Genomic DNA, 57,671 nt, shown 5'->3' on the forward strand with positions numbered 1-57,671 from the left:
TAAATGACTCATTCGGCATCGAGGCCCTTAGTTCCTGTTTGTTCCAAAAATTCACTTAGTAGAGCACCTAAGTAGTAACGAAGAAACGTACAAAAGCGCTTGATCCAATAGAGAAACGCGCCCATTTGTATGAAGAAACGTACAAAAGCGCTTGATCCAAGAAAGAAACACGCCCGTTTGTATGAAGAAGCGTACAAAAGCGCTTGATCCAATAGAGAAACACGCCCGTTTGTATGAAGAAACATACAAAAGCGCTTGATCCAATAGAGAAACGCGCCCGTTTATATGAAGAATCATACAAAACGACTTACCCCAATTCCCTTACCCCAATTCCTACGCTAATCCACCGTTTCTTTTCCAATCAACTATTTCCGGAAAATCCCACGGAAAATCCCCTTAAAACAACCGGATAGATCACTAAATGGTCCGAACCGTATCCCCTAAAAAACCTAAAATACAAATAAAATGCAAAAAAACGGATGCACAAAACAACCGTTAAACCGATGAAGTATTCAAATAGAACTTTAAAAGCTAAACGTTTTATAAAAATAGTATTTCCTCGTCATCTATAATAATAGAATAACACAGCAGAAAACATAAGTCTATACTTTTTTTGAAATTTACGATATATTTTTTTTCTGTTGGAAATGCGAGAGGAGGCTAAGTATGAATAACGGAATGATTCAGGTGCACGGCATCAGTAAAACCTTTAAGGTAGCCGAGCGGACATCGGGATTGAAGGCGGCGGTAAAGTCGCTCATTGTACGCAAGCATCGGATGGTTGAAGCCTTGAAGGATATTTCCTTTGAGATTGGGGAGGGAGAAATCGTAGGCTACATAGGGCCTAACGGAGCGGGCAAATCAACCACGATCAAGGTCATGAGCGGAATCCTCGTGCCGGATGCAGGAACCTGTTCTATTATGGGGTACACCCCATGGAAGGAACGGAGCCAATACGTGCGGAATATCGGCGTTGTCTTTGGTCAACGGTCGCAGCTATGGTGGGATGTGCCGGTGTTGGATTCATTTGAGCTGTTAAGGGATATTTACCGGATTCCCGAAGCGTCTTACAAAAGAGAGCTGGATTTGCTGAGCGATATGCTCGATCTTGGGCCGTTGTTGTCTATGCCGGTCAGGCAGCTAAGCCTGGGCCAGCGCATGCGATGCGAAATAGCAGCTTCCCTGCTGCACAGCCCCAAGCTGTTGTTTTTGGACGAACCAACAATCGGGCTGGATGCCGTCAGCAAATTGGCTGTCAGGCGATTTATTAAGGACATTAATGCGGAACGTGCGGTTACGGTCATTTTGACCACGCATGATATGAGCGATATTGAAGCGCTGGCTAACCGGATTATTATGATCGGCAAAGGAACCAAGCTGTACGACGGTTCCCTGACGGAGCTGAGAACTCGTTTTGGACGCAACCGCATACTGAAGGCGGATTTTCGGGAGCATCATGAGCCTGTTGATATCGAAGGCGCAACCAGGCTGGAATGGTACCCGGAGCGTGCGGTCTACGGCTTTGACACGGATCAAACCAGCATGGCTGACGTGATTGCGCAGCTGTCGCAAAATGTTCAGTTGCGCGATGTGATAGTAGAGTCCAAGGATATCGACGAAATGATACTGGAGCTGTACGAGGAGCATCGGATATGAGCGCCATCCATCTGAAAGCCTACGCCAGCTTGTGGCGCATACGCTTCATCAACGGGCTTCAATACCGCGCTGCGGCCCTTGCCGGGATAGCGACTCAGCTGTTCTTTGGCTTTGTATTTATGATGATCTTTATGGCCTATTACGAAAATAGCGGAGTATCACCGGATTTGTCGATCCAGCAATTGGTCACCTATGTGTGGCTGCAGCAGATGTTTGTTGCCTTTATTATGTTATGGTACCGGGACAACGAGCTGTTCACCATGATAACGGGCGGCAATATCGCTTATGAGCTATGCCGTCCCGTCAATATGTATGTGTTCTGGTTCGTCAAGCTGCTGGCGCAGCGAATGGCGAGCGCCTTGCTTCGCAGCCTGCCGATTATGCTAGTCGTGTTCTTTTTGCCGGAGCCTTACCGCATGAGCCTGCCCGATAGCCCGGCCTCGTTTGGTCTGTTTCTGATTGCTCTGATGCTGGGACTGCTGGTTGTGGTGGCTATATCCATGCTGATATATATTTCGGTATTTTGGACGATGTCGCCTGTTGGTTCAACCTTGATGATTGCTGTCATCGGCGAGTTTTTTGCCGGGCTTATCATTCCCGTACCGCTTATGCCGGATTGGCTGCAAAGCATCGTATATGCTCTGCCTTTTCGCTTTACGGCAGATTTTCCATTCCGGGTCTACAGCGGGCATATTCCCGTAAATGAAGCCATTACCGGCATCGGGCTGCAGCTGCTATGGATTTTGGCGCTGGCCGTGGTGGGACAGTGGCTCATGCGCCGGGCGCTGCGCAGCGTTATCGTACAGGGAGGGTGAGGACATGAAGCTGTATTTCAACTATTTAAGCATTCATTTTCGCAGTCAAATGCAATACAGGACGTCGTTCCTCATGCTGACGGCGGGACAATTTCTTATTCCGTTTACCGTTTTTGCGGGCGTCTATTTTATGTTTGAGCGATTTGGACAATTAAAGGGCTGGACCTTTTTTGAGGTAACGCTATGTTATGCCATCATCCATTTGGCTTTTTCCCTGAGCGAATGCTTTGCGCGCGGCTTTGATTCCTTTTCCGGGCTTGTGGTAAGAGGGGACTTTGATCGTTTGCTGGTGAGGCCGCGGGGAACTGTCGTACAAGTGCTTGGCTCCGCATTCGAGTTTACCCGGTTTGGCCGTCTCATCCAGGGCGGAGCGGTATTGGCGTGGTCAATCAGCCAGCTGCCGGAGCTTTGGACATTTCCCAAGCTGCTGGCGGTGCTGCTGATGGTTGTCAACGGTGTGTTTGTATTTACCGGTATTTTTATTCTTGCAGCGACGATGTGTTTTTGGTCGGTTCAAGGACTGGAGCTGGCAAACGTGTTTACAGATGGCGGCCGGGAGATGGCTCAGTATCCGCTTGGCATATACGAAGCCTGGGTACGTAAGTTTTTTACGTACATCATACCGTTTGCCAGCGTCAGCTATTTGCCGCTTATGCTGCTGCTGGATAAAAGAGAGGGCAGTACGGCAGAGCTGCTTCTGCTCCCGTTTGGCGGAGCGTTATTCCTGCTTCCATGTCTGCTAATCTGGCAAATTGGCATCCGTCATTACCGATCAACTGGCTCTTAGACGCTGTCAATTGACACAATATTAAAAAAGGGCATCAATCGATTTTTATAGATCCGATGAACACAAACTGAAAGCAAACGCTGCTTAATTTACTTAGTAGGAAGCAAGCGCTGTCGTTGAAAACAAACAGCAAGCCCCCGTCGCCGGCTCCTTGGGAGCGCGGTAACGGGGGCTTGCCTTGTTTATACATTAATCCAAAGAGATGTACGAAATGGACCTGAGCTGCAAAACGGATTCTTCCGCGGGTATGGCCGATGATACGGCGGCAACGCCCGAGGCGTATTGCTGCTGTATGGCGCCAAGCGCGGCGGCAAAAAGCGAAAAAGCGCGGTTGTCGGCATCAGCTTTTCCTGCAATCATCTCCGTCAGCCTTGTTGTGAGGGAGGATAGCGGAAAACGGCCGATAAAGCCTTGCAATTGTTTCCCCCAGGATTCCGGCTCAAAAAAGACGTAATCCTGTTTAGCCAGAAAAACCTCGCTCCAGCCGTATCCGTGCTCCGTTGTCAAACGAAGGCATACACGGTAGCCTTCATTATCGATCGCCAGTGCAGGAATAACAAAAACTTCGATTCTGGAGACGGTCAGCTGCCCTGGATCTTGCTCTGGATAAAGGGAATCATGCAGCGATAAACAAAGCATCATACATCTCTCCTTTGTTCGCTTGCGAGGTTAGCTGTCGGATTCGGGCTAGAGAGGAAGCCCTACCGGGTAAACCCGGATTCACCCCTTGCGATAAAACCGGCATACATAAGCGTATGCAGATTTCGGCCGCGTTGGTTCCCCCGCTTTTTCCATTCGGAAAAATTCAGCGTTGTTTACATAATATTTTATCTCCAAAAAGCCGCTTTGTAAATGCTTCAGTTTATCGCCGCTATCCAATATCCTTTTTTTTGTTGACAAACCTACTATAATGTATGATATTGTACTTATACAATAAGTACATTAAACGTCAGTGAGGCGGTGGTTGCATGTGGACATCATTAGCAGCAATACAAGCAAACCCATATATGAGCAGATCACCTCACAAGTTAAAGCCATGATTAGGGCGTAACCGTTGGTCGAGGCAGCCTTGTGGCAGCAAGAAACAAGGAACTTATCCAAGAGGAGCTGCAGAAGAATGTAGAAGAACAGTTAAGTCTGGCGGCGGAAACGGCGCGGACCGGAGGGATACCTTTGCCTAAATTGATCGAATTGCTAACTATTTTTTATATGGAGGAGTAACGATGAGCTACAGCTTGGACATACAAAATTTGAATAAAACTTATCCTGATTCTGATTTTCGTCTAAATAACGTTTCGTTTTCCATTCCCAAGGGAACGATTATGGGCTTTGTTGGAGAAAACGGAGCGGGAAAGTCAACAACGATGAATGCGGTTTTAAACATCATCAAAAAGGACAGCGGCACTATAAAAATCTTTGGCCGGGAAATGGGGGACAGGGATACAGACATTCGCGAGCAAATAGGGGTAGTTTTCGATGCATCCAACTTCCCGGAAGTATTGACGCCGGCCAAGCTGTCGAAGGTCATGTCAGGGATATATAAGCAATGGGACCATTCGTTTTTTCTGGACGCCACTGCGAGATTTAAGCTGGATACGAGGAAACAAATCGGAAAGTTTTCGCGTGGAATGAAAATGAAGCTGGCCCTTGCCGTTGCGCTTTCGCACCGGCCTAAGCTGCTCATTCTGGATGAGGCCACCTCCGGGCTGGACCCGATAGTCAGAGATGAGGTTTTGGAGGTATTCCTGGAATTTGTGGAAGACGAAGACCATTCCATTTTGATGTCCTCCCATATTACCACCGATATGGAAAAGATCGCTGATTACATTACATTTATTCATCAAGGCACAATCCTTTTGACAGAGAAAAAGGATCATCTAATCTATGAATATGGAATTGCCCGCTGCAAAGCTGAACAGTTTCAGCACATTGACCGTGCGGATATGCTGGCCTTTAAAAAACGGGATTATCAAATCGATGTGCTGGTGGAGAACAGAGGGGCATTTGAGCGGAAGTATAGCGGAATTGTGGTAGACACAGGCACTATTGATGAAATTATGGTTTTGCTGGTTAAGGGGGATCAATAAAATGAGGGGTTTGGTGGTTAACAATCTTTATACGAGTCGAGACAATATCAAGCTATCGCTCATAATCGCCCTGCTGCTTGCGTTTGTACCGCTATTTGTAAAGGAAAACAGCATTATCAGCATCGTCATTGCAATGCAGACATTTGTCCTTGTCTCCAATATGTCCACTTCTTTAAAGATGGATGAAGCCTCCAAATGGAATAAATTCGAAATTACTTTGCCGGTGACTAGAAATACACTTATTAGCGCCAAATACATTTCATTTATTCTGCTGATATTGATCGGAGTTGCTGCAAGTCTGGTCACGGTGGCCCTTCAAGCCATGCGGGGAAAAATCGACTTTAATACACTCATCCTGGGCTACAACTTTGGTTTGCAGCTGTCCCTTTCCACTGTTGCCATAGTTTATCCGCTTATTTTGAAGCTGGGGGCCGAAAAAAGCGATACGCTGCTGTTTACGGCAATTGGACTATCCGTCGGGCTGAGATTTTTGGTCTGGTATCTGTTGTACTTGTCTGACGAAACGATTACGTTCAGAACCTCTCCTAGTGTGGGGAATATCTCTTTGGCCATTTCGCTAGCCATGTTTATTTTATCCTATTTTATTTCAGCGGCCATTCATCGACACAAGGAGTTTTAACATTACAAAACATAATCTGAGAGGATTGAAGCCAGAAATGAAAAAGTTAACGTCATTATTTATAAGCGTTGTTATGCTGCTTGTATTTGCGACTGGTGTACAAGCGCAAACTGTTGCGCCTCCTGTAGCGGTATTACTTGATAAAGAACAGCTAACCTTTGATAGCGGACATGCATTCATTGAAAAAGCAACGACACTGGTCCCGGCTGAAGCTTTCCTGGAAGGACTGGATTATGAGCTACGCTGGGATAGAGCAAATACGACTCTTCGTGCGTCGAAAGGCGAGCTTTCTTTTGTTCTCGAAACCGGGAAAACGGAGGCCATGGCCAATAATGAGGCGCATCAACTGAGGGCAGCTCCAAAAATTGTTAACGGAACATTGTACGCCCCGCTTCGATTCCTGGCAGAAAATGCGGGTTACCGCATTGACTGGGATGCTGAAAGTCGCGCTGCTGCTTTGGCGCTGCAAGATAACAAGGGTTTTTTCTGGAAGGTAGAAAAGGATGGCGTGGAGTTGTATTTGCTTGGTTCTATCCATGTTGGCAACGATGAGATGTACCCGATTCGACCAGAGCTGAATGTGGCATATGCTAATTCCGATCATCTGGTTCTGGAAGTAAACATGGCTGCTCCAATGGATGAGCAAACGATGAAGGAACTTCAAAAAAAGTATATGCTGTACGATGACAACACAACATTGCCCGACCATATTGACGCTGAAATGTATAGACAGATTCAAACCATTTTGAAGGAAAACGGAGCGCCTGAAACATTCCTCGATACATTTAAACCTTGGATGGTCTATATAAGTTTGGATAACATGAAATCACGATTAGGCGGCTTTGAAGCCGGTCTTGGCATTGATATGTACTTCGCGCAGAAGGCAACGGCTTCCGGAAAGTCTATTCTGGAGCTGGAATCGCATGATTCCCAATATTCGCAATTTAACCATTTCTCGGATGGTCTTATTGCTTCTATGATAAAGGAGCTGCTTGAAACATTCCATCAGCCGGATAACGGCACGGAGACACTGGCCGATCTGTGGCGTAGCGGAGACGAAGCTGCATTGGCAGAAATGCTGGAAGCAATGAAGGAAATACCGGAATATTACAAAACCACGATTATTGACCGTAATGCTGGAATGATTGAAAAAATTGAAGGTTACCTGGGAGACGAAAAAAAGGAAACGTATTTTGTCATTGCAGGATCTTTCCATATGATAGGAAAAGACGGAATCGTAAACGCGCTCAAAGAAAAGGGCTATACCGTTACCCGCCTGTAAGTTATCGCGAGGTGCGTTGTGTAGTTTTGTTGTTATGGAATGGGCTGCGCCTTTGGGGAAATAGAAGAAATCGGTTAGAACATAAGTAGACATGGGCTTGTTTAAGATGATATCCGCATAATAATAGCCAATAAAGCTTTGCGTTCACCGTTTTTTTCAAGTATGATGTAAGGAAAAAATGAACTCATGTTCAAATCAAAGGAGCAGCAGTATGCATTCGAAAACTAGCCATTGTAAAATCGTCGATTGCACCATCCGCGACGGCGGCCTCGTCAATAATTGGGACTTCAGCGTGGAGTTTGTGCAGCATTTGTATAATAGCCTTAACGAAGCCGGCGTTGATTATATGGAAATCGGCTACAAAAATTCTCCAAAGCTTCTGAAAGGAGCCGATAGCGCGGGACCTTGGCGGTTTCTGAATGACGATTTTCTTAGAAAGGTGCTGCCGAACAAAGGCAATACCAAGCTGTCCGCTCTCGTTGATATCGGGCGCGTGGATGAAAACGATATTTTGCCGCGCAGCGAAAGCATGATCGATCTTATTCGCGTGGCTTGTTATATTCAAGACGTGGATAAGGCGCTGGAGCTGGTTCAAACCTTCCACGACCGCGGCTATGAAACAACGCTGAACATCATGGCTTTGTCCAATGTGATGGAAAATCAGCTTGTTGAAGCCTTCGAGCGCATTAACGAAAGCGTCGTAGACGTTGTTTACATCGTTGATTCCTACGGCAGTCTGAAGCCAAGCGACGTTGAATACCTGGTGGACAAGTTCCGCCAGCATTTGCCGAACAAACGGCTTGGCGTACATGCCCATAACAACCTTCAGCTTGCTTTTGCCAATACGCTCCTTGCGGCAGGCAAAGGCGTAGAGCTGCTTGACGCATCCGTGTACGGCATGGGCCGCGCGGCTGGCAATTGCAATACGGAGCTGCTTGTCTCCGAGCTGCAAAATACGAAATACAACGTACGTCCCGTTCTGGACATGATCGAAAAATATATGATTCCGCTTCGCGAGAAGGAAGAATGGGGCTATATCATTCCTTACATGATTACCGGCATTCTGGACGAGCATCCTCGTTCCGCCATGGCGCTCCGCGCTTCGGAAAAGAAGGACAAAGCCGTTGATTTCTACGATCAGCTGACGACTCCCGAAATCTCCAGCAAATAAGGATAAAAGGGGCTGCCCGAACAGTCTGTTACGGTGAATAATGATTCAGCAAAACCGGTTCCTACCGGAAAAGGGTGTCTTGGAAGCTCAAACCTATTTGTCCGCTTTATTTTGATCCTATTTGTAGTGGATAAAAGCGGACAAAAAAACTCGCCCTCAAGACACCCTTTCCGCTCCGGCCCTCTGCTGAATAATTATTCGTTCGGTTTGACTTTTCGGACAGCCCCTTTATTTGGGGTAAATCGAAGAATTACCCTGGAAAACACATCCTAGACCGTGCTTCGCTTTAATTCTCCCGAGCCGCGAATGGCTGCGGCCTTGTGCGCCGTATTTGGGTGCAGAAAACCGTTGCCCTGCAGCTGCTCGCCTTCACTGGATACGGCCTCCATGCTGACGGAAATATCCTCGCTGGCGGCAAACCAGTCCAATACCTCGCTGTTTGCCACGCCGTCCGCGTCGATATACCAGAGCTTGTCTCCGTATTGCGTAACCAGAAGCAGCTTCGCCTCGGTGAAATCAAGCTCCAGCGACTCCCAATGCCCGTTGCTGATAGCGATGCGGGTCAAAATGATTTGCTCAACCTCCATTTATTCACAACCCCTTAATAAAGCTTGCCTTGTCTGAACAAAACGGAAGATAGCTTCATGACGGCATGGATGTAGCAATTTTGCCTGAGCGTCTGGCTTTCGCCAAAATAAGCAGGAAGTATGCCCTTCATCGTATGCTGCATTTTGTCATAAAGCAGCTTGAAGATTTGCTCCTCGCTGTAAAACTGCGTTTCCCGGCCTTGCAGCCATTCAAAATAAGAAACGATAACGCCGCCGGCATTAGCCAAAATGTCGGGAATAACGATAGTTCCCTTGGCAGCCAGCTTTTCATCCGCGTTGCCCGTGATCGGGGCATTGGCGCCTTCCACAATGATGGACGCTTTAACGTCATCCACATTGGAATCATGAATTTGACCCTCCAGTGCGGCCAAAACAAGCACATCAACGTTAAGCAGCAGCACAGCGCTGCGATCCTTCAGCTCGGCTTTGATGCCGGATTCCGCAAGCTGCTCCTCGTTTGAAGGGAGATCGCCGGAATTGCCGGACGCATAAGCCAGCAAGGACGGAATATCTAGTCCCTCCTCATTATAAAGAGTAACATTGCGATCGCTGACTGCTACGATTTTGTTGCGCAGCATGGAGCATTTGTAAGCTTCAAGCGCCGCGATGGAGCCGACATTACCGAAGCCCTGCACCGCTATGGTCAGCGGTTTGTCGCCAAGTGCAAGCGCGGTTTGTGCAAAAGGGCTGCTGCTGGCTGAAAGCCAGCCGCTATGCTCCTTGAGGAAATCATGCAGCAGATAGCGCAGGGTGAAATAAACGCCTTTGCCTGTCGCCTCCCGTCTGCCAAGCGAACCGCCGCTAATCAGGCTTTTCCCGGTAAAGCTGCCAAGGTAAGGCTGTCCGGGATGGATGCTTTTGAACTCGGCCATCATCCAGTCCATTTCGCGGTCGCCCGTGCCCATATCGGGGGCGGGAATATCTTTATCGGGGCCTAGCACATCGCTAAAATATTGCACATATTTTTTGCAGATAAGATAAAGCTCGCGCTCCGAGAAGTCGCGGGGCGTAATGGCGACGCCGCCTTTGCCGCCGCCAAACGGCACCTCGTGCAAGGCGTTTTTGAGCGTCATCAGCGCAGCGAGATTGGTCACTTCATCTTCATTGACGGTTTCATGGAAGCGGATGCCGCCTTTGTAGGGCCCCAGCGCGTCATTGTGCTGAATGCGGAAGGCGGGAATGCGAACCACGTTTCCGCTATCAAGCGGAATACGCAGAAAAGCTTTATGTACCTTGTTTGGCGTGGACAAAATAGCGGTCAGAGATTGAAAGGCCTGCTCGCGTCGTTGTCCTTGAAGGTGAGGAAGAAAGGTTGAATTGCCAAGCAATGCTTCTAGTGATTGTTGTACGATAGCGCCTGTATGTCTTTCCATGGAAAAGGCCTCCTTTATCGCTTTTGATGATTGTAACATAGTTGCCCCTGTCTTAAAAATCGTTCATACTGTCAGTGCGGAACGGTTGCCTATAGCTTGACCGCACAGCGGCCTGATATGGCCGTTAATTACTGACTTTTACATAATGGAAACAGGGGGTATAGACATGCAGGCAAGACTAAAGTGGCCAGGTGGCCTGACCCAAAACGCAACAGGCAAAAATGCCGGGCGTCTGGGAGCTACAGCAGCTGCAAAGGATTTGGGAGGCAGGCTTTTGCTGCTTTGTATCGTTTTATTGACGGCGGCCGCGCTGCTTGGCGGCATGCCTGATAAGGCGTTGGCCTCAAGCGTGAGCGCCGGCGCGGGGGTACAATTATCAGCCGCGCCGCCAGCCCCGGCGCTGGAGACTTATGCGGCGCTGCATAATCACAATCAGTCAGGCAAGCCGGGAGCTGAGAGCCCTTCGCTTGGCTCATTGGCCGTTTCGGCGGCATTAATTGTTTCCCGCGCCGCCTTTTATTTTTCGACTCTGCTGGCCGCCGGGTTGCCGTTTTTGATGATCCTGTTCAAGCGAGGCGATGAGCAGCAGCCGTTGCTCCGTCGTCTCGACAGTCTGCGCCAAACCTCGATTAAAGCTTTGCTGCTGGCAACATTGACTTATATTTTTCTTCATTCCATCACCATAGCGCAAAGCGTCGGAGGCGGGGATAGCTGGCTTCGCGTTTTTACGGAAACATCGCTGGGGAAGGTATGGATCGCACAGCTTGTTTTGGCTTTATTGGGCTTTTTCGCGCTGTCTCTCGCAATTCCGGGCAGAATCGTATGGGCTGCCGGGTTGCTTGTTACAGAAAGCTTGAATGGACATGCTGCGGCGGCGGAGCTTAAAACCGGTGCTATTGGCTTCGATTTTGTTCACTTGCTGTGCTCGTCTCTATGGGCGAGCGGCGTCATTGCGCTGCTGGTGCTTTGGCGAAAAGAGCGCAAGGAAACGGGGCATTTTGCAGAGCGTTTTGCAGGCATAGCCTGGTTAACAATCCTGCTGCTCGTCGTTAGCGGCATCGGCATGATTATTCTGCTGGCGCCGTCCTGGCACTATTTGCTTTATACGTCCTGGGGGCAATGGCTAATCGGGAAGGCCTGTCTCGTTGTTGCGGTGGCGGCAACGGGGTATGCTCTTCGGCGCAGAGCTAAGGCGCGTTTGATGCCGCGAGGCTCCCTTTTGAAGCTGGACGGACTTCTGATGGCTTCCATTATTGCAATTGCAAGCTTATTTACCTTTATTGGTCCTGCGTCATCCGGGGAGCCGTACAAGCATCACCAGATGGGCGAAAGCTTTCATTATACGCTGGAGGTAACGCCGAATGCGGCTGGTCCCAACAAGGCGGAGCTCATTGTATGGCTGCCGGAGGCTGACGGCAAGCCGCAGGAAATTTCGTTGACGTTTCAAGCCGGACGTTATTCCGGCGGCAAGGCTGTGACGGCCAAGCTTAAGGAGCTGCCTGCTCCGGCATCCCATCTTGAATTTCCTGGCTTCACCGCTTTTTATTACGAGAGCGAAGGCTTTGTGCTTCCTGTTCCGACGGGTTGGAGCGCTTCGTTGGAGGTGCTGACATTAGAGGGGGAAAGGATTCAGAGAAGCGCCGACCTGGACAACAATGAACAATAGATGACTTTAAGAGATGACTTTAAGGAGCGGGAGCTTGTGTATGTGTGCAATGACTTGCGGGATGTGCTTATTCAGAATGGTGAAAGCCTTCCGCGCCAAAAAACAAGCTCGCATCTCCTGCTGCTGGCGGCAGGAGGAAAAGGCACTCTGAGAGCAGGCGGCCATAGCTATGCTGTCGATGAAGGCCGTATGTTTTTGCTGGGCATTGGAGAGTGGTTTGAGATTGAGTCCCGGCATGGCGGCGGCTGTCGGCTTCTGCTGCTCGACTTCGACGAATTGGAGAGTATGCCTTCCTGGGAGACGGAGCGCCGATTTCGCAAAATAACGGGCCGGTTTCCTCAATACGGCGAGCTTCAAGGCAAAGAAGTCCGGGAATTATATGATACGATGCTCCGGCTCAAAGAAGCTGCCGATCAGGCGCATGCCTCAAGCGGAAACCGCCAGGGCATTTTGTTCCAGCAGCTTGTGGGACAGCTTTTGACTGCCGGGGAGTCGGAGCGGCCTCTTTCGTCATTGGAGGATATCGAACGCACGATAGCCTATATGGAGGAGCACTTTCATGAAAATCTGGAGCGGGATAAGCTGGCGGCCATTGCGGGACTAAGTCCCTGGTATTATTCCGGTCTGTTCAAAAGAATCAAGGGCTGCTCGCCGATTGCCTATTTGAATGAAATCAGGCTTCGCCATGCCAAAAAACGGCTTCTGGACCCTCGCGCCTCCATCGGGGAGGTGGCCCGGAGCTGCGGATATGGGGATGAGTCGTATTTTCGCCGTAAATTTAAAGCGGAAACCGGGGTTACTCCCGGCGCATTCAGCCGCAAAAGCCATGAACGGATAGCTGTGTTATCCAACCCGTACACAGCTCATTTGCTGGCATTAGGGATTAAGCCGCTTGCGGCTCCCGTCGAAAAGGGAAGAGAGCTGTACCGCGAAACTTATTACAGCTCGGTCCCGGTGCATCTGGGCAGAAGCTGTCTGGAGCACGGGGAAACGGAGTTTTCCATATGGCACACCAATTACAAGCTGCTGGCTGCAGCAGGTCCAAGCTATATTTTGTGCGATGATGGTCTGCTTCAAATGCAATACGGCCTGGATTTGAACCATATTGCTCCTTGCGGCAGCGTGCCTTGGCTAGAACTCAATTGGCGATCGCACCTGCGGCATATTGCCTCCTTGCTTCGGCTTGAGGAGCGGGCGGAAAGCTGGCTGGAGAGGTATGAAGCTAAAGCGGCAGCAGCGCGCATTCAGCTTGAAGCGGCAATCGGGACGCAATCACTCATGCTGCTGCGGGTTGCCAAGGATCAGCTATCGGTATTTGGCAGGCGTAATGTTGGCGCTGTTCTCTATGACGATCTTGGTTTGACCTGTCCTTATGAGTGGAATGACATTCAAGTGGAGCAGGTTGTCGATATGGATTTTGTCAGCGCCTGTAATCCGGCATATTTGCTGCTTGCTTCGGATACCGATGCAGAATCCATTGACTGCTTGAAGCAGCTGGCCGCAAGCGACAAATGGCGCTGCCTTCAGGCTGTTGCAAACAGCCGTATAGTGCACGTCGAACCATCGCCATGGCTGGAATACAGTCCGCTTGCCCACGATTTGATAATAGATAAACTGCTTGGCTGGCTAACCTGATAGGACATCTATAAATGTTCTCCAGCGCACAAAAAACATCTCCAATACCGCACAGAAGTGCATAGAAAGGGGCGGATGATCATGTTATCATTCCATTGAGAATGATAATTAATTACAATCAGGAGGGGCATCATGGCAGTTGCAAGGCAATTTAAAAGTATAATCGGGGTTATTTTGATCGCGCTGCTTCTTTCGGCATGTGCTTCTGGCGTGAAGGACAATACAAGCGGACAAAACGGAGACTCCGGCGGGCAAAATACAGCGGCAGACCTTAATGCCGCCAAATCGTCGAATGAGAAAACGGGAGACGCTGCTGAACAAACAGGCGAGGCGGCGGCATATCCACGGACATTTCAGCATGTCTACGGCGTAACTACGCTTGAGCAGCCGCCGGTTAGGATTTATGCGCCTTATCTGGAGGACGCGCTTCTGACGCTGGGTGTTACGCCTGTGTTGAAATGGTCGGTGGGCGAGCTGTTGCAGGATTATTTGGAGCCGCAATTAAAGGATGTTCCAAAGATTGATTTTGCAGGCGGGCCGGATGCGGAAACCATTCTCGCATCGGAGCCGGATCTGATTATACTCTACAGCAGCGACATGGCAGCTGAAGGAAGATATGAGCAATATTCAAAAATAGCTCCAACCTTTGTGTTCGATAATGCGGCGGGCAATTGGGAGGATACGCTTCAGACACTGGGCGATATTCTGGACCGCAAGAAAGAGGCAGCAGACGGAGCAAAGCAATACGCTGATCTGGTAGCAGAAGCAAAAGAGAAGCTTGGGCCACTTGCGGACGGCAAAACCTTTGCGGTTGTCCGCATGAGACAAAAGGAGCTTTTGCTGATGGACGGCGTTTATTTCAGCGGCTTGACGCTTTATCGCGATTTGGGGCTGACGCCTCATCCCATGGTCAAGGAGCTGTCCTGGGAAGGGCATGTGTCCCTGTCGCTAGAGAAGCTGCCTGACCTTGATGCCGACTATATTTTCTATATGATTCAGGGCAGAGATTCGCAGGCGGCGGCGGAGGAGCTGATGAACAGCTTTGCCTGGCAATCGCTTCCCGCCGTTAAAGCCGGTCATGCTTACCAGGTGCAGACGGGACATTGGCTGGCTACAGGGGCTATCGCAAACGCCAAACAAATCAATGATGTCCTAAATGACATCAAAGATTAACCGATGCCTTGCAAGCGGTCATGTTTTTGCATATAATAGTGGGTATTATGTAGCTTTATAGCTGACATGCAGTGATGGAGAAGAGTAGCCAGTGCTTTTGCACAGGGAGGGATTGCCGCAGATTGAGAGCATTCCCGCAGAATCAGGCTGGTGAAGTTCGCTCCGGAGCATGCTCCTGAAACGCCGCTGTACGGGCGCGGTAGGGAAGTACGGCTGCCTCCGTTATCGGGCCTTTGAGAACAGCTTGTCTGGTATTAGTCCGGCCTGCTGTTGAAATCAGGGTGGTACCACGGTTCTTCCGTCCCTATCGGGGAGGAAGGACCTTTTTTGTTTTTTTATTTAAGTGAAAAATGGAGGCGTTCAGGATGAAGGAAAGGCTGGAGGAGCTGCGCGGCGAAGCGCTGCGCGAGCTTCAGGAAGTGGAATCGCAAGGCGCGCTTAACGATTTGCGCGTCAAATATTTGGGTAAAAAGGGAGCGCTGACGGAGATTCTTCGCGGCATGGGCTCGCTTAGCGCTGAGGAGCGTCCTGTCATCGGCGGTGTAGCCAACGATGTGCGCGCCGCAATTGAAGCGGTAATTGAAGAAAAGCAGGTTGCTTTTCAGGAGGCGGAAACGAACCGCAGACTGGCGGCTGAAACGCTAGACGTCTCTCTTCCCGGCAGAGCGCTGCCAACAGGCGCTATTCATCCTCTAAACAAGGTAGCTCAAGAGATCGAAGACGTGTTTGTAGGTCTTGGTTACAGCATTGCTGAAGGTCCTGAGGTGGAAAGCGATTATTATAATTTTGAAGCGCTGAATCTGCCTAAAAACCATCCCGCGCGCGATATGCAGGATTCCTTCTATGTAACGGAGGACATTCTGATGCGTACCCATACGTCGCCGGTACAGGTTCGCACCATGCAGGCCAAAAAAGGCGAAGCGCCAATCAAGGTTATTTGCCCCGGCAAGGTGTACAGAAGAGACGACGACGATGCGACCCACTCCTTCCAGTTCAACCAGATTGAAGGGCTTGTCGTTGGCAAGGGCATTCGCATGAGCGACCTGAAGGGAACATTATTGCAGTTTGTGCAGCAAATGTTTGGCTCCCAGGCGCAAATTCGCCTGCGTCCAAGCTTCTTCCCGTTTACGGAGCCAAGCGCCGAGGTTGACGTTACGTGCGTGCAATGCGGCGGACACGGCTGCCGGATGTGCAAAGGCACAGGCTGGCTGGAAATTCTCGGCTGCGGCATGGTGCATCCTCGCGTTTTGGAAATGGGCGGTTACGACCCCGAGGAGGTTACCGGCTTTGCGTTTGGTATGGGGGTTGAGCGTATTGCCCTGCTGAAATACGGCATCGACGATATCCGCCATTTTTACAGCAACGATCTGAGGTTCCTTGGCCAATTCGCGAGAATGTGACGAGAAGAGAAGGGAAGAGGACAAATGAAAGTATCCTATCAATGGCTTAACGAATATATATCGCTTGAAGGTCTGCCGGCAGAAGAGCTTGCGGAAAAAATGACGCGCGGCGGCATCGAAATCGACGGCGTTGAACAGCTCAATAAAGGAGTTAGCGGCGTAGTTGTCGGCTACGTCAAGTCCAAGGAGCGTCATCCCGATGCGGACAAGCTGAACGTCTGCAAGGTGGACGTTGGGACTGGTGAAGAGCTGCAAATCGTGTGCGGCGCCAAAAACGTGGATGCCGGCCAGCTCGTTCCGGTAGCTGTAATCGGCGCTGTTCTGCCAGGCGACTTCAAGATCAAGCGGGCCAAGCTGCGCGGCGTGGAGTCACAAGGCATGATTTGCTCCGCCAAGGAGCTGGGGCTTAACGACAAGCTGTTGCCCAAGGAGCAGCAGGAAGGCATTTTGGTGCTGCCAACGGGTACGGCGATTGGTGCGCCGATTGGCGAGGTGCTGGGCCTTGACGATGAGGTGCTAGAGCTGGACTTGACGCCTAACCGATCGGATTGCCTCAGCATGCTGGGAGCAGCCTACGAGGTTGCGGCCTTGACGGGACGCGATGTCAAGCTGCCTAACAATTCCGTCCTGCACGCGGCAATTAAAACGGAGGATTATGTGTCTGTCGATGTGCAGGCAACCGGCCAATGCCATCATTATTCCGCCCGTTACATCAAAGGGGTAAAAATCGGAGAATCGCCGCTTTGGCTGAAAAACCGGCTCATGGCTGCGGGAATCCGCCCGATCAATAATGTTGTGGACGTAACCAACTACGTTATGCTTGAATACGGTCAACCGCTGCATGCGTTTGACGCGGACAAAATCCCTGGCGGCAAAATCGTGGTCCGGCCGGCGCGCGAAGGTGAAACGCTGGTTACGCTGGACGAGCAAGAGCGCCGTCTGGAGCCGCATATGCTGGTCATCGCAGACGGGAATGCCCCGATTGCGTTGGCAGGCGTGATGGGTGGAGCAAGCACCGAGGTAACCGGAGATACGGTAAACCTGATTCTGGAATCGGCATATTTTGATGGCGGCGTTGTTCGCAAAACGTCCCGTCAGCTCGGCCTTCGTTCGGAATCCAGCATTCGCTTCGAAAAAGAAGTGGATCATGCGGCTGTTGTTCCTGCGCTGAATCGCGCAGCGTCGCTTATTGCGGAGCTGGCAAACGGCTTGGTGGCTGAAGGCGTGGTGGAATCCTTCACACGCGAACCAAAGCCTGCTGCCATTCATGTATCGCTGGACCGCATTAACGATTATTTGGGTACCTCATTGTCCAGTCTTGAGGTTCGCACCATTTTGGCTCGACTTCAATTCCCGTACGAGATGGACACCAATGATGTCTTTACGATAACAGTACCCACACGACGCGGCGAAATTACAAGAGATGTTGACATCATTGAAGAGGTAGCCCGCCTTCATGGCTATGACAATATTCCAACGACTCTGATTCACGGAGACGCGATTCCGGGCGCCTTGACCAAGCCGCAGGCCATCCGCCGCGAGCTTCGCAAACGTCTTGCGGATTCCGGCTTGTACGAGGTGGTCAGCTATTCCTTCACCAGTCCGGCCCGCACGGCGCTGTTCCCGGTACTGACAGGAGACGCCAAGCATGTCAAGCTGTCAATGCCGATGAGCGAGGATCGCAGCGTATTGCGCACCACGCTCATCGCACAATTGCTGGAAACGGCGATTTATAACCGCAATCGCAGAAATGAAACATCGGCTTTATTCGAGATCGGCAGCGTCTTCCATACCCGGGAGGAGACGTTAACCAAGCTTCCTCAAGAGAAGCACCGGTTTGCAGCGCTTTTGACGGGCAACCGCAAGGAAAAAGCATGGAATGAAGCGCCTGCCGCCTATGACTTTTTTGATGCAAAAGGGATTGTCGAAACACTTCTGTCTGTGCTTGGCCTATCGTCCAAAGTATCCTATGCTGCCGCCAATCCGGAGCATTTCCATCCTGGCCGCACGGCAGCCGTGACGCTTGAGACAGCCGACGGCCCTGTGGTTATTGGTTATGTTGGCCAGCTGCATCCTGCAAAGCAGGTGGAGTGGGACCTGGCCGACACCTATCTGGTCGAGCTGGAGCTTGCGCCAATCTATGAGCTTGCCGACGACCATCTGGTTTACAAGCCGCTTCCTCGCTTCCCGGCTATTGAACGGGATATCGCTGTTGTTGTCGACAGTGCCGTTCCTGCGGCCGGTTTGACGGCAGTTGCGCGGGAAAAAGCGGGCGAGCTGCTGGAGTCGGTTTCCGTATTTGACGTATATACGGGAGAACGGCTTGGAGAGGGCAAAAAAAGCGTTGCCATGTCGCTCCTGTACCGCCATGCGGAACGTACGCTGACGGATGAAGAAGTAACTAGCCTGCACGCCGAAGTTGTCCAGCAATTGGAACAATCTTTTGGCGCTGAATTGCGCAAGTAGGCAGGAAACCAGGCAAGCCGCATCGAATTAGTTCTTAGGTGAACGTCGATGCGGCTTTTTTATGCTGCAGGTTTTGGCGGTATCAGCCAAATGATAGGGGGATACGACACACGTGGATGCGGAGCAAACCGTTGTAACCGTTGATATATATGGAGTTCAGTATAAATTGAAAGGACATTCCAGTGTCGATTATGTCAAAAGAGTAGCTACCTCTATTGACGAAAGCATGCGAAAGCTTGCCAAAAGCAATCCTCGTCTGGACATGCCAAAGCTTGCCGTATTGTGCGCGGTGCAAATTACGGAGGAAGTTTTTCAGCTGCGCAGAGAAACGCTGCGGCTGCAGCAGGAGGAAGCCAAGCTGGCGGAAACGGCCCGGCTGCTGGAGGAAGCCAAGCACAAGGAAGCCGAGCTAGCCGCAGCTTTGGTGGAGCAGGCCGGGGAGGCTCAAGCGAAGCTGGCGCGTGAGCTTGAGCTGGCGGAGCAAAAGCAGCGCGAGCTGGAGGGCGTCTGGGAGGAAAAGCTGCGCCAGGGGCTGGAAGCAGCGGCTGATGCCGCCGCAGAAGCCGCGCGTCTACAGCAGGAGGCTGCGGATGCTCTTGTTCAGGAGCATGAGGAAACTTTGCGTTCGCTGAAGCATGAGCATGAGCAAGTCATCGCCAGAACAAGGGAAGTTATGATTTTTGAGAAAAAGACGGAGCTTGTCCAGCTGAAAAGCAGGCTGGAGACGGAGCTGGCCAAGCAGGAGGCGGAACGGGACAGGCTACTGGCCCAATTGACTGCCGAAAAGGATGAAGTTATTAGCGGCCTGGAGGCTCAGCTTGCAAGCGCCGCAGAGTCCGCTCTTTTGCAAAAGGAAGAAGAGCTTGCTGCTGCTGAAAGCGCTCATAAAGCCGAGCTTGAAGCCTTGAAGTCTGCCGCTGCGGAAGAGCTTGCAGCATTAAAGGCGGCGAAGGAGCAGGCAGAGGCGTTGTGGCTGAAGGAACGCGACGAGGCGCTTGAGCTAGCCGCAGATGTAGAACGCAGGAGCATGGAGACGGAAGCGAGCCTGCGGGGAGAATTATCGGAGCTGGAGCGCCGCGCTGCCGAGCTGGAGGCCGAGCATCAGCGCGATCTGGTAGAGCTTGCGGCTGCCGGCAAGCAGGCTAAGGAGCAGAGCCTTGCGTCTCTGCAAAACGAGCACCAGACAAAACTGGATGAGCTGGAGAGGGCCTGGAAGGAAAAGCTGGAGCAGCTTGACGGCGAATGGACAGCGGTTGCTTCTGCTGAGCGGGAAGAGCTTGAACGCAGAAATGCAGAGCTGGCTCAAAAAATCAGCGAGCTTGAGTCCTCGTCCAAAGATGAGCTTGCCCGTCTTGAAAGCGACTTGAGGGCTGATCTGGAGCGCAGGCGCAGCAGCTGGCAGGAGGAGCGGAGCAAGCTGCTTGCCCGCCAGGAGGAGCTGGAGGCTGCCGTTGCTGCGATTTCCGACGATAAGCAAAAGCTGCTGGAGGAAAAGCAGCTTGAGAGTAAAATGCAGGAAGCGGAAAGAATGGCGGAACGGGAAGCCTGGGAAGCAAAGCTTCTGGCGGAGAAAGAGGCTGTAGCAGCGGAATGGAAGCAAGCGCTTGAAGCCGAAAGGGAGGCTTTGGAGGCGCAGCGCGAAGAAGCTCTGTTGGACCAAAAGGCGGCTCTGGAAGCGCAGCGCAACGAAGCTTTGACTGCTGAACGTGCAGCCATTGAAGCGCGCATGCTGGAGGAGGTGGCAGCTTTGGAAAGCCGTCTGTCTCTGGCGGATGACCAGCTCATTCAAGCGCTGGAGCAGGAGGAGGCGCTTCGGACCAGCATTTCCAAGCTGCAGCAGGAGCGTGAAGGCTGGCAAATTCAACTGTCGGATGCTAAGCAGCAGGCAGATGAACTCCAGGAGGTCAAAGCTGCTGTGGAGTCTGAATTGCGAAAACAGCTGCAAGAGCAGATGGAAAGAGAAGCCTTGCTTCGCGAGCAACTGCAGGAGCAGACGGAAAGAGAATCTCAGCTTGGGGATCAGCTGCAAGAGCAGATGGACAGAGAAAATGAGCTTCGCGAGCAACTGGAATTCATACAGCTGAGGGAGCTTGAGCTTCAGGAGGAGCTTCAAGCCAAGCAGCTGCGCGAACAGGAGCTTGCGGCAACCGTTGAGGAGCTTCGCTCTGCCCGCCGCGAGCTTGAGAAGGCAGTTGAGTTGTCGGCCATTAAAGAGCAGGAATTGGCGGAGCGGTTAACCCTGCTGGAAAATGAAGATAAACAAAGCGGAATGCGCTTTGAAGAGCAGGAGCAGCAGCTTCAGGAGCTGGAGGAGCAAGCAAGCCAGCTTCGCATAAAAGTGGAGCAGCTGGCAGCGGAAAGGGACGAATACAGCAATCGTGACCGCGAGTTGACGGAGCAGCTGGAGCTGATTGCCGCTAGAGAACGCATAGCGTCCGGCCAGCTGGCAGCCATAGCCGAACGAAGCGAAAAGCTGGAAGCCGAACTTCAATTGCAAGAGGCGCAATTGCAGGAGCGCGAGGCCATGATTAAGGAGCTGCAGCAGGAGCGGCAGCGGCAGCAGGATATGAAAGACAATTTGACCGATACCGAAGCTGATTTGAAGCTGCAGCTTGAGCAGGCAATGAATGAAGCCGCCGCTGCAAGCCAGGTCCGGCAGCAATTGCAGGAGCTGCTGGAGGAACGCGATGAATGGCAGCGGATATTGGAGCAGCGCCGCAAAGAGCAAGAATTAATTTCGCAAGAGCATTCCAAACTGAAAATCGAGCATGCCAAGCTTCAATCCGAATTTAATGAATGGATTGAATTGATCGAGCAGGCTTGATCCGGTTAAGTCTTACGCAAATGTTGTGCGCAAATAGCCTCAGCTGCCGCTGTTTCTGCGGTTTCTGCTGAGGCTGTTTGTTTATTTACAGATGCAGATATGCTCGGAAAAGGGGGAACGTGATGGATACCTTTCAGTTAGTCGAAGTAAATAAAGCAAATTTGAATAACGAAGGCTGCTACTGCTGCAGAAGCAAAAACACCTCTCTCGGTTACAGGAACAAAAACGAGTGGCTTGAGAGTAATTTTGATAAAGGATTAACCTATGTAAAAATAATGGAAGGTGGAAAGCCGGCGGGTTTTATCGAATATGTGCCCATCGAAAGCTCGTCCAGGGTGGTTTACGGGGAAAATTACATGGTTATACACTGTTTATGGGTGCAGGTTGCCGGTAAGGGCTACGCATCCGCGCTTATTTCCAGATGTCTTGACGATGCAAGAGCTCTGGGCATGGACGGTGTGATCGTCCTGACTAATCCCGATACGTCGTGGACGCCCGGCAAGGCTGTTTTTTTGAAAAACGGTTTTATAGAAGTTGCACAAGCTCCCTATCAATTCGAGCTGCTAGTCTATGCTTTTCGCCAAGCGCCGGAGCCTTATTTTCCGAATGACTGGGAGAAACGCCTTGCTCCCTACGACCAGCTGACAGTCCTTCGAACCTGGCAGTGCCCTTTTATTGATGCGGCTTCGCAAAATATGGCTGAAGCGGCCAAAAAACTGGATATGCCGGTTAACATTGTGGAATTGACCACAAGAGAGCAGCTTCTCCGGCTAGCTCCAACGCCCTACGGCGTTTACGGAGTTGTTTTTAACAGGCAGCTGGTTGCCTTTCATCGATTGACAGTTCATTCCGCCTTTAAACGGTTAAACATGCTTCAAAAATCGAAATGAAACGTCGCATAATTCTACTATTATATGTAATTTTATACAGGTATACAAAGACATACAAAAAAGTTGAAGCGGAAACGGAAACGTTTCCCTCCAACTTATTGTCTGGCATTTTATAAATACGCACTATTTATGACTACTATTATTGACCTTGTCCAAGGAAACCTTGTTCAAAAATGTTTAGCAGATATTCCAGCGTTGTGGGATCGCTGTAGGACGAAGCTTTACTTTCGATTTCAATGACCTGGTTTTTTTGTACGGCGGGAATGTTTTTCCAAACCTCAGAAGTCAATATATCGTTATCCCGGCTCAAATCCCGGCTGACGATAATGAAATCGCCGGAGTATTCCGGTAAAACCTCAAGCGACAAGGAGTAATAACCGACCTCTGCCGTATCTTTTTTTACTATTTCAGGCATAGTTAAGCCCATAGCCTGGTAAATAATTTCGGTGCCGCGCGCCCAGCTGTCGCCCATTGTGAACACGCTGTTATCTCCCATTTCAAAGAAAGTAACGGATACGTTATCGCCATGCTTGGCCTTGATTTCCTGTCCAATGGCAGTAGCTCTTGTTTTGAAGTCGTTGACCCACTTTTCGGCATCGCTAGTTTTGTTTAGCAATTTGCCGATTTCCAGCTGTTGATCCAGATAGTTGAGCTTTCCCCAAGTGTAGACGACGGTTGGCGCTATTTTGGAAAGCTGGTCCAGGTTTTTCATATGCGAGCCCGCGATAATCAAGTCGGGGTTTTGTGCCGCAACGCCTTCGGGATCTTCCTCGGATACAATCGCTACATCTTTTAGCATATCGGTAAAAAGGGGATTTGCGCCTGTCCATTGATCAACGCCTACTAGAGATTGACCCAGCGAAAGCACGTTAGGCGCATTGGTCAACGCAACGATACGGGCTGGTTTGGCCGGGATTTCAACAGGGCCGGTTTCCGATTCATAAGTAACCGTTCCGGAGGTTTCCTCGGAAGCGGGCTGTTCGGCGCCAGACTCGGGCGAAGCCGATTCTTGAGGCTTGGCTGAAGGTCCTTTATTGGCATTATTTCCGCCGCATGCCGCGACAAAAACAGCAAGCAAAATCAGGATGGACAACGTCACTATTGATTTTTTCTTCATTTTTCAGAATCTCCCCTTAATGTTGACTCTCCATACAATGAAAATCATTATCATTGCAAACAAGTGTGATTTTAAATGAAATCGGGGGCGATGTCAATCTTCGGTTTGCAGAACAACGGAAAAACCTTCTTTAATATTGCCCCAATAAATGAAGAGAAAAACGGCAATGGCTAAAGCAAACAACATGGCAGCTACACCGTAGCCAGAGGCATCCTCGTTAAAGATCATCGGGACAAATAATAGGATCGGGGAAGCGATGCATATGACAACGCCTAACCAAATGACCAGCTTATACGTCGGCATAAAGGCGGATTTCCGTTGGTTAATCTCTTCCCATAGAGCATTTGGCAGCTGGAATTGCCTTTGCATATATTCGTAAGGCTCATTTTTTGAGCCATTATAGCCAAACAGGGCAATACCCGGCACGACGCAAGCAAGCAACACGACAATGCTGATCAAACCTGCGCTGTCTTCACTCATAGTCATGAACTGGCTTCCTTCTCCAAGCAGCATATTAATCAGCATCATAAAAGCAACGCCAAAAATAATGATCGCAACGCCTAAAGCAATGTTAAATGCCGAGCGTCTCCGCATTTGCAAATAATCCTCGACCTCATGAGCTGTCAGAACTCGCGGTTGAGCCCCCGAAACCAAAGGTGTCATCTCAAGCTCTTGCATTAATTCATCAATATTGCCGAATTCGGAGATAACGATGCCAACCGCTTCGTTTTCACTGCGGCCTTCAGCCTTCAGCTCATTGTATTTTTCCTCCATTGTCGCCAGCAAATCCTCTTTGAGTCTCCAGGTTTGCGCGTTTCGCGGAAGCTGTGCAAACATCGTCTCCAGATAATTGACAAGGGTATTCATAATATCTTCTTCACTCCCTAATAAATTTGTTCACGACTTCTTGCGTCAAACGCCATTCTATGCACTTTTCCTCATAATAAGCGCGGCCCTCGGGCGTAATCCGATAATAGGTTCGCCGTTTTCCAAACGTTTCGTCCCTGTAAAAGGATAAGATATATCCGTTTTTCTCCAGACGGGTAAAAGCGGAATATAGCGTAGTTTCCTTCATCACATATTTTTCTTCCGAAAGCTGTCGTATATTTTTTGATATTTCATAACCATAAGATTCCTGCTCCAGCAGCATATACAGAATCATTGTATCGTTGTAACCTCGGATAATGTCACTGCTGATCAAACGTTAACCTCCTCTTTACTGCATCTGTCGTAGTAAAATGAATATAGCATAATTACTACGACAGGTAAAGTAATTATCGAAGAAACGGGATGCTGCCATTTTGGCGCTGATAACGCTATGTCGTAAACGTAACGGCTCTACTATTCGTGCCTGATTTTCGGCGATGCCTATTTGATCATTACGTTATAATCAAGTTGGTTTTAATCACGATAAGGATGTGTCTTAATGATTGATGATAAAAGAAAGCAGCAGTATTATGAAGCTTTGGTGGCTAAGGATTCGGAATATGAAGGATTGTTTTATGTTGGCGTAAAAACAACCGGCGTATTTTGCCGGCCGACTTGTCCCGCTCGCAAGCCTAAAATAGAGAATTGCGAATTTTACGAAACGGCCCAGCAGGCGTTGCTGGCAGCATATCGCCCATGCCGGCGCTGCCGCCCGCTAACTCATCCTAATCAAGTATCGGATGTGATCAGGTTATTGGTAGAAGCGGTGGAAAATAATCCGGAAAAACGCTGGAGAAGCGAGGACTTCAAACGGTTGTCGGTGGATGAATCGACTGCCAGAAGGCAATTTAAGAAGCGGTTTGGGATGACGTTTGTAGAATATGCACGGGCGCGCAGAATGGGGATAGCACTTAAAAATATGACTTCAGGAGAAGCCGTTATCGACGCTCAGCTTTCAAGCGGATATCAATCCAGCAGCGGATTTCGCGAGGCTTTTTCAAAAATTATGGGGGCTTCCCCTACTCATATGTCAGAGGAACGATTGCTTAAGGCGTCCTGGCTGGATACACCTCTTGGTCCCATGATGGCCGTGGCTGACGAAACAAGTTTGCATTTGCTTGAATTTGTTGACAGGAGAGGACTGGAGCGGGAGCTTGAGCGTTTGCGCCAATCGACCCGTTCCGCAATTGTGCCTGGAATGACGGACCCCATTTGTTCCATAGAAGAGGAGCTTAAGTCTTATTTCGAGGGCTCATTAAAGCAATTCAAAACGCCTTTGTTCCAAGGAGGTACAACCTTTCAGCGCAGCGTATGGGATAAGCTGGCGGCAATTCCGTGCGGTGAAACGGTATCTTATCAGGCTTTGGCGGTTTCACTTGGCAAACCTAACGCTTACCGGGCCGTGGCGCAAGCAAATGGAGCCAATCAACTGGCCATTGTCATTCCATGTCATAGAGTGATTAACGCAAGCGGCGAGCTTGGCGGTTACGGAGGCGGCTTGACCCGGAAAAGCTGGCTTCTTCAGCACGAGCAACGGATGAGCATAGCGAAGAAATGAGCGGGAATTACCCATAGGAATGAAGGGCGCCTGTTGGACCGCCAAATGATAGCGAAGCCAGTCTCACCAGATCCGGCGTGACGACGGAGGGATCTTTGCCAACGGCATGCATTTCGGTGCGTAGAGTGCCCGGATTGTAGAGGTTTACCAATATGCCGTATTCATGTTCTTCATGTGCGGTTGTAACCGTCAGCGATTCCAATCCCGCCTTGGCGGCGCTGTACGCTGCAAATCCCCCGGCGCCATTGCGCGCCAGGCCTGAAGTAATATTAATTATACGGCCATACCTGTTAGCCCTCATCACGGGCAGGACAGCCTGAGTAAGCAGGAAGGGACCTGTCAAATTTGTGGCGATTTGTTTTTCCCATTCCTCCGAATCCAGGTCAAGAACGGAGCCGGATTCCAAAACGGCGGCATTGTTAAGCAATACGTCAATGCGCCCCCATGCATTCACCAAGCTGCCAATTGCCGCATGAATGTCATCTTTAACGGTGATATCGGCCTGGATCGGCATGGCCTTTTGACCAGTTGCCGTCTCCAGCAGCTCCGCGGTTTCCTCCAGCTTGTCGAGGCGGCGTCCCAGCAGTGCGACGGAAGCGCCTTCGCGTGCAAAAGCCAATGCTGTGGCCCTGCCCAATCCGCTCCCTGCTCCAGTGACTACCGCGATACGTCCCTCCAAAACTCCCATTGCGCATCCCTCGCTTTTTGCATGTATCAATTGGTACACCCATCTTATCAAAGGAAGCTTGTCAATGGAAGCGACAAGCAATGCGGTGACGACCAAGCAAGAGGATGACCGTGAACAAGAGGTTGACAACAAGTAATAAGGTGACGATTAGCAAGAGGGTGACGAAAAGTAATAAGGTGACAACAAGCAAGAGAGTGACCAAAAGCATGAGGGTGAACACAAGCAAGAGAGTGACCAAAAGCATGAGGGTGAAGACAAGCAAGAGAGTGACCAAAAGCAAGAGATTGAACACAAGATAGAGGAGAGCAAGAACTGGCAAGCATCAAGCAACGCTATAGGCGTTGCTGATAACTGACTGATCTGACTCATTGCTGAAGCATCTGATTGTGGATTTGCCTAAATGTTGAACCGCCTGAGTGTGGATTATGACTGAATGATGAACTGCCTGATTGTTGATTGACTGAATGTTGGAACCGCCTGATTATAGATTATGACTGATTGCTGACTTGCCTGATGATATGACTAATTTGGTGATCCGCCTGACTATTGAACTAACTAATGAATCAGCTATCGCCTTGGTCTGTTGATCTAATAAGCTATCGAACAGCCAATTTTCCTGTTAGGTTTGATTTGCTTATCCGGCTTTTTTGCTGATCTGCTTCGTTGTTGCTGTTCTCCTAGGCTTGACGTTGGAAAATCCATGCATGGACTAATGATGTGGACACAATTGTCCGTTACAAACCAGATAACGGCAATATCCATTATTTGGCGGTCAAAAATGTCCATTACAGTGCAATATCCCTCGTTTTCTACGTCTTTTTATGCTGTAATGGACAATTTTTTCCGTTACAAATCAAAAGTCACTGAAAATGTCCGGCTAAAGGACATCGATGTCCGATATCAGTTTCGAACCCCTGCACTTAGAGCTAAATACAAGGCTAACAGAGTAAATCGACTGAACTGAACAACCCAAACAGCAACCGAACTATACAACCCAACAGCACAAATGGACAAATCCACTGAACTGAACAACCCAACAACAAAAGTAGACAAGTCGACTGAACTGTACAACCCAACAGCACAAGTGATCAAATCCACTGAACAAGTACAACCAAAAAAGCCCTGGACTGCCGTAACGTATACGCGGCAATCCTGGGCTTTCATTGAGTTGATTTGTTGGTGACTCATATGTTTGTTGACGATTAACATGTTGCAGTAATCTTCTTAGTTTGCAGATTTATTCAATAACCAGCTTGGACTTCATGGTGCGGTGCCCGGTGCCGCAAGGGACGGAGCAAATGATATCATATGTGCCAGGTTCATCGAACTTGACGGCTAATGTTTCATCGTTGCCGATTTGATCGTAGCCGCTTTTCAGAATCATGACGCCGTGGGAGCCGCCAGCCGATTTGAGCGTCAGATTTACTGTGTCGCCTGATTTGATTTTGTATTCCTCTTGATCAAACTTCCAGTTGGACGCAGTGATAACAACCTCGGAGGTTGCCGCGCTGCTGTCTGCGGAGAGATCGCCGCCTTTTAACTCGCTGCCGCTGTTTCCTCCCGATTTTTCACCCGCATTGCTTCCGCATGCGGCAACAATGGCAACCATAACAAGCACAAACGCAAATGTAAGCCATTTTTTCATCTCATTAATATCCCCTTTCACAGAAAACATAAATATAACCAAACTTTCACTACCATTGTAAACGAAAACAGGACAAGATAAAGAGAGAATGAGAGCAACAGTTTGACAATATTTCGAAAATGTGATGAATGTCATTGCGGGTAAAAGGGGAGAATGCCTCCCGTTCACCTTACTCCAGCCGAGAAGTTACTCAAAAAGCCGGGAAATTCCTCAAAAGTCAAGAAGCTTTTCAAGTCGGGAAAAAGCCCTTCGTTCCCGGTTAGCGGGATTGAAGGGCTGTTTTTGGAGCGTGGACGGCTCCTTGTCAAGTCGTTTTCAGCTTGCAGCGCCTTAATGGGCAGTGCAAGCATTCATGAAAGGTGAGGCTACGCGTTGCGGCGGCCTGCTTCATATGGCGTGCTTACGGGAATAAACAGGTCGATAATCCCGATTACAAGCGCCGCCAGAATGGCTCCCAGCCAAGTGACAGCTATGCCGCTGACGATAAACTGAGCAATCCAGATGACGGCGGCGCTGCACAAAAAGCCAACGATGCCCCGTCCAAACGGCGTAACTCTTTTGCCAAAGACGCCCTCGATGATCCAGCCGAGAGCGGCAATGACAAGCGCGAGGAAAAACGCGCTCCAAAATCCGCCAACTTTGAACCCAGGCACAATAAAGCCCACCAGCATAAGGACCAGGGCCGATACGATAAACCGGACAACGTGTCCCAGAAAAGTCATTGGAAGTCCTCCTTTTTCATTGAGCTCGATTTGGCTCCATAACCTTCTGTTGAAGGCTATACTTCGTGTTCAAGCACATATAGTGTTGCCGCGAGTTCCTGCGATTATGTACCGTCTATTCCATTGTCGACAACATTTTGCATTAGGAGAGTCGGCGGCCAAAATCGTGCATGTAACCAAAGGTTCGGCTATAATAAAAAAAGCGAGAGGAGTGTTCGTTGTTGGATTCCAAAATTTTATCCACACTTGAATATCAAAAAATTATAAATAAACTAAGCGCACATGCAGCCACAGAGCTTGGAAAACGGCTTGTGGAGGGGCTTCTTCCCTCAACCGGACTTGAAACGGTGAAGCTGCTGCTCCAGGCGACGGACGAGGCTTATGCTGCCGACAGACTGAAGGGAAGCGCCCCGTTTGGCGGCATCGTTGATATTAGCGCCCCACTGCATCGAGCGCGTATAGGCGGTACGCTTAATCCCTCCGAGCTGCTTGATATTGCTTTTGCTTCGCGGGGCGGACGCCGCGTTAAGAAACATATTGCGCATATTCATGAGGAGCATCCTATCCCGCTGCTCCAAGGACTTGCAGGAGATATTACAGAGCATAAGGGGCTGGAGGACGACATTCTGGCATGCATCGACGAAAACGCGGAGGTACTGGACAGCGCGAGTCCGGGGCTTGCTTCCGTGCGCCGCGAGCTTCGTAATGGCGAATCCCGCATCCGGGAAAAGCTGGAGTCCATGATCCGTTCTTCATCCGTGCAAAAAATGCTTCAGGATGTCATTATTACGCTGCGCAACGATCGTTATGTTATCCCTGTGAAGCAGGAATACCGCTCCAGCTTCGGGGGCATCGTGCATGATCAATCGGGTTCGGGCGCTACGCTGTTTATCGAGCCTGAAGCTATGGTGGCAATGAATAACCGGCTGCGCGAGCTAAAAGCGGCGGAAGAGCGGGAAATCGAAAAAATATTGCAAAAGCTTACAGCGCTGGCCTCGGACTATGTTGAGGATTTGCTTGCCAATCAAGAGCTGCTCGGCGAGCTGGATTTTGCTTTTGCGAAAGCGCGACTGGCCCACACCATGAAAGCAACTCAGCCGCGAATGAACGACAGAGGATTTCTGAAGCTGAAGCGCGGGCGGCATCCCCTCATCGACCGGGACAAGGTTGTTCCGCTGGATGTGGAGCTTGGCAACAGCTTTACCGCTATCATCGTGACGGGGCCTAATACCGGCGGCAAAACGGTGTCCCTCAAAACAATCGGACTTCTGTCGCTGATGGCGATGTCGGGTTTGTTCGTGCCTGCGGACGAAGGCAGCCAGCTTTGTGTGTTTGACGCGATTTACGCCGATATCGGCGACGAGCAAAGCATCGAGCAGAGCTTGAGCACCTTTTCCAGTCATTTGACCAATATCATATCCATTCTAAAAAGGATGACAGCGAAAAGCCTGGTTTTGCTGGATGAGCTGGGAGCGGGCACGGACCCTGCGGAAGGCTCCGCTTTGGCCATAGCTATTCTTGAGCATATCCACGCCATCGGCTGCCGTATCGTGGCGACCACCCACTACAGCGAGCTGAAGGCTTACGCGTACAATCGCAAATCCGTCATCAACGCCAGCATGGAATTTGACGTGGCGACCCTAAGCCCGACCTACCGGCTGCTTGTTGGCGTGCCTGGACGAAGCAATGCGTTCGCTATTGCGGAGCGTCTCGGGCTGCAGCGCAGCATTATTGATCATGCCAGAGGCGAGGTCAGCGAGGAGGATTTGCGCGTCGAAAGCATGATTGCTTCGCTGGAGGAAAACCGGTTAAGCGCCGAAAACGAGCGCCAAACGGCGGAGGAGCTGCGCCGCCAGATGGAGCTTCAGCGGGCCAAGCACGAGGAGGAAAAACGGCGTTTTGAGGAGCAGAAGGAAAAGCTGCTGCTTAAAGCGCAGGACGAAGCCATCGGCATTCTCGACAAGGCCAAAAAAGAAGCGGAAACCATTATCTCCGAGCTGCGTAAACTTGCTATGGAGGAAGGTGCTTCCGTCAAGGAGCATAAGCTGATTGAAGCGCGGCGCAAGCTGGAAGAAGCGGCTCCCGAAAAAAGCCAGAAGCGGCCGGCCAAAACGCAAGGCGGCAAACGTGAGACCATTGGCCCTGGCGACGAGGTTATGGTGTACAGCCTGAATCAAAGAGGGCATGTGCTGGAAATAAATGCTTCGGACGCCTTGGTACAGCTGGGCATTCTGAAAATGAAGGTTACGCTGGATGATATGGAGCTTATCAAAAGCCAGGCTCCGGCAGCCAAGCAGCAGCCTAAGCAAAGCGCCACGCTTATGCGGTCGAAGGACGATAATGTCCGTATGGAGCTTGATCTTCGGGGCGAAAACCTGGAGGAGGCCATTATGGAGGTTGACCGCTTCCTTGACGAATCCTTTTTATCCGGCTTTGGCCGGGTATATATTATACATGGCAAGGGCACAGGGATATTGCGTACCGGCATTCAGCAATATTTGCGCCGCCATGCCCATGTGAAAAGCTTCCGCAACGGCGATTACGGCGAAGGGGGCACCGGCGTAACGGTAGCGGAGCTGAAATAGGAGGGGTTTAGGAAATGGAAACGGAAATCGACAAGCTGCTTGACAATGCTTATGCATCATCGCTTGTTTTTGTGTCGGTGACGGTTCTGTCGCTTATTGTTTTCCTGTGGGTTTTTGAGATGATGACCAAATATAAATGCTGGAAAGAAATTAAACGCGGCAATATGGCGGTGGCGATGGCGACAGGCGGCAAAATATTCGGGATTTGCAATATTTTCCGCTTTTCTATTGAAGCCAATGATTCCATCTATCAAAGCCTGATTTGGGGCGCGTTTGGTTTTGTTATTTTGCTGCTTGCCTATTTTCTGTTTGAATTCATGACGCCCGTGTTTCGGATCGACGAAGAGATTGCGAGCGACAATCGGGCGGTAGGCCTGATTGCCATGATTATTTCGGTTTCTCTATCTTATGTAATCGGAGCAACGGTTATTATTTAAGGCGGGTCGAATACCGCCTTAACGCGCGGAGGCGAATATGAAATATTTATGGATCATATTGCTTGTGATCGCTATTTTGTTTATTGCGGCCGGCATTTTTTATTTACTGAACAATTAGGGCGGTTCTCTTAAAACGTTAAAGGAGTGGGTTGGGTATGGCGGAAAGTCAGGTGTGCCCTTGGTGTATGACGGACATTGTTTGGGATGAGGAAATCGGACCGGAATCTCATTGTCCGCATTGCGAAAATAAGCTGAGCGGCTATAACAGCTTAAGCATAGGTCTCGATAATGACGAAGAGCGGGATGAAGAGGAGCAAAACGCCTCCTATGGACAAGCCGCGGATGCCGACGGCGATTGGGAGGACGAAGGCAGCTTGCGGGGCATGGGAGCCGGGCTTGCCGCAGAGGCGGGAGCCCAGCTTGTGCTGGAGCAGCAGCTTGAGGCGCCGGAATGTCCGGTTTGCCGCGAATATATGCTGGAGGCCGGAGAGCAGCAAATTGGCGGAGAAGGCTTTAAAGCAACCATTCCGGCAGCGCTTGGCCACAGCATCCTTCCCGTTCCGATTACTGTCAATTGGTATGTTTGTCCCTCTTGCTATCATGTATCCTCGCAGCTTGCTTTGAGCGATCGCAACGAACTGGCCAAACGGCTGCATAGAGAAGAGTAGCGCAACATTTTTGCCTTGATGGAGAAGAAGAAGAGTAGCCTGACTCTTTTGCCTTGATGGAGAAGAAGATTGGCCTGATTCTTTTGCCTTGATGGAAAAATCTGCTGCGCTGGGGCTTGATCACATCCTTTATTGGGCAGGCATGGGAAAAGCGACTGTAGGGCATCTTACAATACGACCAAGGCGTGAATGAGAGCACGCCAGCATCAATTGCACAATTGCACAAACCGTTTGTGCAGTTCGGGGGTGTCGTATTGGCAAAGCTGGAGAAGCAGGCTGTGCTGCTGCTTGTTGTACAAGCTCTGTTTGCAGTAGGAAACGCGTTGTCGGGCACCTTTGTGCCTGTATACCTATGGAAGGCCAGCCAGTCATACACCTTGATCGGCTGGTTTACGATGGCCCAATACGCTTGCAGCGGTTTAACGTTTTGGCTTGCAGGCAAATGGGTTAAGGAGCATAACAAAATGAACAGCCTGCGCGCGGGCATCGCGCTGTCGGGCTTGTTTTATTGCACGGTGCTGCTGCTTGCCGGAGAAGCCCAGCGTTACGCCATTCCGTTAGGAGCCCTTAACGGAGTGGCGCTGGGCTTTTTTTGGCTTGCCTACAATGTGGTCTATTTTGAAATTACGGAGCCGGATACCCGCGACAGCTATAATGGCTGGGCGGGTCTTTCGGTTTCGGGCGCCGGCATTGTAGCGCCTTGGATATCCGGTATTCTGATTACTTCGATGAGCGGGGAAAAGGGATATCGGCTTATTTTTACGTTGTCGCTTATTATATTTGCAGCTACCGTAATTCTCAGCTTTTGGCTCAAAAAACGGAAGAGTCACGGTACTTACAACTGGAGGCATGGCTGGCAGCAGCTTTCGCAAAAGGGGAACGCCTGGCGCAGGATGTTTGCCGCGATAGTGGCCCAAGGCGTGCGGGAAGGCGTGTTTATGTTTTTGATAGGTCTTGTCGTTTATATTTCCACCAAAGACGAAAGCAAGCTGGGCACTTATGCGCTTATTACCTCGCTGGTCGCGCTTGCCAGCTTCTGGGCGGCCGGGAAATGGCTGAAGAGGAGCAACCGGAGCAGGGCAATGCTGATAGGCTCCGTTATGATTGCCGTTGTTGTAGTGCCATTGTTCTGGAAAATGTCCTATACTACGCTCCTGCTGCTTGGCATCGGGACCTCGCTGTTTATCCCTCTATATTTTGTGCCCATGACCTCAAGCGTATTTGATTTGATCGGCAGCTCCAGAGAAAGCGCCGAGGAACGCGAGGAGTTTGTTGTGCTGCGGGAAGCAGGGCTTGTGACAGGCAGGCTGATCGGCTTATCTTGTTATTTGATTGTGCTGCCGCTGAATGATTCCGCGCTTGCCATCACTTGCCTGCTCCTCGCGGTAGGGAGCTTTCCAATCGCCAGCTGGTGGCTGCTGCGCCCGCTGCTTAAAAATGGCAGCTATATAAGTTGAACAAAAGAAAAGTAGCGATAGGCCAGAGTGTGAGGGGTTCTGGAGAAAAGCATATGCTTTCGAAGTAACGTTCTTCCAGAACGTTTTAAGCGCTCGCTTGTGTTTCAGGATTTCAACAATCAAACAATTTATTCAGGGAAATCTGGAAACAATTGCGATCGGAAGAACTTCTCACACGCCGGCCCCAGCGGAGACTCTTTTGTTCAACTTATATAATACCGACATGAAGGGAGGAGGCATAATTTGCCGCTCCCGGCGCATACTACAACAGGATTAAAAAATGACGCAAGGAGGCTTCCGCCATGCAGGCCATGACAGCCAAAGAGCTGGAGTACATTGCAGACTCCATGTCCAACGAGGACTTGTTGATCAAGCAATGCGCAGTTGTGGTTTCCACAGCTACAACGCCGGCTCTCCGTAATATCTGCTCGCAGATGATTGCGACCCATCAGCAGCATTATGATTCGCTGCTCCATGCCATTTCGCATCATCAAAGCTTAGCTCCAACACAGCCACAATAATACCACTATTGAATATGAAGGAGGCAAGCGCAATGCAACAAGGACAGCACCAATCTTTATTGTCGGAGGAGGATTTGGCCTCCACTATTTTGTCCGATCTCAAGCGGGTCGTTCGTGAATATGCAACGGCGGCAACAGAATCCACCTGCCCCGATATCCGTCAATTATTCACCAAGCTGCTCAACAATACATTGAATATGCAGGGCCAATTGTTTCAGGTCATGCAGCAGAGCAATATGTATAACACGGCGTCGCCGGCGCTGAGGCAGGAGCTGGACAAGCAGTCCAAGCAATATCAGCAGACGATTCAAAAGACCAAGCAATTTCTGCAGCAGAAGCTGGGGAACCAGCAAAATGGCTCCTTTTATACGCCGGCTCAGCAAGACCAGCAGCACGGAAATCAAGGACAAACGTATTACATGTGAAGACCCTTCGGGGTCTTTTCATTTTTTCTTTGCAGGAACCCCCGATATCTTGTAAAATATTCTTTATTACCGCGAGGCAACCCGGAAGGAGTTTTGGAATGAGCGAACTACAATTAAAGGTGCTTGAGCTGTTGAAGGAAGACGCGCGCAGGGACGCGGAACTCATAGCGACCATGCTGGGCGTATCGCTGGAGGAAGTAAAGTCGGCGATTGCGGAATTGGAGAACAACCATGTTATTGTTAAATATGCGACAGTTGTCAACTGGAGCAAGGTAGACGACGAAAAAGTGACGGCGCTCATCGAGGTTCAAATTACTCCCGAGCGTGGACGCGGCTTCGAAGGTATAGCGGAGCGTATTTATTTGTACCCGGAAGTAAAATCGGTTTATCTGATGTCCGGCGCTTATGATTTGCTGGTGGAGATCGAGGGCAAAAACCTGAAGGAAGTTGCATCCTTTGTATCCAACAAGCTGTCTCCGATTGATGCGGTATTATCGACCAAAACATTTTTTATATTGAAAAAATACAAACAAGACGGCATCATCTTCGAGGAGCATGAAGGTGACCATCGCTTGATGGTTTCGCCGTAACGAAAATAGAGGGTGATGGCGATGTTAAAAGAGGAAACAGAAGGAACATCGGTCTCGGGCCAGCGGCGGCAAAACATGTCTGACTATTTGTCACCGCTTGTCAAGGGCATTAAGCCGTCGGGTATCCGCCGGTTTTTTGATTTAGTCAGCGCACGCAAGGATGTCATTACGCTCGGGGTAGGCGAGCCGGACTTTGTAACCCCTTGGCATGTGCGCGAAGCTGCTGTTTATTCCCTGGAGACCGGCAAGACGCAATATACGTCAAATGCCGGCATGCCGGAGCTGCGCGAGGAAATAGGGCAATATTTAAACGATTCATTCCAGGTAGCGTACGACCCTGCCAGCGAAATCGTCGTAACGGTCGGAGGCAGCGAAGCGATTGATCTTGCGCTGCGCGCGTTAATTACGCCAGGCGATGAAATTTTGGTGCCGGAGCCTTGTTATATTTCCTATTCACCCATTACCTCGCTAAGCGGCGGCATTGCGGTAGGGATTGAAACGTCGGCAGACAATGAGTTCAAGCTGACGGAGGAAGCTTTGAGAAAAAGCATAACGCCAAAGTCCAAAGTGCTTATTGTTAGTTATCCCAGCAATCCTACCGGCGGCATTATGACGTACGAGGACTGGCTGCCGATTGCCAAGGTTGTAGAAGAGCATGATCTCATTGTTATATCTGATGAAATATACGCGGAGCTGACTTACGGCACAAAACATGCCAGCTTTGCGGCTTTGCCAGGAATGAAGGATCGGACGATTCTCGTTAGCGGCTTCTCCAAAGCCTTTGCCATGACGGGATGGCGTCTTGGTTATATGTGCGGACATCCCGAGCTGATAGCAGCCATGCTCAAAATTCATCAATACACGATCATGTGCGCGCCAACCATGGCGCAATATGCCGCTCTTGAGGCATTGCGAAACGGCATGGAGGAAAAGGACAAAATGGTGGAATCCTATAATCAGCGCAGACGCCTGGTTGTAAAGGGCTTCCGCGATATCGGTCTGCAATGTCATGAGCCGCAAGGCGCGTTTTACGCCTTTCCATCCATTGCTTCCACCGGACTGGACAGCGAAACCTTTGCTCAGCGTTTGCTGGAGGAGGCGGGAGTAGCGGCCGTTCCGGGGCAGGTATTTGGCCTGGGAGGCGAGGGGTTCCTGCGCTGCTCCTATGCAACCTCCGTTACTCAGCTGACGGAAGCTCTGGATCGTATAGGCGGTTTTGTGCACAAGCTGAAGCAAGGGTAGACTTTTGGCCCGAGCCTTTCCGTCCGAACCTTTCAGCTCGAACTAAATATGATCGTAAGTAATATGCTCCGGGTTATATCACATATTGCGCAGCGCTGCGCATTTCATAGAGGTAGTGGCGGTCAGCAGGGAGGAGTCAATCCGCCCTGCTGTTGTCTTGATATTGCAGCTTATAAGGAGGTCTGAAGGATGCGTTTGTATACAAAAACGGGCGATAAAGGGCAAACCTCTCTAATTGGAGGCCGGGTCCGCAAGGACGATGTCCGGGTTGAAGCTTACGGAACGATTGACGAGCTCAACAGCTTTGTTGGTCTTGCCGCTGCCGAGGCGGCCAAACATATCGAACTGGAGACATTGGCGGGACAGCTGATGGACATTCAGCAGGAGCTGTTCGACTGCGGCTCCGACCTTGCGTATGCACGTGAAGGTCATCCGTTCAAGATGACCGGCGAACCGATCCTGAGGCTGGAGGCATGGATTGATGTCATGCTGACGGAGGCGCCGGAAATTACAAGATTTATTTTGCCGGGCGGAGGCGTCGTTTCCTCCCATCTTCACGTATGCCGGACCGTATGCCGGAGAGCGGAGCGCAGAGTTGTGACGCTGGCCTCGGAACATGCCATTAATGGAGATGCGGCTATTTATCTAAATCGTCTGTCCGACTATTTTTTTGCTGCGGCACGAGTCGCTAATGCGAAGCTTGGTTTGCAGGATACGGAATATGTAAGAAGCGGCGAGGTTTTTCGCTCCCGCAGAAAAAAAAGCGCCGGAAACGAAGCAGTGTCAGATGCAGCGCCGGCAGCAGCTCCTGATGCCGGAAATTCTCTGCAGGATCATGAGCGGGAGTAAAGCCGGAATGAAGGATGCAGAGGGATTAAAAGCTGTAGAGGGCTTAAAGGATGAGCTGCTGCTCCGGTATTATAAGCCGCTGACGGTAACCGTCAGCGAGCAGGATGCAGGGAAGGAAGTACGCACCGTGCTGGAGCGGAGGTTAGGCGTTTCACGAAAGCTGCTGTCGCAGGTGAAGCTGACCGAGCATGGCCTAACGCTTAATGAAGAGAGAGTGTATACAACGGCGAAGGTTTCGGCGGGAGATATAATCCGGGTACGAATGGAGCGGGAGCAATCCGACGATATATTGCCGCAGGATTTACCGCTTGATATTTTATTTGAGGATGAGGATTTGCTGGTTGTCAATAAACCGGCGGGCGTTATCGTTCATCCCACCCACGGCCATTATACGGGAACGCTGGCAAATGGCGTTGTCTATCATTGGCTGCAGAGAGGGGAAAAGGTACGGTTTCGTCCCGTTCACAGGCTGGACGAGGAAACCTCCGGCGTGGTGGCCATTGCGAAAACGGGTTATGTGCATCAGCAATTGTCGGAGCAAATGCAGCGTGGAGAGGTGGACAAGCGATATCTCGCTTATGTGTATGGCGCCCCCCCTGCGCCAACCGGCGTGGTGGATGAACCTATCGACCGCGACCCGGAGTCTCCGCATATTCGTATCGTGACGCCAACGGGTTATCCATCGCTTACCCGTTACGAGGCCGTGAAGCATTTTGGGGGCGGGCCGGGGGAAGCGGCGGCAACGTTAGTCAAGCTAAAGCTGGAAACAGGCAGAACGCATCAGATCCGTGTACATATGAAGCATCTTGGCTGCCCTCTTATTGGAGATAAAATGTACGGTGCTGACGCAAATGAGATCACTGCCTGGGAGGATTGCGTCAATCGTCAGGCGCTCCATGCGGCCAGTCTCGGTTTTGTCCATCCTTTGACGGGAGAAAAAATGGAGTTCCATGCTCCGCTGCCGCCGGAGCTTACCGCCCTTGAGGCGCTCCTCAAGCAACATAGCAAACATGCAAGCAACGTACGATTCTGGACATGAGAGGAGAAAGGTACATGTCAAAAGTAATTACGGTTATACAATACCCTCCTTGCAGCACGTGCAGGGCGGCCGTCAAATCGCTGAAGGCGAAGGGATTTGAAGTGACGGCGAGACATATCGTGGAGGAGACGCCTTCGGCAGAGGAGCTGCAGAAGCTGCTGGATTTGTCTGGTCTGGATATCAAAAAGCTGTTCAATACCTCCGGTGAAGTGTACCGGGAGCTGGGACTGAAGGACAAGCTTGCCGATATGAGCCATAACGACAAGCTTAAGCTTCTGGCCTCTCATGGCATGTTGATCAAACGTCCTATCGCGACAGATGGCAAACGCGTCACCGTCGGGTATAAGGAAGAGCAATATGCCGAGGTTTGGGGTAGCGATGAAACAGATGCGTAACGCCTTTTTGTCCAGCCAATTTGACGGCAATGGAGAATTACGATCACCCGGCAAGGCGGTGCAGGGCTCCGAAGTTGAGGAGGCTGTACGCAGTTCAGGCGGGAGTGCAATGCCGGACGTAAAAGGCGTCGGTGATGGAGGGCGTTGGCGCTCCAAACGATTAGGCGAGCTGGGCTCGTCTATCTTTTCCGAGGTTTCGCAATGGAAGCGGGAAGCGATGGCGAACGGCATGGATGTTATTGATCTTGGCATCGGCAGTCCCGACAAACCTCCTTCAGAAGCCGTTCGCAACACATTGGCTAAGGCCGCATTGCGGCTCGACAACTATATGTATCCTGCTATTAAAAGCGATATGCCGTTTAAGGAAACGGCAGCACGATGGATGGACCATCGCTTCGGAGTAAAATGCGAGCCGGCGGCTGAAATGGTGACGCTGCTGGGCTCCCAGGACGGTCTCGCTCATCTTGCGATGGCCATTTGTGATCCAGGAGACATTGCTTTGCTGCCGGACCCTGGCTATCCCATCTATACGGCATCGCTTGCGCTGGCTGGGGTTCAGCCCGTTATGATGCCGTTGAGAGCGGAAAATGGGTACCTGCCGGATCTGGATGCTATAAGCGATGAAGTGTGGCGGAGCGCCAAGCTTTTACTCGTCAATTATCCTAATAACCCGCTTTCCGCTATTGCCGATCTTGATTTCTTCCGCAGGCTGCTGAAAAAAGCGGAGATGTACGATGTGCTCATCGTTCAGGATCTAGCTTATTCCGAGATGGGGTTTGACGGAGTAGTGCCGCCTAGCATCCTTCAGGTCGAGGGAGCATTCAGGTATGCGGTAGAATTTCATTCATTGTCCAAAAGCTTTAATATGGCGGGCTGCCGGATTGGCTTTTTGGCTGGCAATCGGGACGCGGTTGGCGCGCTGCGGGAGCTAAAGGCCAATATTGATTACGGAGCCTTTTACCCTGTTCAGGAAGCCGGAATCGCCGCTCTTCGGGAAGCAATGGAAAACACCGGATACGAGCGGGCCGGGTCGTTATACGAGCGCCGAAGAAATAGGTTTGTTGAAGCGTTGCAGCGCATCGGCTGGGAGGTTGAGCTCCCCAAAGCAACGATGTTTCTGTGGGCAAAGCTTCCGGAAATGAAATGGGGCGGCAATTGGGATTCCAGAACCTTTTCACAGGAGCTGTTGAGAAAGGCGGGAGTTGTCGTCATACCAGGCGAAGCCTTTGGCCAAGAGGGAAAGGGGTTCGTTCGTATCGCTCTTGTGGAAGATGAGGAACGTCTCCTAGAAGCGGCGGAACGAATTGGAGCCTTCATTGCGGAATAAGATGTGGTACAATGTAGGGAACCAGGGGCTGTCCAAAAAGTCTGTTTCGGTGAATAAATATTCAACAAAACCGGTACCTGCAGGAAAAGGGTGTCTTGGAAGCTCAAACATTTTTGTCGGCTTATTTTGATCCTATTTTTTAGTGGATAAAAGCCGGCAAAAAAACTCGCCCTCAAGACACCCATTCCCCTCCGGTCCTCTCTGCTGAATAGTTATTCGTTTCACGTGACTTTTCGGACAACCCCTTATTAAAAGAGGGGACGAAGCTTAGATGAACAGCAACAAAATATTGGTTGTTGACGGGATGGCGCTATTATTCAGAGCATATTTTGCTCAATCCTACAGCTCCAGACGAATTGATGACGGCACGCCTACCAATGCGATTTACGGCTTCCTGCAATATCTTTTTGATGCGGTAAATGCCTTTCAGCCGACACATGTATTATGCTGCTGGGATATGGGAAGCAAAACCTTCAGAAGCGATTTGTATCCCCATTATAAGGCCAATCGGCCTGAAGCCCCTGAGGATTTGATTCCCCAGTTTAGCCTGGTCAAAGATATTGTGTCTGCCATGCAAATTCCTAATATCGGGCTTGCCGGGTATGAAGCGGACGATTGCATTGGGACGGTATCCCGGCAATTCAGCGAGCTTGGACATGTCTACATTCTTACCGGAGATCAGGATATGCTGCAGCTTGTGGACGAGCGTATTCATGTTGTCATTATGAAGAAGGGCAGATCCAATTACGCCGTGTATGATTTGGAGCTGCTTAAAACGGATAAAGGCATTCAGCCATTTCAGGTTGTTGAGATGAAGGGGTTGACCGGCGATACAAGCGATAACTACCCTGGAGTTAAAGGCATAGGTGAAAAAACAGCCCTGAAGCTGCTGACGGAATATGAATCTATTGATGGCATATTAAGCAATCTGGAGCATTTGCCCAAAAGCGTAAAGGCCAAAATTGAAGCTGATCTGGACATGCTTCATTTATCCCGGTCGCTGGCCCGCATCAACATCGAGGTTCCTATTGAGTGCAATCTGGATGAATGTCTATGGGATATCCCTCTTGAATCCGCAACAGCCGTATTTGATAAATATCGTCTGACGACGCTGCTCAAATTAATTAGCTAGTCGATACAGGAAGCGAGGACGCCCCGTCGGTTAATGATGGGACGTCCTTTGTTTATTTCAAGGTATTACCATTCGTGAATAATATCCCGGATTATCCGAATCGTCGTCCACAACCAGTATGGCGTTCATCGGGCTGCTCCTTATGCCATTATTTTGTTATCATAACCTTCTTTACGACAAGTATATACGAATGCCGGGGGGAAATTTAAGGGGACGAATTCAATTTTTTCTATATCCAATTTCAGTGACAGATGCTTTTTCATCTGAAGTGAATATTGGAACGCCACAAACAGTCCGCCCGGTTTTAACGAATAATAAATTTGCTGAAGCAGTGTTTCCCTCAGTTCAGGACTGAAATTAAAAAAAGGAAGGCCGCTTATTACACAGTCTAACTGGTTAATGCCTTCCCGTTGTACTTCTTCTACCAATCGGCTCGCGTTTGGAAGACAATGAAAGCGAGGGAAGCTGTTCTTTAATTGGCCGCGCATTATGTTATCCATTTCAAACAAAAATACGTTAGTGCCCTCCGTAACATTGTCCTTAATGAACTTCGTAATTGCGCCAGTGCCCGATCCAAGCTCTGCAACAGCGTTTACCTCATGCCAGGGAATGGAATGAACCATTTTGGATGCCAGAAATCTGGAGCTTGGCAATACGCTGCCTACTTGTTTGGGCTGCCGAATAAAGCTTCGCGCAAACTGCAAATAGTTGTTTTTTTTCATAAAAATCCCCCTCTTTTTCTAGTTTCATAAGATGTGAGCCGCAATAAGTGTCCCGATTCCATAAAACAAGGCTGTCCAAACAAAAGCCCCAAAATACGAGATGATCATGAATGTTTTAAAGCGGGTGCCGCTGAATCCAGCCAGCATAGGCATGATATACCTCACAACAGGCAGGAAAAAACCGGCAGCCATCGCCCATTTGCCATGTTTCTGAAGCAGGAGCTGCGCTTTTTGAAAACGGCGGTTATTTTGGAGCTTCAAATTGAAATGGTCGCCACAGAATCGCCCCAGTGAATAGGACAAGGTCACCGCCGTTAGCAAACCCGCCAAAATGCAGAGATAAGCGGTCAGCGGATTCAGAATGTCGGCGCGGCCGAGGAATACAGCGGTCAAAAGTGTGACTTCATTGGGGACGGGAATACCAAATGGACCTAACGAAAAAGCGAGAAAGAAAACAAAGTAGCCGTATTGATCTATTAATCCAGTGATCGTACTGCTGATCATGGGTAAGGTCCTCCCTCATGAATTCTCTATTGATAGAAGAATAACAAGTAATTCTGAAGATCCTATCAATGTTTTTCTAAAGAAATTCTGAAGAAAGGCAAGGTTCGATAAAAGGCATGTTTCGATTGTTCGTTATAGTGAATGATTTAAATTGCTTTTCTGCAGAAAAAAAGCTGAAAAAAGCTAGAAACAGGCGGGTAATAGGGGATAAAGCATGCGATAAACTATAAAATGTGGGGGTTGAAAGTATTGACCTGTTCTCTTTAAAGAACTACAATAAAGATATTGTCCGTTATAGACTCCTGTTCAACACCGTTTTTTGCAGCCATAGTACGGATCTAATCTGACTGAAGGAGAATCTTATGATTGGGGAACGGATTAAAGCGCTGAGAGAAAAGAAGGGTTATTCCATTACCAGGCTTGCGGAGCTGGCAGGCGTTTCAAAATCATATTTGAGCTATATTGAGCGAAATGTGCAGAACAATCCTTCTCTGCAGGTATTGGCCAAAATCGCCTTTCATCTGGATAGCAATATTGAATATTTGCTGGGCGAGGATTTGACGCCAAAGGTTTGGGTAGAGGATGTGCTGGATGAGGAATGGCATTCCATGATCCGGGATGCTGTGGATGAAGGCATGAGCAAAGGGGATTTCCGCGCGCTCAAAGAGCTTGTGACCTCTAATAAATGGCGGGAAGAACGGAAAGCCGCCGTGCCTGAAAGCTCCGGAAAAAAGAAGTCGTCGAATATTATTATTTTGCATATTGACCATTGAGCTATTGACATGTTCTATATAAAGAACTACTATTGTGTTAGTGTTCACTATAACTAACATTATAAGTGGGTGTAGGAATGGAAACCAAACGTAGCAACACCGTTTTGCCAAAAGAAACGGAGAAGGAAATCAACCTTAGAGAAGTTTTGCTGACGATTCGTAAAAGGATATGGCTGATTGCGCTGATTACCGGAATATTGACCGCATTGGGGATTCTATACAATTCCCGTCCCGAGCCTCAAGTGTATGCCTCGTCGACCCGCATCATTATTGCCGCTAGCAGCGAGATGATGTCTACAGTACGCGCTTTGGTCAGAGAGCCGATCGTATTAAACGAGGTCATTAAAAAGCTGGAGCTGAACACAACGCCAGGCCAGTTACGGTCGCAAATCGGGATTAACAGTGTGGATTCTTCGCTTATTACCGTAGTCAGTGTAATGGATAGCGATCCCGTAAGAGCCGCAGATATTGCCAATGCCACTGTTGACGCGTATCGCAAGGTTGCAGCAGACACGCTCAGTCTTCAAAGCATCCGGCTGTTGACGCCGGCCCAGCCGGAGCCGACGCCTATCAACTCCAAAAGCAATACGATTATTTATATCGCATTTTTGACGGGACTGATTCTGAGCATTAGCTTAACCTTCCTCCTTAATTCTCTTGACGAGTCGATCCGGACGGAAAGCGATATTGAGAACAGGCTTGGGCTTAATATGTTAGGGCAGGTACCGGTCATTAAAAGGCGGCATGCCGATACCGGAGGCAAAAAGATTAAGCCAAGCATGGTAAGGAGTGAGACATTTGGTTCGTGAACGGACAAAAGCAGCCAGGAAAGACGTTAACCGCAGTTTGCTTGCTTATCTGAATCCATCGCATCCCATTGCCCAGCAATTCCGCGCGATTCGCAATAATATTCAATACGCGTCCGATGGAAAAGCCATCACTTCGCTGCTGATCACATCGCCTGAGGAAGGCGACGGAAAATCCACTGCGGCCATTAATTTGGCCATAAGTATGGCGCAGCGCGGCGAGCATGTCCTGCTCATTGACGCTAACTTTCGCAATCCTGTGCTTCACAAAATATTCGGCACGCAAATGTCGCCGGGGCTTGCCACCGTTGTTGGAGAACAATTAAGTTTGCCTGAAGCCGTGCGGCGTACGGAGATTGAAGGGCTTGACCTGCTGACATGCGGCTCCGCCGGAGCAGGTACTGCTGATTTACTGGATTCCCCCGCAATGAGCGCGTTGATGGCTTCCGCCGCAGATAGATATGACCGTGTCATTATTGATTGTCCCGCCGTCCTGTCTTCCCCTGACACCAACTGTCTGGTAGGCAAAAGCGATGGAGTTGTCCTGCTGCTGCACTGCGGCCATACGACGCATGGCAAAGCGCTGGAGGCCAAGCAGGCGCTTGCCTTTGCGGGGGCCAATATTGTAGGCGCGGTGCTTAACAAAAAAAATGCCAGGTAAAAGCGAGCCTTGCATGGAATGATTAAGCGGAAGCATATACACGCTGTAGAGGATTTGCTTGAGACTGCATAGTGGAATAGGCGATATTTTTTTGGATATGCATGTTCTTTATAAAGAACTATATTGTTCTTTGGTGTTAGTTAATGAAAGGATGATTGGAATGACTTATCGACGAAGAATGTTTCTGCTCGTCCTGCTGGATTCGTTCATTGTGCTGTTTGCCGTTGCATTGGCAGCGTGGGTCGCCGGGCCGGGCGCAGGTGAAGGACCGGAGTGGCTGGTCGCGATGAATAAGGAAGGCGCGGCCTTCCAGGGAGGATTTTTTGTCGATGCAGGTACGCTATACCTGTTTACTCCGTTGCTTCTGCTTTGTCATCATTTGTTTTTTTTCAGATACAAGCTGTACAGAAAAGCGTGGGAATATGCCAGCATAGGCGAGCTGGTTATGATTGCCAAAGCGGTGGGACTTTCTTTTGCGACGGCGGGAGTTATTCAGTGGATTGTTCTGCAGCGTCTTGAACCCCGGTTTCTGTTTGCAGCCTGGGTCATCCATATGCTGCTAATCGGCGGCTCGCGCCTGATCTGGCGGCTTATCCGCGGCGGCTTCAACCGCAGCGGCGGCAGAAGGAAACGCACGCTGATTGTCGGCGCAGGCTCCGCCGGCACTATGCTGGCCCGACAGCTGATGGGCAATCCCGACAGCGAGCTGTATCCGGTCGGTTTTGTCGATGACGATCCCGGGAAGCAGCAGCTGGATATTATGGGCATTCCCGTTGTTGGAGGCATGGGACAAATTGCGGCAACGGCAGGCGAGCTTAAAATCGACAATATTGTCATTGCCATTCCGTCCCTGACCAAAAAACAGCTTTACAGCATCTATACCGAATGTGCCCGCACCAGAGCCAAGACGCAAATCATCCCCATGCTTGAGGATTTGGCGACGGGGCGTATCTCAGTGACCAAATTTCGCGATGTCCAGGTGGAGGACCTGCTGGGCCGCGAGCCGGTGGAGCTGGATATTGAAAGCATTTCGGGATATGTCACGCAAAAGGTGGTGCTGGTGACGGGGGCGGGCGGCTCTATCGGCTCGGAGGTATGCCGTCAAATTTCGCGGTTTTTGCCGGAAAAGCTGGTGCTGCTGGGTCATGGAGAAAATAGCATCTACGCCATCGAGATGGAATTGAAGGAAATGTATCGCGATTCCAGCATCAAATTTTTTACCGAAATTGCCGATTTGCAGGACAGCGAAAAAATGGCGGCAGTTATGGCCGCGCACCGTCCGCATGTTGTGTACCATGCCGCGGCGCACAAGCATGTTCCGCTTATGGAGCGCAACCCCGAGGAGGCGTTCAAAAACAATGTGCTGGGCACGCTGAACACGGCCAGGGCGGCAAGCCGGGCGAAGGTGGAAACGTTTGTTATGATCTCTACCGATAAAGCGGTTAATCCCACCTCGGTGATGGGGGCAACGAAACGCGTGGCGGAGATGATCATCCAGCATATGGACCGGATCAGCGCCACCACATTTGTGGCGGTCCGCTTTGGCAATGTGCTGGGCAGCCGAGGCAGCGTCATTCCTCTGTTCCAGAAGCAAATTGCCAAAGGCGGCCCCGTTACGGTGACGCATCCCGACATGGTTCGTTATTTTATGACGATACCGGAGGCGTCAAGACTGGTTATCCAGGCGGGGGCGCTGGCGAGAGGCGGCGAAATTTTTGTGCTGGACATGGGCGATCCCGTCAATATTACCGAGCTGGCCAGAAACGTCATTACCATGTCTGGGTATTCCGTTGAAGAAATCGGCATTGAATATACAGGGATAAGGCCCGGCGAAAAGCTGTTCGAGGAAATGCTCAAGGACAGCGAAACGGCGGAGCAGCAGGTGTATCCCAAAATCTACATCGGCAAGGCGGAACATATCTATTTTGAGGAAATCGAAAGAATCATCCATGAATTTCCCGGCATGAACAGCGCCGAGCTCAAGGTAAGGCTGCTGGATTTGGCGAACCATGTTGTACCCGCCGAATCTGCCAAGCTGGCAACCGTTTAGAGAGGTCGTTCAAAAAGACCGCTTTTGATCACGAATCATGCCTAGTGGCATAATCAGCATCGAATATGGGACTCAGCCGAAATAAGCGTATGCTTACGAAGTATGTTTCTTTCAGAAACATTTGAGTTGCTCACTTAGCTTCCACTAAGCTCCGCTACTCAGTTTCTAGCTTCATCCCATCTTCTCGGTGCTGAAAACCGGCCTTTTTGAACATGTATGTCAATGAAGCTTAACTGAAAGGTGAGGGATTTTATGAAAGTAAGAAAAGCAATTATTCCCGCAGCAGGGCTTGGAACCCGGTTCCTGCCGGCAACCAAGGCGATGCCCAAGGAAATGCTGCCAATCGTTGATAAGCCGACCATTCAATATATTGTGGAGGAAGCGATAGCTTCCGGCATTGAAGATATTATTATCGTCACGGGAAAAGGAAAACGGGCGATCGAGGATCATTTTGACAACTCGATGGAGCTGGAGCATATTTTGGCCGCCAAAAGCAAGTTTGATCTGCTGCAGGAGGTGCGCAAATCGTCGGATATGGTGGATATCCATTACATTCGGCAGAAGGAACCGAGAGGGCTGGGCCATGCCATCTGGTGCGCGCGGAAATTTATCGGCAACGAGCCGTTTGCCGTGCTGCTGGGCGATGATATCATTTCGGCGGAGGAGCCGTGCCTTAAGCAGATGATGAGGAAGTTCGGGCAATACGGCTCCTCTGTAATTGGCGTGCAGCAGGTGCCGGACGAGGCCGTATCGCGTTACGGCATTGTGGACGGAATGGAGCTTGAGCCGTCCTTCCACCGGATCAACCATCTGGTGGAAAAGCCGAAGCTGAGCGAGGCGCCGTCCAATATGGCCATTATGGGCCGTTATATTTTGACGCCGGAAATATTCAGCATTCTTGAAAATCAGACGCCCGGCTCCGGCGGCGAAATCCAGCTGACGGACGCGATTGCGTCGCTTAATGCCATTCGGGCGGTGTTCGCCTACGAATTCCAGGGCACGCGCCACGATGTGGGAGAAAAGATGGGCTTTATTCAAACAACGATACAATTTGCGCTGGAGCGCGAGGATTTGCGGTACGAGCTGCTGGCTTATTTGACGGAAACGCTGGAGAAGGAAGCGGCGCGGAAGTAGAGAGGGAGGGCCAATGAACGCCATGAGCAAAAAGGTATTGTTTTGCGCAAGCGTGGATTATCATTTTCGCGCGTTCCACCTTCCTACGCTGGAATGGTTCCAGCAAAACGGATGGGAGGTGCATATTGCGGCTCGCGGCGAGCTGGAGCTTCCGTTTGTGGATGCGAAATATGATATGCCCTTTTCGCGTTCTCCTCTGCGCCGCAGCAATCTGCAGGCTTATCGTCAGCTGAAAGAGCTGATTGAACGGGAAAAATACGATCTGATTCATTGCCATACGCCAGCCGCCGGCGCATTGGCGAGGCTGGCGGCCCGGAAAGCAAGGCGGTACGGAACAAAGGTGGTTTACACCGCACACGGGTTCCATTTTCATAAGGGAGGCCCGCTCTCAAGCTGGCTGCTGTATTATCCCGTGGAGAAATTTTTGGCGGGACTGACGGATTGCCTGATCACTATTAACAACGAGGATTACAACCGGGCCAAATGGGGGGGCTTTCGGGCGGGGCAAATCAGGCATGTGCCCGGAGTTGGCGTTCATACCGGCCATTTCACCCCGGCGGATGGCATAACGAGGAAACATTGGAGGAAGCATTACCGCTACAATGACGATGATTTTCTGATGATTTATGCCGCCGAATTCAACCAGAACAAAAATCACGACCTGCTGCTCCACGCCTTGTCCAGACTTAAGAGCAAGGTGCCGCAAGCGCGTCTGCTGCTGGCTGGCGAAGGGAGCCGGCTTGAGGAATGTAAGGCGCTGGCGGAAAAGCTGGACATTGTGGACAGGGTGGACTTTCTGGGTTACCGGAAGGATCTGAGAACGCTGCTGCCTATGGCCGATGTGGCTGTAGCCTCCAGCCTTCGCGAGGGGCTGCCGGTCAACATTATGGAAGCTATGGCATGCGGCTTGCCCGTCGTCGCTACGCGCAATCGCGGCCATGCCGAGCTTATTCAGGAAGGCCACAACGGCTTTTTGGTTCCGCCCGAGGATGCTGACGTATTCGCCAGCCGCCTTCATCTGTTGTTCGCCTTCAAGGATTCGCGGCGCAAGATGGGGCAGCTCGGAGCGGAAAGGGCGGCACATTATAGTCTTGCCAGGGTGCAGGAGGAATTGACAGATATTTATCAATCCTTATTATCGGAGGGCGAGAATGGGGCCAAAGCCAAAAGTCAGTATCGTCGTGCCTATCTATAATATGGAGCCATATTTGCCGCGTTGCCTGGACAGTCTGCTGGGCCAAAGCTTGAAGGAGCTGGAGATTATTGCTGTTGATGACGGTTCTAGCGATGCCAGCGCCTCTATTGCTCTGGCCCGGGCGGAGAGCGACGGCAGGCTAAAGGTGATTTTAAGTACCAATTCAGGCGTAGCGTCGGCGAGAAATCTGGGACTGTCTTATTGCAGCGGCGATTATATCGGTTTTGCCGATCCCGACGATTGGTCCGACCCCGTTATGTACGAATCCATGTACGCTGAGGCCGTCGAGAATGATGCCGATATTGTCATGTGCGCTTACGTCAGGGAGTTTGGGAGCCATAGCAGGGAGAAGACCTTTCCTCTTGATCACAAAAGCCTTCTGCAAGGCGAGCAGCTTCAGCATGAATTAACGCGCAGGCTCATCGGGCCAATCGGGGCGGAGACCTCAAGCCCGGAGCATCTGGATGCCTGGGGGACGGTATGGAATAAGCTGTATAGAAGCTCGCTGCTTCAGCGCCATGGCATAACGTTTACCAATCTTGGCGAAATAGGGAGCAACGAGGATTCCTTGTTTAATGTTGCGGCATTCCGGCGCGCGGATCGTTTTCTGTTTCTAGACCGCTGCTACTATCACTACTGGCGGGCAAACGCAGCTTCTATCACCTCTCGCTACAGGGAAGGGCTGCCGGCAAAATTCCGGCGGCAATACGCATTGCTGGAAGCCGAAGCGGCGGCCATGCCGCCAAACGTGCCTTGCAGGGAGGCGCTTCAAAACCGCATAGCGATGAATGTGCTGGGACTGGGGCTTAACGTCATCAGTCAGAGTAATCCCGCAAGGCTGCGGGGGAAAATCAGGGAGCTCAAGGATATCATAACCGCTCCTACAACGGCTGAGGCGCTAAAGGCCTTTGACAGCCGCCACTCCGCCGCTGTCTGGAGATTGTTTTATGCTGTAGCGGGAAGAAAGCTGGCGGCTCCGCTGCTCCTGCTTCTGTACGGAGCAGAGCTTATGCGGACCAGGCCAAAGCGGAAGGAGCGTCGCCATGGAGACAATCCGCATTCTGCAAGTCGTCACCGCGATGAACCGCGGGGGACTGGAAACGATGCTTATGAACTATTACCGCCAGCTGAAAAAGGGCGGCATTCAATTTGATTTCATGGTTCACAGGGCGGAAAAGGGGGAATATGACGAAGAAATTGCGGCCTTGGGCGGCAGGCGTTATGTGATGCCCGCTATCCGGCCTGGTGGTTACCGCTCTTATTTTGCAGCGCTGCGGTCTTTTTTCGAAAAGCATCGGGAATACGGAATCGTTCATGCCCATTTGAACGAAAATAGCGCTTTTGTGCTGAAAGCGGCAAAAGAGGCGGGCATAACGGGGCTAATCGCCCATAGCCATATGAGCGATCTGGAGTGGGATTACAAGCTGCCGTTCAGGCTGTATGCCAGAGCGGTGCTGAGATCGCAGCCCGGACTTCCCATGGCTTGCTCCGCCAGAGCCGGAGACTGGCTGTACGGAAGGGACAATAAGAGCAGGGGAACGCCTATGGTGCTGCCTAATGCCGTCAACCTGGAGGAATATACCCGGGATGACCGCGTCCGGCTGGCTGTGCGCCGCGAGCTGAATGCCGAAAACCGCCTGGTGCTGGGCCATGTCGGGCGGTTTTGCCGGCAAAAAAACCATGACTTCCTCCTGCGCGTTTTCCGCGAGGTGCTGGCGGAAAACAAGGATGCGCTGCTGCTGCTTGCCGGAGACGGCCCGCTTAGGTCCGGCGCAATGGCGCTTGCCAAGAGGCTGGGGATTTCGGGGAACGTTGTTTTTTTGGGCGTAAGGAACGATATTAGCCGCCTGCTTCAGGGCATGGACCTGTTTCTGATGCCCTCGCGCTACGAAGGACTGCCGCTTGCGCTGGTGGAAGCGCAGGCAGCTGGACTGCGGTGCGTCGTATCGGATTCCATCACCCGAGAGGCCGATTTGACCGGCAATGTCGTTTTTATTCCGTTAAAAGCGCCGCTAACGGAATGGAGCCGGCAAATAGGCGGAATGGCAAGGGAACGGACCGACACCCGCGCGGCCTTGGCAGCCCAGGGCTATGATTGCGGACAGCAGGCGTTGCGGCTGGAGCAATTATACAAGCGGCTGGCTGCGGAAGGGGCAAGGCTGGGCAGCGGCCTCAAGCCTGGCGGCTGGCATTCAGAGCTGAAAGAGGCTGTGCAAAAAGCCCGCTTTTGATCGCAAACAAGCTTTAAGGAGGGAAATCGGCCTTATGACGCCTACGTTGACGGTTTTTACACCGACCTATAACAGGGCCTATACGCTTCATCTCTGCTATGAAAGCCTGAAGCGGCAAACAAGCCGCGACTTTGTATGGCTGATTGTGGATGACGGCTCTACTGACAATACAAAGGAGCTGGTGGAGAAATGGATGCGGGAAAATGCCGTGCCCATAACCTACGTCTACCAGGACAATCAGGGGATGCACGGCGCGCATAACAAGGCGTACGAGCATGTAAATACGGAGCTTAATGTGTGCATTGATTCCGACGACTATATGACGGATGACGCGGTGGAAAAGATTATAAGCTTTTGGCGGCGCCACGGCGGCGAGCAATACGCGGGGATCATTGCGCTGGATGCTTTTCCCGACGGCGAGGTGATCGGAACAAGACTGCCTGTGGAGCTTGGAAGCTCGCCCCAAACGGATTTGTTCGTGCGGCATGGCGTCAGGGGCGACAAAAAGCTGATTTACCGCACCGATATTATTACGGCAACGCCGCCTTATCCGCTTTTCAGCGGCGAGAAGTATTGCCCGCTTTCCTACAAATACATCCTGGTGGACCAGCAGCTCCCCGTGCTCATTATGGACGAGGTCGTCTGCATCGTGGAATATCGGCAGGACGGCTCCAGCATGAACATTATTAATCAATACAAGCGAAATCCGCAGGGCTTTTCCTTTTTTCGCAAGACGGCCATGCAATATGCGCCAACGCTTAAGGACAAGCTGCGGGAGGCATCCCATTATGTATCCAGCAGCCTGATGCTTCGCAACCGGAGCTTTCTGGCCCAGTCCCCCTGCAAATGGGCGACGCTGCTGGCTATACCTTCAGGCATTTTGCTCTATCTGTTTATTACGACGACCCGGCGCCTGACGGTTATGAAAACCAGGGCGTAGCGAGGAAGGAGAAGGACGACAGTGCAAATGCTTTGGGCAACGCTTGCCTTATGTTTTGTTACGGCATTTATGGCGAGATACGTTTCCGTAACGACGGAGTCGCGGCCAACCGGGGTTAAGCCGAACAAGCTGTATATCATCCTGGCGGCGCTGTGTCTGATGACGGTTGCCGGACTGCGCAACAATATCGGGGACACCTATTTTTACATTCATAGCTATCGGGTGGACGATTTCAGCTTGTCCGCAGTGCTGCAAAAAAGCGATGTCGGCTTTAATTTGTTCCAGATGCTGCTGAAGCAATTGTCGGACGATCCGCAAATTTTGCTTTTAACAACAGCCGGCGTGACGAATATGCTGATCGTTATCGTCTTCTATCGCTATTCCAGAATGATTGAAATCAGCTTGTATCTGTATATAACAACCGGGGCGTTTATTGTTTCCATGAACGGCGTGCGGCAATATTTGGCGGCGGCGATTGTATTTACGGCAACTCATGCCTTGCTGGAGGGCAAGTGGAAGCTGTATATGGGCATTGTTCTGCTGGCCTCCGTTTTTCATCAGAGCGCGCTTATTATGATCCCGATTTATTTTCTGGTCCGCCGCAAGGCCTGGACTATGACCACGCTAATTATGCTGGGCGTTGCCATCGCCGTGGTGCTTGGCTTTAATCATTTTTCTAGCATGATGTTTTCATTGATTAAGGATTCGCAATACGGCCATTACGAGGATTTCCAGGAGGGCGGAGCCAACTACATCCGGGTTGTCGTTTATCTTGTGCCATTGTTCGTGGCGTTTCTGGGCAGGGAGAAGCTGCGCGAGCTCTATCCCAAAGGAGATATCTTCGTTAATTTGGCCATCGTGGGCGGCGTGCTGCTGTTTATTTCCACTCAGAACTGGATCATCGCAAGGCTGGGCATTTATTTTACGCTGTACCACATTTTATTGATGAGCTGGCTGATCAAGCTTTTTCGGAAAAAGGACAGGCCGCTTATTTATTTTGCCATCATCGTTTTATATTTTCTGTATTTCTTCTATGAAAATGAAATCATGCTGAACATCAGATATGGCAGCGATTATCTCAAGTGGCCATTCTGACAAAAAGGGGGGAGCGGCATTGGAAAGCAGTTTTAATGACGGGCAAGTGGGGCAAGTCGGGCAAGTCAAAATGGGTGAGGGAAGAGGGAACGAGCCTATTCCCAAAATCATTCATTTTTGCTGGTTCGGAGGGGCAGAGAAGCCCAAAAAGGTTGTTAAATGTATGGCAAGCTGGCGAAAGCACCTGAGCGGTTACACGTGGATGGAGTGGAACGAAAGCAATTTTGATGTCTCCGTCAGCCGTTATGCCCGGGAGGCGTACGAAGCAAGGAAGTTTGCTTTTGTCAGCGATTATGCAAGGCTTCATGCGCTGTATCGCTATGGCGGCGTTTATCTGGATACCGATGTGGAGGTGCTGCGTTCGCTGGATGATTTGCTGAAGCATTCCGCCTTTTCGGGTTTTGAGGACGAGCGTTATTTGCAGTCCGGCACGATGGGAGCAGCGCCGGGACATCCATGGATCAAGGAGCTGCTGGATGATTACAAGGGCAGGCCTTTCGTCAAGGAAGACGGTAGCTACGATATGCGCACCAACACGGCGGTTATTTCGGAAATATGCACCCGCAGCGGACTGGTGCTGAACGGTCGCGAGCAAAGCCTGCCCTCCGGCGTCGTATTTTACCCCCGCACCTACTTCAGTCCCTTTGATCCCGTCAATGGCGGCAGCTATCTGAGCGACAACAGCTATACGATTCATCATTTTTCGCAATCGTGGCTCCCTGCGCATGTCCGGCTCCGAAGCCGTCTCAAGCGCGGCGTAAGCCGAATCGTCGGTCCCGATATGATTGCAAAAATGCGCAAGCTGCTGCCGCGCTGAAAACATTATTATGGCTAAGGGGATTGGTTCATCATGCTGAAACGAATATTGGATGCGACGGGAGCGGCGCTGCTTCTGCTGCTTCTGCTGCCGCTGATGGGGGGGATTGCCCTCTTGGTCAGGCTGAAGCTGGGATCTCCCGTATTGTTCAGGCAGCAGCGTCCCGGCCTGCACGGAAAGCCTTTTTATTTGTACAAATTCCGCAGCTTGACCAATGAACGGGATGAATCGGGAGCGCTGCTGCCGGATAGCTTGCGCATGACGCCTTTTGGACGGCTGCTTCGCAAGAGCAGCATGGACGAGCTGCCGCAGCTGTGGAACGTGCTGAAGGGCGAGCTTAGCTTTGTCGGCCCGAGGCCGCTTCTGATGGATTACCTCCCGCTGTACTCCAAGGAGCAAGCCAGAAGGCATCTGGTCAGACCGGGAATAACAGGCTGGGCGCAGGTCAATGGCCGCAACGATGTCACCTGGGAGGAGCGGTTCCAGCGGGATTTGTGGTATGTCGATAACGTCAGCCTTTTGCTGGATTTGAAAATCGTTGGTTTAACCATCAAAAAAGTATGGAGCGGCGACGGAACCAGCCACAGCGGCCATGTAAGCATGCCGTTGTTCGAGGGAACGACAAGCCGCCGGGAGGGATAAGAGGATATGGCGCTGCAAAAACACGACTTTGAACGGATTTATTTATCACCGCCGCATATGAGCGGCAACGAGCAGGGATATATTGCGGAGGCTTTTGCAACAAACTGGATTGCACCGCTTGGCCCTCACATTGATGCGTTCGAGGAAAGCTTCGCCGCATATACCGGCTCCAAGGGAGCGGCGGCCGTTTCCTCCGGCACGGCCGCGATTCATCTGGCTTTGACGCTGCTTGGCGTTGGTCCCGGCGATACGGTCGTCTGTCCAAGCTTTACATTTGTCGCTAGCGCCAATCCCGTCTTGTATCTGGGAGCAAAGCCGCTGTTTATCGACTCGGAGCCGGAGACGTGGAATATGTCGCCCTCCGCGCTGGAAAGGGCGCTTCAGGATGCTTCGGCTAGAGGCAAACTGCCAAAGGCCGCCGTAATTGTGCATCTGTACGGCGGAATGGCCCGGATGGATGAGCTGATGGAAATATGCGAAAGGTACGGCGTACCGGTTGTGGAGGATGCCGCGGAATCGCTGGGCTCCACCTATCAAGGCAGACAAAGCGGCACCTTTGGACATTATGGCATTTTTTCCTTTAACGGCAATAAAATCATTACGACCTCCGGGGGCGGCATGCTGGTTTCCGACGATTTGGATTCGCTGAAAAAGGCGCGTTTTCTGGCAACACAGGCCAGGGATGCCGCCGTCCATTATCAGCATAGCGTAATGGGCCACAATTATCGGATGAGTAATGTGCTGGCGGGCATCGGCAGAGCGCAGCTGGAGCAGATCGAGCAGCGGGTTGCGGCAAGACGCGTTGTATTCAGCCGGTACGAGGATGCGTTAGGCGGGCTCAGCGGTGTTTCTTTTATGCCGGAGCTAAACGGCACGCGCTCCAACCGCTGGCTGACCGCACTTGCGCTTGAGGGCGAAGACGCTTCTGCTCTGGTGCAGGATATGCTGTTCCGTCTGGAGGAGGCCAACATTGAAGCGAGGCCTCTCTGGAAGCCGCTTCACCTTCAGCCCTTGTTTTCGGAAGCTTTGTTCTATCCCCATGTGGAAGGAGAAAGCCCCGTATGCGAGGAGTTATTCCGCACAGGCCTATGCTTACCGTCGGGCTCGGCCATGAGCGTCGAGCAGCAGGAGCGGGTTATTGCCGTCTTGGAGCATGTATTGTCAAGCCGATCCGGCAGATTGATTACACCGCTTCATGCCGTTCCTGCCATTCCCAAAACGAGCGCTTAGCAATCTCGCGCCTATGGCTAACTCTGTTCACGTTGCGTTGTATGAAATTACGTACAAAAGTTGAGTTTTTAATCCCCAAACGGGTCGTTTTGTATGATTCATCATACAAATTCACCCATTCAGCAGGAGGAAGCTTTATTTTTGTACGATATTTCGTACAAGTGGCATTTATAGTCGTGCATGAAACGGTACTTTGAGTGAAATATCGTACAAATTCAACTTATTTATTTAAGTGAGGTTCTCTCTGCCGCTTCCTCATCGCGTAAGTACTTTAATTACTACTTTTATTTGTACTTTTTATTAGGTGAGCCCGATTAGGGAAATTACAAGTTGACAGTAACGTTTGCTATGCTGAAGCTGTTTGTGTTTGTGTTTGTGTTTGTGTTTGTGTTTGTGTTTGTGTTTGTGTTTGTGTTTGTGTTTGTGTTTGTGTTTGTGTTTGTGTTTGTGTTTGTGTTTGTGTTTGTGTTTGTGTTTGTGTTTGTGTTTGTGTTTGTGTTTGTGTTTGTGTTTGTGTTTGTGTTTGTGTTTGTGTTTGTGTTTGTGTTTGTGTTTGTGTTTGTGTTTGTGTTTGTGTTTGTGTTTGTGTTTGTGTTTGTGTTTGTGTTTGTGTTTGTGTTTGTGTTTGTGTTTGTGTTTGTGTTTGTGTTTGTGTTTGTGTTTGTGTTTGTGTTTGTGTTTGTGTTTGTGTTTGTGTTTGTGTTTGTGTTTGTGTTTGTGTTTGTGTTTGTGTTTGTGTTTGTGTTTGTGTTTGTGTTTGTGTTTGTGTTTGTGTTTGTGTTTGTGTTTGTGTTTGTGTTTGTGTTTGTGTTTGTGTTTGTGTTTGTGTTTGTGTTTGTGTTTGTGTTTGTGTTTGTGTTTGTGTTTGTGTTTGTGTTTGTGTTTGTGTTTGTGTTTGTGTTTGTGTTTGTGTTTGTGTTTGTGTTTGTGTTTGTGTTTGTGTTTGTGTTTGTGTTTGTGTTTGTGTTTGTGTTTGTGTTTGTGTTTGTGTTTGTGTTTGTGTTTGTGTTTGTGTTTGTGTTTGTGTTTGTGTTTGTGTTTGTGTTTGTGTTTGTGTTTGTGTTTGTGTTTGTG

General features: G+C 50.5%; 53 protein-coding genes, 1 pseudogene and 1 riboswitch (1 of these 55 running past the window's edge). Of the genes and pseudogenes, 42 read left to right on the top strand and 12 right to left on the bottom strand.

Annotation, left to right across the window (positions count from 1 at the left end):
- The first annotated feature begins 666 nt into the window (after positions 1-666).
- Genes A7K91_RS22555 through A7K91_RS22565 form a run of 3 tightly spaced genes read left to right on the top strand, consistent with a single transcriptional unit; the run spans position 667 to position 3,258 of the window.
- On the top strand, positions 667-1,656 hold the full coding sequence (locus A7K91_RS22555; RefSeq protein ID WP_245697767.1) for an ABC transporter ATP-binding protein: 990 nt from the start codon (positions 667-669) through the stop codon (positions 1,654-1,656).
- Positions 1,653-2,471: an ABC transporter permease gene (locus A7K91_RS22560; RefSeq protein ID WP_342671755.1), complete on the top strand. Its 819-nt coding sequence runs from the start codon at positions 1,653-1,655 to the stop codon at positions 2,469-2,471. Before A7K91_RS22555 ends, A7K91_RS22560 begins: the two co-directional genes overlap by 4 nt.
- Positions 2,472-2,475: 4 nt before the next feature.
- On the top strand, positions 2,476-3,258 hold the full coding sequence (locus A7K91_RS22565) for an ABC transporter permease (protein WP_068686750.1): 783 nt from the start codon (positions 2,476-2,478) through the stop codon (positions 3,256-3,258).
- 189 nt (positions 3,259-3,447) lie between these two features.
- Here A7K91_RS22565 and A7K91_RS22570 read toward each other — a convergent pair whose 3' ends face one another.
- Positions 3,448-3,900 (bottom strand): hypothetical protein, encoded by a 453-nt coding sequence (locus A7K91_RS22570; protein WP_156739765.1) that lies wholly within the window; start codon positions 3,898-3,900, stop codon positions 3,448-3,450.
- 1 nt (position 3,901) lies between these two features.
- A riboswitch (cyclic di-AMP (ydaO/yuaA leader) is annotated at positions 3,902-4,079 on the bottom strand.
- 250 nt (positions 4,080-4,329) lie between these two features.
- Here A7K91_RS22570 and A7K91_RS27480 point away from each other — a divergent pair.
- The 5 genes from A7K91_RS27480 (at position 4,330) to A7K91_RS22595 (ending at position 8,438) form a co-directional block, all read left to right on the top strand.
- On the top strand, positions 4,330-4,479 hold the full coding sequence (locus A7K91_RS27480) for a hypothetical protein (protein WP_425415671.1): 150 nt from the start codon (positions 4,330-4,332) through the stop codon (positions 4,477-4,479).
- A 2-nt stretch (positions 4,480-4,481) separates the two neighbouring features.
- On the top strand, positions 4,482-5,345 hold the full coding sequence (locus tag A7K91_RS22580) for an ABC transporter ATP-binding protein (protein WP_068686752.1): 864 nt from the start codon (positions 4,482-4,484) through the stop codon (positions 5,343-5,345).
- A gap of 1 nt (position 5,346) precedes the next feature.
- On the top strand, positions 5,347-5,985 hold the full coding sequence (locus tag A7K91_RS22585) for an ABC-2 transporter permease (protein WP_068686753.1): 639 nt from the start codon (positions 5,347-5,349) through the stop codon (positions 5,983-5,985).
- A 37-nt stretch (positions 5,986-6,022) separates the two neighbouring features.
- Positions 6,023-7,267: a TraB/GumN family protein gene (locus A7K91_RS22590; RefSeq protein WP_068686754.1), complete on the top strand. Its 1,245-nt coding sequence runs from the start codon at positions 6,023-6,025 to the stop codon at positions 7,265-7,267.
- A 211-nt stretch (positions 7,268-7,478) separates the two neighbouring features.
- Positions 7,479-8,438, top strand: a complete 960-nt coding sequence (locus A7K91_RS22595) for an aldolase catalytic domain-containing protein (RefSeq protein WP_068686755.1) — start codon at positions 7,479-7,481, stop codon at positions 8,436-8,438.
- 269 nt (positions 8,439-8,707) lie between these two features.
- Here the strand turns inward: A7K91_RS22595 and A7K91_RS22600 are convergent, their stop codons facing one another.
- Positions 8,708-9,025, bottom strand: a complete 318-nt coding sequence (locus A7K91_RS22600) for a hypothetical protein (protein WP_245697768.1) — start codon at positions 9,023-9,025, stop codon at positions 8,708-8,710.
- A 14-nt stretch (positions 9,026-9,039) separates the two neighbouring features.
- Complete coding sequence (locus tag A7K91_RS22605) at positions 9,040-10,419, bottom strand: Glu/Leu/Phe/Val family dehydrogenase (protein ID WP_068686756.1); 1,380 nt, start codon at positions 10,417-10,419, stop codon at positions 9,040-9,042.
- 166 nt (positions 10,420-10,585) lie between these two features.
- Here A7K91_RS22605 and A7K91_RS22610 point away from each other — a divergent pair, with 166 nt between their 5' ends.
- The 7 genes from A7K91_RS22610 to A7K91_RS22640 all read left to right on the top strand — a co-directional run bounded on the left by A7K91_RS22610 (position 10,586) and on the right by A7K91_RS22640 (position 22,473).
- Positions 10,586-12,085 carry a copper resistance D family protein gene (locus A7K91_RS22610; RefSeq protein ID WP_068686757.1) on the top strand — a complete coding sequence of 500 codons (1,500 nt, stop codon included), beginning with the start codon at positions 10,586-10,588 and terminating at the stop codon, positions 12,083-12,085.
- 36 nt (positions 12,086-12,121) lie between these two features.
- Positions 12,122-13,720 carry a helix-turn-helix domain-containing protein gene (locus A7K91_RS22615; protein ID WP_169833446.1) on the top strand — a complete coding sequence of 533 codons (1,599 nt, stop codon included), beginning with the start codon at positions 12,122-12,124 and terminating at the stop codon, positions 13,718-13,720.
- Between the two features lie 132 nt (positions 13,721-13,852).
- Positions 13,853-14,893 (top strand): ABC transporter substrate-binding protein, encoded by a 1,041-nt coding sequence (locus A7K91_RS22620; protein WP_068686759.1) that lies wholly within the window; start codon positions 13,853-13,855, stop codon positions 14,891-14,893.
- A gap of 365 nt (positions 14,894-15,258) precedes the next feature.
- Positions 15,259-16,293 (top strand): phenylalanine--tRNA ligase subunit alpha, encoded by a 1,035-nt coding sequence (gene pheS / locus A7K91_RS22625; protein ID WP_068686760.1) that lies wholly within the window; start codon positions 15,259-15,261, stop codon positions 16,291-16,293.
- Positions 16,294-16,317: 24 nt separating this feature from the next.
- Entirely contained in the window at positions 16,318-18,759 is a 2,442-nt protein-coding gene (pheT, locus tag A7K91_RS22630; RefSeq protein ID WP_068686761.1) for a phenylalanine--tRNA ligase subunit beta, read from the top strand.
- A 112-nt stretch (positions 18,760-18,871) separates the two neighbouring features.
- Positions 18,872-21,583, top strand: a complete 2,712-nt coding sequence (zapA, locus tag A7K91_RS22635; protein WP_068686762.1) for a cell division protein ZapA — start codon at positions 18,872-18,874, stop codon at positions 21,581-21,583.
- A 122-nt stretch (positions 21,584-21,705) separates the two neighbouring features.
- Positions 21,706-22,473 (top strand): GNAT family N-acetyltransferase, encoded by a 768-nt coding sequence (locus A7K91_RS22640; RefSeq protein ID WP_068686763.1) that lies wholly within the window; start codon positions 21,706-21,708, stop codon positions 22,471-22,473.
- 139 nt (positions 22,474-22,612) lie between these two features.
- On the opposite strand, the gene A7K91_RS22645 is transcribed toward A7K91_RS22640, so the two are convergent.
- From A7K91_RS22645 to A7K91_RS22655, 3 genes are all read right to left on the bottom strand, one after another.
- Positions 22,613-23,590, bottom strand: coding sequence for an ABC transporter substrate-binding protein (locus A7K91_RS22645; RefSeq protein WP_068686764.1), 978 nt, complete (start codon positions 23,588-23,590; stop codon positions 22,613-22,615).
- Between the two features lie 93 nt (positions 23,591-23,683).
- Positions 23,684-24,457, bottom strand: coding sequence for a permease prefix domain 1-containing protein (locus A7K91_RS22650; RefSeq protein WP_068686765.1), 774 nt, complete (start codon positions 24,455-24,457; stop codon positions 23,684-23,686).
- A gap of 10 nt (positions 24,458-24,467) precedes the next feature.
- The gene (locus A7K91_RS22655) at positions 24,468-24,791 is read right to left on the bottom strand and encodes a PadR family transcriptional regulator (RefSeq protein WP_068686766.1); all 324 of its coding nucleotides are present in this window, start codon (positions 24,789-24,791) and stop codon (positions 24,468-24,470) included.
- A 225-nt stretch (positions 24,792-25,016) separates the two neighbouring features.
- Here A7K91_RS22655 and A7K91_RS22660 point away from each other — a divergent pair, with 225 nt between their 5' ends.
- Positions 25,017-26,075, top strand: a complete 1,059-nt coding sequence (locus A7K91_RS22660; RefSeq protein WP_068686767.1) for a bifunctional transcriptional activator/DNA repair enzyme AdaA — start codon at positions 25,017-25,019, stop codon at positions 26,073-26,075.
- 7 nt (positions 26,076-26,082) lie between these two features.
- On the opposite strand, the gene A7K91_RS22665 is transcribed toward A7K91_RS22660, so the two are convergent.
- The 3 genes from A7K91_RS22665 to A7K91_RS22680 all read right to left on the bottom strand — a co-directional run bounded on the left by A7K91_RS22665 (position 26,083) and on the right by A7K91_RS22680 (position 29,130).
- A complete protein-coding gene (locus A7K91_RS22665) occupies positions 26,083-26,763 on the bottom strand; it encodes an SDR family NAD(P)-dependent oxidoreductase (protein WP_068686768.1) in 681 nt (226 codons plus the stop codon).
- A gap of 1,237 nt (positions 26,764-28,000) precedes the next feature.
- Complete coding sequence (locus A7K91_RS22670; RefSeq protein WP_068686769.1) at positions 28,001-28,408, bottom strand: cupredoxin domain-containing protein; 408 nt, start codon at positions 28,406-28,408, stop codon at positions 28,001-28,003.
- A gap of 365 nt (positions 28,409-28,773) precedes the next feature.
- Positions 28,774-29,130, bottom strand: coding sequence for a phage holin family protein (locus tag A7K91_RS22680; protein WP_068686771.1), 357 nt, complete (start codon positions 29,128-29,130; stop codon positions 28,774-28,776).
- Positions 29,131-29,351: 221 nt separating this feature from the next.
- Between A7K91_RS22680 and A7K91_RS22685 the strand changes: the two genes are divergently transcribed.
- The 13 genes and pseudogenes from A7K91_RS22685 (at position 29,352) to A7K91_RS22745 (ending at position 41,797) form a co-directional block, all read left to right on the top strand.
- A complete protein-coding gene (locus tag A7K91_RS22685; RefSeq protein ID WP_068686772.1) occupies positions 29,352-31,715 on the top strand; it encodes an endonuclease MutS2 in 2,364 nt (787 codons plus the stop codon).
- Positions 31,716-31,729: 14 nt separating this feature from the next.
- Positions 31,730-32,152: a DUF350 domain-containing protein gene (locus A7K91_RS22690; RefSeq protein WP_068686773.1), complete on the top strand. Its 423-nt coding sequence runs from the start codon at positions 31,730-31,732 to the stop codon at positions 32,150-32,152.
- Between the two features lie 155 nt (positions 32,153-32,307).
- Positions 32,308-32,820: a hypothetical protein gene (locus tag A7K91_RS22695; protein WP_068686774.1), complete on the top strand. Its 513-nt coding sequence runs from the start codon at positions 32,308-32,310 to the stop codon at positions 32,818-32,820.
- Positions 32,821-33,074: 254 nt separating this feature from the next.
- Entirely contained in the window at positions 33,075-34,277 is a 1,203-nt protein-coding gene (locus tag A7K91_RS22700; protein WP_245697770.1) for an MFS transporter, read from the top strand.
- A 302-nt stretch (positions 34,278-34,579) separates the two neighbouring features.
- Positions 34,580-34,798, top strand: coding sequence for a hypothetical protein (locus tag A7K91_RS22705; protein ID WP_068686775.1), 219 nt, complete (start codon positions 34,580-34,582; stop codon positions 34,796-34,798).
- Between the two features lie 32 nt (positions 34,799-34,830).
- Positions 34,831-35,223 (top strand): spore coat protein, encoded by a 393-nt coding sequence (locus A7K91_RS22710; RefSeq protein ID WP_068686776.1) that lies wholly within the window; start codon positions 34,831-34,833, stop codon positions 35,221-35,223.
- Between the two features lie 98 nt (positions 35,224-35,321).
- Positions 35,322-35,813 (top strand): Lrp/AsnC family transcriptional regulator, encoded by a 492-nt coding sequence (locus A7K91_RS22715; RefSeq protein ID WP_068686777.1) that lies wholly within the window; start codon positions 35,322-35,324, stop codon positions 35,811-35,813.
- Positions 35,814-35,834: 21 nt separating this feature from the next.
- Positions 35,835-37,055, top strand: coding sequence for an aminotransferase class I/II-fold pyridoxal phosphate-dependent enzyme (locus A7K91_RS22720; protein ID WP_068686778.1), 1,221 nt, complete (start codon positions 35,835-35,837; stop codon positions 37,053-37,055).
- Between the two features lie 189 nt (positions 37,056-37,244).
- Positions 37,245-37,814, top strand: a pseudogene (locus A7K91_RS22725) (cob(I)yrinic acid a,c-diamide adenosyltransferase); the annotation flags it as partial.
- Between the two features lie 97 nt (positions 37,815-37,911).
- On the top strand, positions 37,912-38,943 hold the full coding sequence (locus A7K91_RS22730; protein ID WP_211274562.1) for an RluA family pseudouridine synthase: 1,032 nt from the start codon (positions 37,912-37,914) through the stop codon (positions 38,941-38,943).
- A 14-nt stretch (positions 38,944-38,957) separates the two neighbouring features.
- The gene (locus A7K91_RS22735; protein ID WP_068686779.1) at positions 38,958-39,338 is read left to right on the top strand and encodes an arsenate reductase family protein; all 381 of its coding nucleotides are present in this window, start codon (positions 38,958-38,960) and stop codon (positions 39,336-39,338) included.
- A 109-nt stretch (positions 39,339-39,447) separates the two neighbouring features.
- Positions 39,448-40,665 (top strand): aminotransferase class I/II-fold pyridoxal phosphate-dependent enzyme, encoded by a 1,218-nt coding sequence (locus A7K91_RS22740; RefSeq protein ID WP_068686868.1) that lies wholly within the window; start codon positions 39,448-39,450, stop codon positions 40,663-40,665.
- A gap of 271 nt (positions 40,666-40,936) precedes the next feature.
- A complete protein-coding gene (locus A7K91_RS22745) occupies positions 40,937-41,797 on the top strand; it encodes a 5'-3' exonuclease (protein WP_068686780.1) in 861 nt (286 codons plus the stop codon).
- Positions 41,798-41,937: 140 nt separating this feature from the next.
- Here the strand turns inward: A7K91_RS22745 and A7K91_RS22750 are convergent, their stop codons facing one another.
- Both A7K91_RS22750 and A7K91_RS22755 read right to left on the bottom strand, forming a co-directional pair.
- Positions 41,938-42,519: a class I SAM-dependent methyltransferase gene (locus A7K91_RS22750; RefSeq protein WP_068686781.1), complete on the bottom strand. Its 582-nt coding sequence runs from the start codon at positions 42,517-42,519 to the stop codon at positions 41,938-41,940.
- 24 nt (positions 42,520-42,543) lie between these two features.
- Positions 42,544-43,023, bottom strand: a complete 480-nt coding sequence (locus A7K91_RS22755) for a DedA family protein (protein ID WP_068686782.1) — start codon at positions 43,021-43,023, stop codon at positions 42,544-42,546.
- A 362-nt stretch (positions 43,024-43,385) separates the two neighbouring features.
- On the opposite strand from A7K91_RS22755, the gene A7K91_RS22760 reads away from it, so the two are divergent.
- The 13 genes from A7K91_RS22760 to A7K91_RS22820 all read left to right on the top strand — a co-directional run bounded on the left by A7K91_RS22760 (position 43,386) and on the right by A7K91_RS22820 (position 56,597).
- The gene (locus A7K91_RS22760; protein ID WP_068686783.1) at positions 43,386-43,796 is read left to right on the top strand and encodes an XRE family transcriptional regulator; all 411 of its coding nucleotides are present in this window, start codon (positions 43,386-43,388) and stop codon (positions 43,794-43,796) included.
- A gap of 77 nt (positions 43,797-43,873) precedes the next feature.
- A complete protein-coding gene (locus A7K91_RS22765) occupies positions 43,874-44,605 on the top strand; it encodes a YveK family protein (protein ID WP_068686784.1) in 732 nt (243 codons plus the stop codon).
- Complete coding sequence (locus A7K91_RS22770) at positions 44,595-45,263, top strand: CpsD/CapB family tyrosine-protein kinase (protein ID WP_068686785.1); 669 nt, start codon at positions 44,595-44,597, stop codon at positions 45,261-45,263. The genes A7K91_RS22765 and A7K91_RS22770 overlap by 11 nt, the downstream gene beginning before the upstream one ends.
- A gap of 160 nt (positions 45,264-45,423) precedes the next feature.
- Positions 45,424-47,313, top strand: coding sequence for a polysaccharide biosynthesis protein (locus tag A7K91_RS22775; RefSeq protein ID WP_068686786.1), 1,890 nt, complete (start codon positions 45,424-45,426; stop codon positions 47,311-47,313).
- A gap of 252 nt (positions 47,314-47,565) precedes the next feature.
- Complete coding sequence (gene galU, locus A7K91_RS22780) at positions 47,566-48,447, top strand: UTP--glucose-1-phosphate uridylyltransferase GalU (RefSeq protein WP_068686787.1); 882 nt, start codon at positions 47,566-47,568, stop codon at positions 48,445-48,447.
- A 22-nt stretch (positions 48,448-48,469) separates the two neighbouring features.
- A complete protein-coding gene (locus tag A7K91_RS22785; protein WP_068686869.1) occupies positions 48,470-49,642 on the top strand; it encodes a glycosyltransferase family 4 protein in 1,173 nt (390 codons plus the stop codon).
- A complete protein-coding gene (locus A7K91_RS22790) occupies positions 49,599-50,795 on the top strand; it encodes a glycosyltransferase family 2 protein (RefSeq protein WP_068686788.1) in 1,197 nt (398 codons plus the stop codon). Before A7K91_RS22785 ends, A7K91_RS22790 begins: the two co-directional genes overlap by 44 nt.
- The gene (locus A7K91_RS22795) at positions 50,686-51,873 is read left to right on the top strand and encodes a glycosyltransferase family 1 protein (RefSeq protein WP_082967694.1); all 1,188 of its coding nucleotides are present in this window, start codon (positions 50,686-50,688) and stop codon (positions 51,871-51,873) included. Before A7K91_RS22790 ends, A7K91_RS22795 begins: the two co-directional genes overlap by 110 nt.
- A 34-nt stretch (positions 51,874-51,907) precedes the next feature.
- Complete coding sequence (locus A7K91_RS22800; RefSeq protein WP_068686790.1) at positions 51,908-52,813, top strand: glycosyltransferase family 2 protein; 906 nt, start codon at positions 51,908-51,910, stop codon at positions 52,811-52,813.
- Between the two features lie 21 nt (positions 52,814-52,834).
- Positions 52,835-53,908, top strand: a complete 1,074-nt coding sequence (locus A7K91_RS22805) for an EpsG family protein (RefSeq protein WP_068686791.1) — start codon at positions 52,835-52,837, stop codon at positions 53,906-53,908.
- Between the two features lie 70 nt (positions 53,909-53,978).
- On the top strand, positions 53,979-54,725 hold the full coding sequence (locus A7K91_RS22810) for a glycosyltransferase family 32 protein (RefSeq protein ID WP_068686870.1): 747 nt from the start codon (positions 53,979-53,981) through the stop codon (positions 54,723-54,725).
- A gap of 33 nt (positions 54,726-54,758) precedes the next feature.
- Positions 54,759-55,367, top strand: coding sequence for a sugar transferase (locus A7K91_RS22815; RefSeq protein ID WP_068686792.1), 609 nt, complete (start codon positions 54,759-54,761; stop codon positions 55,365-55,367).
- Positions 55,368-55,373: 6 nt separating this feature from the next.
- A complete protein-coding gene (locus A7K91_RS22820) occupies positions 55,374-56,597 on the top strand; it encodes a DegT/DnrJ/EryC1/StrS family aminotransferase (protein ID WP_068686793.1) in 1,224 nt (407 codons plus the stop codon).
- A gap of 323 nt (positions 56,598-56,920) precedes the next feature.
- Here A7K91_RS22820 and A7K91_RS26595 read toward each other — a convergent pair whose 3' ends face one another.
- A protein-coding gene (locus A7K91_RS26595; protein ID WP_156739767.1) for a VOC family protein crosses the window boundary here: on the bottom strand, positions 56,921-57,671 show its end. Its footprint extends 944 nt past the window's final position; only the last 751 of its 1,695 coding nucleotides appear in the window; the start codon falls outside the window, past its right edge; it ends in the stop codon at positions 56,921-56,923.

It is taken from the genome of Paenibacillus oryzae (assembly GCF_001675045.1).
GTDB classification, from domain to species: domain Bacteria; phylum Bacillota; class Bacilli; order Paenibacillales; family Paenibacillaceae; genus Pristimantibacillus; species Pristimantibacillus oryzae.

Excerpts from the sequence above, each read along its gene's own strand:
- A7K91_RS22785 (WP_068686869.1), top strand. The coding sequence starts at position 48,470 with ATGAGCAAAAAGGTATTGTTTTGCGCAAGCGTGGATTATCATTTTCGC.
- A7K91_RS22610 (WP_068686757.1), top strand. The coding sequence starts at position 10,586 with ATGCAGGCAAGACTAAAGTGGCCAGGTGGCCTGACCCAAAACGCAACA.
- A7K91_RS22695 (WP_068686774.1), top strand. The coding sequence starts at position 32,308 with ATGGCGGAAAGTCAGGTGTGCCCTTGGTGTATGACGGACATTGTTTGG.
- A7K91_RS22580 (WP_068686752.1), top strand. The coding sequence starts at position 4,482 with ATGAGCTACAGCTTGGACATACAAAATTTGAATAAAACTTATCCTGAT.
- A7K91_RS22790 (WP_068686788.1), top strand. The coding sequence starts at position 49,599 with ATGGGGCCAAAGCCAAAAGTCAGTATCGTCGTGCCTATCTATAATATG.
- A7K91_RS22705 (WP_068686775.1), top strand. The coding sequence starts at position 34,580 with ATGCAGGCCATGACAGCCAAAGAGCTGGAGTACATTGCAGACTCCATG.
- A7K91_RS22800 (WP_068686790.1), top strand. The coding sequence starts at position 51,908 with ATGACGCCTACGTTGACGGTTTTTACACCGACCTATAACAGGGCCTAT.
- A7K91_RS22810 (WP_068686870.1), top strand. The coding sequence starts at position 53,979 with ATGGGTGAGGGAAGAGGGAACGAGCCTATTCCCAAAATCATTCATTTT.
- A7K91_RS22660 (WP_068686767.1), top strand. The coding sequence starts at position 25,017 with ATGATTGATGATAAAAGAAAGCAGCAGTATTATGAAGCTTTGGTGGCT.
- A7K91_RS22775 (WP_068686786.1), top strand. The coding sequence starts at position 45,424 with ATGACTTATCGACGAAGAATGTTTCTGCTCGTCCTGCTGGATTCGTTC.
- A7K91_RS22650 (WP_068686765.1), bottom strand. The coding sequence starts at position 24,457 with ATGAATACCCTTGTCAATTATCTGGAGACGATGTTTGCACAGCTTCCG.
- A7K91_RS22640 (WP_068686763.1), top strand. The coding sequence starts at position 21,706 with ATGGATACCTTTCAGTTAGTCGAAGTAAATAAAGCAAATTTGAATAAC.
- A7K91_RS22740 (WP_068686868.1), top strand. The coding sequence starts at position 39,448 with ATGCCGGACGTAAAAGGCGTCGGTGATGGAGGGCGTTGGCGCTCCAAA.
- A7K91_RS22670 (WP_068686769.1), bottom strand. The coding sequence starts at position 28,408 with ATGAAAAAATGGCTTACATTTGCGTTTGTGCTTGTTATGGTTGCCATT.
- galU (WP_068686787.1), top strand. The coding sequence starts at position 47,566 with ATGAAAGTAAGAAAAGCAATTATTCCCGCAGCAGGGCTTGGAACCCGG.
- A7K91_RS22750 (WP_068686781.1), bottom strand. The coding sequence starts at position 42,519 with ATGAAAAAAAACAACTATTTGCAGTTTGCGCGAAGCTTTATTCGGCAG.
- A7K91_RS22730 (WP_211274562.1), top strand. The coding sequence starts at position 37,912 with ATGAAGGATGCAGAGGGATTAAAAGCTGTAGAGGGCTTAAAGGATGAG.
- A7K91_RS22690 (WP_068686773.1), top strand. The coding sequence starts at position 31,730 with ATGGAAACGGAAATCGACAAGCTGCTTGACAATGCTTATGCATCATCG.
- A7K91_RS22665 (WP_068686768.1), bottom strand. The coding sequence starts at position 26,763 with ATGGGAGTTTTGGAGGGACGTATCGCGGTAGTCACTGGAGCAGGGAGC.
- A7K91_RS22745 (WP_068686780.1), top strand. The coding sequence starts at position 40,937 with ATGAACAGCAACAAAATATTGGTTGTTGACGGGATGGCGCTATTATTC.
- A7K91_RS22605 (WP_068686756.1), bottom strand. The coding sequence starts at position 10,419 with ATGGAAAGACATACAGGCGCTATCGTACAACAATCACTAGAAGCATTG.
- A7K91_RS22590 (WP_068686754.1), top strand. The coding sequence starts at position 6,023 with ATGAAAAAGTTAACGTCATTATTTATAAGCGTTGTTATGCTGCTTGTA.
- A7K91_RS22565 (WP_068686750.1), top strand. The coding sequence starts at position 2,476 with ATGAAGCTGTATTTCAACTATTTAAGCATTCATTTTCGCAGTCAAATG.
- pheT (WP_068686761.1), top strand. The coding sequence starts at position 16,318 with ATGAAAGTATCCTATCAATGGCTTAACGAATATATATCGCTTGAAGGT.
- A7K91_RS22765 (WP_068686784.1), top strand. The coding sequence starts at position 43,874 with ATGGAAACCAAACGTAGCAACACCGTTTTGCCAAAAGAAACGGAGAAG.
- A7K91_RS22815 (WP_068686792.1), top strand. The coding sequence starts at position 54,759 with ATGCTGAAACGAATATTGGATGCGACGGGAGCGGCGCTGCTTCTGCTG.
- A7K91_RS22820 (WP_068686793.1), top strand. The coding sequence starts at position 55,374 with ATGGCGCTGCAAAAACACGACTTTGAACGGATTTATTTATCACCGCCG.
- A7K91_RS22620 (WP_068686759.1), top strand. The coding sequence starts at position 13,853 with ATGGCAGTTGCAAGGCAATTTAAAAGTATAATCGGGGTTATTTTGATC.
- A7K91_RS22680 (WP_068686771.1), bottom strand. The coding sequence starts at position 29,130 with ATGACTTTTCTGGGACACGTTGTCCGGTTTATCGTATCGGCCCTGGTC.
- A7K91_RS22600 (WP_245697768.1), bottom strand. The coding sequence starts at position 9,025 with ATGGAGGTTGAGCAAATCATTTTGACCCGCATCGCTATCAGCAACGGG.
- A7K91_RS22560 (WP_342671755.1), top strand. The coding sequence starts at position 1,653 with ATGAGCGCCATCCATCTGAAAGCCTACGCCAGCTTGTGGCGCATACGC.
- A7K91_RS22645 (WP_068686764.1), bottom strand. The coding sequence starts at position 23,590 with ATGAAGAAAAAATCAATAGTGACGTTGTCCATCCTGATTTTGCTTGCT.
- A7K91_RS22760 (WP_068686783.1), top strand. The coding sequence starts at position 43,386 with ATGATTGGGGAACGGATTAAAGCGCTGAGAGAAAAGAAGGGTTATTCC.
- A7K91_RS22795 (WP_082967694.1), top strand. The coding sequence starts at position 50,686 with ATGGAGACAATCCGCATTCTGCAAGTCGTCACCGCGATGAACCGCGGG.
- A7K91_RS22735 (WP_068686779.1), top strand. The coding sequence starts at position 38,958 with ATGTCAAAAGTAATTACGGTTATACAATACCCTCCTTGCAGCACGTGC.
- A7K91_RS22595 (WP_068686755.1), top strand. The coding sequence starts at position 7,479 with ATGCATTCGAAAACTAGCCATTGTAAAATCGTCGATTGCACCATCCGC.
- A7K91_RS22570 (WP_156739765.1), bottom strand. The coding sequence starts at position 3,900 with ATGATGCTTTGTTTATCGCTGCATGATTCCCTTTATCCAGAGCAAGAT.
- A7K91_RS22715 (WP_068686777.1), top strand. The coding sequence starts at position 35,322 with ATGAGCGAACTACAATTAAAGGTGCTTGAGCTGTTGAAGGAAGACGCG.
- A7K91_RS22555 (WP_245697767.1), top strand. The coding sequence starts at position 667 with ATGAATAACGGAATGATTCAGGTGCACGGCATCAGTAAAACCTTTAAG.
- pheS (WP_068686760.1), top strand. The coding sequence starts at position 15,259 with ATGAAGGAAAGGCTGGAGGAGCTGCGCGGCGAAGCGCTGCGCGAGCTT.
- A7K91_RS22720 (WP_068686778.1), top strand. The coding sequence starts at position 35,835 with ATGTTAAAAGAGGAAACAGAAGGAACATCGGTCTCGGGCCAGCGGCGG.
- A7K91_RS22755 (WP_068686782.1), bottom strand. The coding sequence starts at position 43,023 with ATGATCAGCAGTACGATCACTGGATTAATAGATCAATACGGCTACTTT.
- A7K91_RS22710 (WP_068686776.1), top strand. The coding sequence starts at position 34,831 with ATGCAACAAGGACAGCACCAATCTTTATTGTCGGAGGAGGATTTGGCC.
- A7K91_RS22585 (WP_068686753.1), top strand. The coding sequence starts at position 5,347 with ATGAGGGGTTTGGTGGTTAACAATCTTTATACGAGTCGAGACAATATC.